This is a genomic window from Paraburkholderia sp. A3BS-1L (assembly GCF_051125215.1).
Classification (GTDB): Bacteria; Pseudomonadota; Gammaproteobacteria; order Burkholderiales; family Burkholderiaceae; genus Paraburkholderia.
On sequence record NZ_CP120443.1, the window covers coordinates 452,926 to 509,779 of the forward strand.

Genomic DNA, 56,854 nt, shown 5'->3' on the forward strand with positions numbered 1-56,854 from the left:
TCGACGAAAAGACGCTCGAAAACCTGCCGAATTCGCCGAAGAACGGCAAGACCGCGATCCAGGAGAACCTCACGTTCTGGACCGACCACGGCGACGAACTCGAGCAGCGCTTCGGCTCTTGGGCCGCGAAGTAAGCGGGGACGAGGCGATAACGGAGGCAGGCCGCACGCGCCCTCCCATGCGGGGGCGGTGCGTGTGGTATGGCGCCTCGGGGCGAGCGCTTCCGGGGTGACCGCAGGAGACTGAGTTGACATCCATGACGACCGCGAAACACGCAGCCGATGAATCACGCAACAGCGCAAGCAGCAGCGCAGCAGACGCAAGCGAGCCGGTTGCGCGCCTGAAACGCGAACTGCGCCTCGCGCAGGCCAGAAAGCGCACGATGGCGCTCTTGCTGATTGCGCCGCTGGCGATCTTCTTGCTGCTGATTTTCGTCGTGCCGATCGCGGCGCTGCTCACGCGCGCCGTGCAGAATCCCGAGGTGGCGACCGCGCTGCCGCATACCGTTGCGGCGCTGAGCAGCTGGGACCGCAAGAGCGCACCGCCCGACGCGGCCTACGCGGCACTCGCGCAAGATCTCACGGCGGTGCAGGACGGCGACGCCATGGGCGCGCTCGCCCGCCGCCTGAACGTCGAGATCGCGGGCTATCGCTCGCTCGTGGCGAAGACGGCGCGCGCCATGCCGCTCGCCGACGACGACGGCCATCCGCTCAAGCTCACGCCAGCGCAAACGCGCGCCAAAATCGTCGAGCTCGACGACCGCTGGAACGACGTGACGTACTGGCAGGCCATTGCGAAGAACAGTGGCCGCTACTCGCCGTTCTATCTGCTGGCCTCGCTCGATCACAAGCAGGATGCGTTCGGCAGCATCGTTCCCGCCGACCCCGACCAGCAGATCTATCTCGCCGTGTTCGGCCGCACCTTCGTGATCAGCGTGTTCGTGACACTGTTTACGCTCGCGCTCGGCTATCCTCTCGCGTACTGGATTTCGACGCTGCCCGAGCGGCGCGCCAATCTCGTGATGATCCTCGTGCTGATTCCGTTCTGGACATCGATTCTCGTGCGCGTGGCTGCGTGGATCGTCATTCTGCAGAGCGAAGGACTGGTCAACAAGGCGCTGATCGGCACCGGCATCATATCCACACCGCTCACGCTGCTTTTCAATCGCGTGGGGGTGTACATCTCCATGACGCACATTCTGCTGCCCTTCATGGTGCTGCCGCTCTATAGCGTGATGAAGTCGATCCCGCCCACCTACCAGCGTGCGGCGGTCTCGCTCGGCAGCCATCCGTTCGCGGCGTTCTGGCGCGTGTACGTGCCGCAGACCTATCCGGGCATCGGCGCGGGTGTGCTGCTGGTCTTCATCCTCTCGATCGGCTACTACATCACGCCGGCGCTGCTCGGCGGTCCCGCCGACCAGATGGTGAGCTATTACGTGGCGTACTTCACGAACGTGTCGATCAACTGGGGCATGGCATGCTCGCTCGGCGCGCTCCTGCTCGCGGCGACCACCGTGCTGTATTTCGTCTATGGGCGCTTCACGCGCACGCAACTGAGCCTCGGCTAACGGAGGCAACCGACATGAAATTCGCCAAGCCTCTGTTTGCGCCGCATACCTCGGCCATCGAACGCGTATGGTATTTCACGCTGCGCGGGCTCGCCGTGCTCACGCTGCTCTATCTGATCCTGCCGGTGCTCGCGATCGTGCCGCTGTCGTTTTCGTCGAGCACGTTTCTCGTCTACCCGATTCCGGGCTGGTCGATGCGCTGGTATCAGAACCTCGTGATGTCCGACGAGTGGCGCATGGCCGCGAAGAACAGCTTCATCGTCGGGCCGGCGGCGACGCTGGTGGCGACGGTGCTCGGCACGCTTGCGGCCATCGGCATCACGAAGGCGGATTTTCGCGGCAAGGCCGTGCTGATGGCCGTGCTCATCTCGCCGATGATCGTGCCCGTGGTGGTGGTGGGCGTGGGCATGTATCTGTTTTTCGCGCCGCTCGGGCTCGCCAATACCTATCTGGGCCTGATTCTCGCGCATGCGTCGCTGGGCGTGCCGTTCGTGGTGACGACGGTGTCGGCCACGTTGCAGGGCTTCAACTACAACCTCGTGCGCGCGAGTCTTTCGCTCGGTGCGAATCCCGTTTCGACGTTCTTCCGCATCACGCTGCCCGTGATCGCGCCCGGCGTGATTTCGGGCGCGCTGTTCGCGTTCGCGACGTCGTTCGACGAGGTGGTGGTGACGCTCTTTCTTGCGGGCGCCGATCAGACGACGCTGCCGCGCCAGATGTTCACGGGCATTCGCGAGAACATCAGCCCGACGATCGCTGCGCTCGCAACGATCCTGATCGTGTTTTCGACGGGCCTGTTGCTGGCGCTCGAATGGCTGCGCGGCAGGAATGCGGCGCGCGCGGTGAAGGCTTGAGGCGGCTTGAGGTGGCCTGATTGTGGCCTGAAGTGCAAAGCGGCGCATGCGCCGCTTTTTTAGGGGGGCTTCGTGGATTTCCGGGCCAGGCTCTGTTCGACCCGCTGCCGTCATTCGGGTGCAGCGCTGCCAACGACTGCTCCTGGAGCAGGGCCGCCGCTCGCTTGCCTGCACGACAACTTTGGCTCAGTACAGCTTCCTCGGTGGCAATGACCGTTTGATCTGTTTTCTGAGTCGGGCTACAGCGGCGGCCTTCTTTCGTTTGCGTTTCGCAGTCGGTGTTTCATAAGCCGTTCTGGCCCGCAGTTCCTTTATCAAGCCGGTGCTCTCGATCGAGCGTCGGAAGCGGCGCAGCGCGACTTCCACCGGTTCGTTCAGTTTGGGGGTTACAGTAGTCAAATGTCTTCCTGGTTGTGAGTTTGCGCCGTGAATCGTCCGGACGTGCGCGACGGAGTTTGCGGCCTTGTTTCCTTTCAGCCAAAGCGCACGTCCAGCCATTCCTGCGCCCATTTTTTCGCATAGGCAATGGCGTCCTCGCGCATGTCGAAGCCCGCGAGATCACCACTTAGATGAATGTCGTACTTGCTCCCGTCCGCACGGCTGGTGCTGATGCGGGCATGGGCCATGTATTCGCCGTCGGCCCTGCGTGGCGTCGGGTCGATAATGAATCGCGTCGAATTGAAGCGCACTGTCTTTCCTTGTTTGGTTGCCGCGCGACCAGGATCGTTGCGCCAGCTTCGCGTGGATGGATGGGATGTGTCACGCGTTCAACAGGGCCTGTAGCGAGGTGCGAATCACAACACCAAATCAAGGATGTTCGTGTCTTGGGAACACGTATCGATGAGGTGTTCCGCATAGGCAGTCGAAGCACGCCGCGCGTCTCCGGCGCTCTGGAAGGGCTTCGTCACCACAAGCCGGAATACGCGGCTGCGGGGCGCTTCCCCTGAGCTTCCCGGCGCCTGGATACGCACGGCAGCGTCGAATCCTTCGTCGTAGTTATGCCCATTGCCGGGCTCGGTGGCACGATGCGGATAGACGAGTGGATAAACTTCCAGTCCACGGTAGAGACGGAATCCGGTTGTCATGAAATACCTTTGAAGCCGCGTCAACACGCGACGAATCGGGAAAAGGGCGTGAGCGACTGAGTTCAGTCTTCACATGATCGGCCGCGTTGTTCGGCCTGTGATGAATGAGCGGCCCGATTCCGTTGGAAAGGGTGACTGGAGAGGCGCAGAGAGGGGCTGTGGGTCAATCAACGCTTTCATCCTACACCCATTGCCCGATTTGTACAGCGAATGTTTTCCTGCCCCCGCTACTGTTACGAGCCGGTAGCCTGGATCGACTGCGGGTATGCGCATAGCGCCGTATCGCAGCCGACGTTCGCTTGGCACCGTGTCAACGACGGCGAAATGCGGCGAAACCGTGTCGCCTTTAACCGCGCGTGTCGACCCAGTTGCGCGCCCAGCGTGTCGAGTGCTGCAGAGCCTGCTCTTCACTCGCGAAGTAATCGAGCGAATAAAACTGGTAGCGGCCTTCGGCGCGCGCGCTATTGATGCGCTCGAGCAGCAGGTTGGACGAAAAACTACCGTCGGGCAAACGATGCGCCGAGGGTTGGACGGCATAGCCGTTGTATTGTTGAATTTGTTTATTACGCATTTTAATTTTAATGATGTTCGAGTGCGCGCATGCCGTGTGAAATATGCAGGGGCACGCCGATTCAAAGCCATGGCGAGCTGAATCTGAAGCAGTCGGAAAGCAAAAAATGGCGTTGAAGCCTGAGGGGGGAATGATCAACAACGAGGCGTATGGGGCTTGGCGAGCTGCTGAATGAACAGGTGCAGCTAAGCGCAATCGCGCCGGATTCAGGAGACCAAGCTCCGCGAGGATGTCGCTATAACCCGGCGTCCATCGCGGGAGACCGGGCCCTTCAAACTTTACATCGGCTTGATGCTAGCCGCTTGCAGACCCTTCGGGCCTCGCTTCGTTTCGAAGCTCACCTTTTGATTTTCAGCCAGCGTCTTGAATCCGTCGCCCCTGATTTCGGAGAAATGAGCGAAGAGGTCGTCGCCGCCCTTATCCGGCGTGATGAAGCCAAAGCCTTTGCTGTCGTTGAACCACTTAACGGTACCGGTATCCATAAAAAATCCTTGAGGAAAACTACGAAGAATTACTCTGTTAAAGAGTGGGTGAAGCTTCAAGGAGGGAGAGGACAACGAATACCGCGGAGGAGCGAGCAATTGATGAACAGCAGTCGAACTTCTTGAACTTCAGCTGGCACAGTACCCGCTGGGTGCTGCCAGCGTCAATACTTATCTTGTAACTGTTTCACCCGGCGGTCGGTTGTGCAGCCCGAGCGATGCGGCCTGTCGGGCTGCGCACCGTTGCCTGGTAAGGCGCACAGGTTAGACATAAGGTGGGGACAGACACAAGCTTAGGGCGGCACCGCACTTGCTGTGGCGGGGTCGAAAAAGGTGAATTGCGCAACGTTCCCCTAAATTCGTATCAGAGCCGCGTATGACCGGCCGTGTACAAAGCGCAACCGACGCCGGGATGTCTGCTGAGTTTCAGGTGAAGGGCGCGTCATGGCCGACCCCAGGCCGTCCGCAACCGCTTTCCCCCGCAAATCCACGAAGAGCTCTTTTTCGCGCCAGCACTAACGCGCGGCCTAATCGGGCAGCGCCGCGCCGCCCAGCGCCTGATAGAGCGCTGCCGTATCCGTGAGCCGCGTGGCCTGCGCACGCGTGCGATCGAGCGCGGTTTGCAGCGCCTGGCGTTGCGCGTCGATCAGATCGAATTCGCTCACGCCGCCCGCAGCGTAGCGATCATGCGCGATCGAGGCGTTGGCTTGCGCTTCGTGCGCGGCGTCGTCGCGGGTTTGCAGTTCCAGCGCGTCGTCCTGCAGCGCGTGCAGCGTGTCGGCGACTTGCTGGAGCGCTTGCAGCACCGTCTGCTTATAGTCCGCGAACGCGGCCTCATAGGCGGCTTGCGCCGCACGCCGCTTCGCGCGCAACTCGCCGCCATGAAAGATCGGCTGCGTGAGGCCAAATCCCACGTTCCAGATGTTGAGCCCCGTTATCACGTCTTCGATGCGCGTGCGTTCCGAGCCCGCGCCCGCCGAAATCGAAATCTGTGGAAACAGGTTGGCTGTCGCCACGCCCACGTTCGCACTGGCGTGATGCAATAGCGCCTCGGATGCGCGAATGTCGGGGCGCTCGCGTGCGAGCGTGGAAGGCAACGTGAGCGCGAGCGTTTCGGGCAGCGGCAACGCGTCGAGGGTGAGCGCGTCGAGTTGCGGCGCGAAGGCCGAACTCGATGGCCCCACGCCTAGCAGGATGGCGAGCAGATGATCGGTCTGGGCCAGCTGCGTGGTGAGCGGCGCAAGTGTTGCGCGCGTTTGCGCGAGCAGCGTGCGCTGGCTGTGCACGTCGAGCCGCGCGACGCCGCCGGCCGCGAGTCGTGCTTCCATGATCGATAATTGCCGCGTTTGCGCGACGATCAATCGCTGCGTGAGGTCGATTTCGCTACGCAGCGCGGCCCGCCGGATTGCCGTGGCGACCACATTGCCCGCCACGGTGAGCTTCGCCGCCTCAAGTTCGTATTCCTGATAATTGACTTGCGCGAGCGTGGCTTCGAGTGCGCGGCGGTTGGCGCCGAACAGGTCGAACACATACGAGACGCTGACCGAGGCGTTGTAAAGCGTGAACGGTGCCGGACTCGCCACCTGGGTGATGCCGAAGGCAGCTAGATTGATCTTCTGGCGCGTGCCGGAGAGCTTCAGGTCGACGGCCGGATACAGCGCCGCGCCCGCTTGCGCGTTGTAATTCTCGCGCGCCTCGACGAGCTTCGCGCGTGCGGAATCGAGCGTCGGGCTGGCGTGCAGCGCTTCGTCCACGAGACTGTCGAGCGCGGGGCTGCCGAATTGCTTCCACCAGGCGCGCGGCGCGTGTTCGGTGGCTGCGAAAGTTTGCGCGGCACCGCCGGGTCCCGGCGCGCCGGCCGTGGCGTCGGGCAGCGGCGTGCGCGTGTAGTCGGGGTCCTGCGGTGCTGCGGGAGCGTGAAAGTCAGGGCCGACCGTGCAGCCCGCGAGTGCGGCTGCCAGCAGCAGTGACAAAAGCGATGACAAGGGCGATGACAAAGGCGATGACACGGGCGATGACAAAGGCGATGACAAAGGCGATGACAAAGGCGATGACAAAGGCGATGACAAAGGCGATGACAAAGGCGATGACAAGGGCGTTGGAGTATGGCGTTTCATCATCGCGCTCCTAGTCCAGCGTGCGCCGGTAGAAGCGCACCGCGATCGCCATCACGACTGCCGCGAACACGGCGAGCGGCCACACGGAAGGCCACAAGTCAGCCCAGCCGTTGCCCTTGAGCAGAATGCCGCGCACGAGCCGGTTGAAGTAGGTGAGCGGCAGCAGGTTGCCGATCCATTGCGCCCAGCGTGGCATGCCCGCAAAGGGAAACATGAAGCCTGAGAGCAGCAGGTTCGGCAGGAAGTAGAACACGGCGAGCTGCATGGCCTGCAACTGGTTCTGCGCGAGCGACGAGAGCGTGATGCCCACCGTGAGATTCGCTGCGATGAACAGCAGCGCCGAGAGATAGAGCGCCACGAGACCGCCCTCGAATGGCACGTCGAACACGAAGCGCGCGGCGAGCACGATGATGGTCGCCTGCACGAGGCCGATCGCCACGTACGGGACGATCTTGCCCGTCATCACCTCGATGGGCAGCACGGGCATGGCGAGCAGGTTTTCCATCGTGCCCCGTTCGCGTTCGCGCGTGATGGCGAGACCGGTCATCATCACCATCGTCAGCGTGAGGATCACGCCCATGAGGCCCGGCACGACGTTGTATTGCGTGATGCCCTCGGGGTTGTAGAGGCGGTGGACCTGCACGTCGAAGGCAGCGGGCGCGCCGTTCAGGTGCGCGAGCGGGCCGGTCAGGTCCTTCGCGGCCACGGGGGCGATGAGGCCGGGCAACGCGGCCAGCGCAGTGGTGATGGCGGTGGGATCGGTGGCGTCCGCTTCCACTAGCAGCGAGGGCCGCTCGCCGCGCAGCAGGCGCCGCGAAAAATCCACGGGAATGCTCAGCACGAACTGCACGCTGCCGCGCGCGAGCGCATGCCGCGCGGAGGCCTCGTCGGGCAGCGTCTCGACCACGTCGAAGTAAGCCGAATTCTTCATGCCTGCCACGAAGCTGCGCGAGAAAGGGCTGTCTTCGGCCACCACGATGGCGGTCGGCAAGTGCTTCGGATCGGTGTTGATCGCATAGCCGAACAGCGTGAGCTGCATGATCGGCAAGCCGACGATCATCGCGAAGGTCACGCGGTCGCGTTTGAGCTGCAGGAACTCCTTGAGCACGATGCTCCACCAGCGCGACACGGAGAACGCGAGGTTCAGCTTCAGCATCAGGCCTTGCCTCCGTAGTTGTCGCGCGTCTGGCTCATCAGATGGATAAAGACATCCTCCAAACCGGTTTCAATACGTTGTGCACGCAACGATGTGCCGGCGCTCACGTGCTCGATCGAGGCCGCGAGCGCCGCGTGGTCGCGGCCGCTCGCGTGCAGCACGGGGCCGAACACCACCGTTTGATCGACGCCCGGCATGGTGCGCAATTGCGTCGAGAGCGCAGTGAGCTGATCGCCGTGAATCGCCCACGTTTCGAGGTCTTGCGAGGCGATCACTTCGGCGGCGGTACCCTGCGCGAGCAGCTTGCCGTACGCGATATACGCGAGCTTGTGGCAGCGCTCGGCTTCGTCCATGTAGTGCGTGCTCACGAGCACGGAGATGCCGCGCGCGGCGAGCCGGTGCAGTTCTTCCCAGAAGTCGCGCCGCGCGTTGGGATCGACCCCTGCCGTTGGTTCGTCGAGCAGCAGAAGCAGCGGCTCGTGCAGCATGCAGGCGGCAAGCGCGAGACGCTGCTTCCAGCCGCCCGAGAGCGCGCCGGTGAGCTGGTTCGCGCGGCTTTCGAGGCCGAGCGATTCGATCGCGCGGTCGACGCATTCGCGCCGCCGCGGCATGCGGTAGATGCGCGCGACGAAGTCGAGATTCTCGCGGATCGTCAGATCGTCCCAGTACGAGAAGCGCTGCGTCATGTAGCCCACGCGCCGCTTGATCTCTTCGCTCTCGCGCACGATGTCGTAGCCGAGGCAGGTGCCCGAGCCCGAATCGGGCGTGAGCAGGCCGCACATGAGGCGGATCGAGGTGGTCTTGCCGCTGCCGTTGGGCCCGAGAAAGCCGAAGATCTCACCCCGCGCGACGCGCAGCGAGACGTCGTTGACCACGTGCTTGTCGCCGAAATGCTTGTTGAGATTGCGCACGTCGATGGCGTAGCGCGGCCCGTCGCCCGTGTCCGCGCCCGTTGCGCTGGTTGTGCTCATTGCAGCCGCACCTCCACCGGCTGGCCCGGATGGAGCTTCGCGGCGTCTTGCGTGGCCGGATGCGCCTCGATCATGAACACGAGCTTCGCGCGTTGCTCGTTGCTGTAGATGACGGGCGGCGTGTACTCGGCGGCGTTCGAAACCCAGGTGATGGTGGCGGGCACGTCGGCGGCGCAGCCATCGCAGTGCACGAGAATCTTGCGCCCCGGCGCGAGCGAGCCCACCACGGTTTCGGGCACGAAAAAGCGCAGCTTGACGTTTTGCGGCGGCAGCATCTGCACGACCGGGCTGCCGGCCTGCACCCATTCGCCCACGCGATAGAGCGTGTCGTAAACGAGCCCCGCGCCGGGCGCGGTCACGCGCTTCTGATCGAGCTTCCACTGCGCCTGGGCGAGCGTGGCCTGCGCCGCCTCGACATCGGCGGCCTGCGCCGCGATCTGCGCCACGCGCCCGGGCAGGTTCGCGACGCGCACCTGATTCTGCAACTCGCGCACCTGCGCGGCGCTCGATGCGGCCTGCGCGCGCGAGTCGTCGAGCTGCGCCTGCGAGATGCCGCCTGCGCGCAACTGCGCCTCATCGCGCGCGAGCTGGAGCGCCGCCTTGCGCGCGGTGGCCTCGGCCTGGGCGAGCTGCGCTTCGGTCACGCGCACTTCGGGCGGACGCTTGCCGGTTTGCAGATCGTCGAGCTGCGCCTGCGCGGCGGCGAGGCGGTGGCGCGCTTCATCGCGCGCAGCGGTTTCGTCGACGGCTTCGAGCGCGAATACGGGCGCCGAGGCAGCGACGGCCTGGCCGCGCTGCACGGCGAGCTTCGCGAGCGTGCCCGATTGCGAGGACGCGAGATAAACATATTCACCTTCGACGTAGCCTTGCCAGACCGGCGCTTCGTGGCGCGAGCACGCACCGAGAGCGCCCAGGCCAACGAGGCCAACAAGGCCGACGATGGCTGCGCGAAGCGGCAAGCGGTTGCAGCGCGAGGCGCGCGCAGGTTCGATCTGTCCGCTCATGGCGCACTTCCTGTGGTATTTCCAGCAGCATTCGCGGGCACCCGCATGGCGCCCGCGAGCAGCGCGGTGACATGGCGGCGCAGCGCTTCGCGCTCGACCTTTGGCAGGCCGCGCGTGTTTTGCCAGAGCCTCGCGGTCGCGAGCGGCAGCATGACGAGCGCGAGGATCGACATGAACAGCAGCGGCGCTTCCAGCGCCGGGTTCACGGTGCCCTCGCGCTGCGCAGAACCGATATGCATGACGAATCGTTGCAGTTGTTCGACGGGCAGGCGCTTGAGCATGCGCTCGCGCAACAGGCCGCCTTCGTTGACGATTTCGCGCAGCCATAGCGGCGGCAGCCACGGCAGGTGCTCGGTGACTTCGAAGAGCCTTGCGACGAGTTCCTGTACGAGCGCGTGCGGGTCGGCTGCGGCTTCGCTATCCGCGCTGCCCCACACATAGGCAATGGAGCGCGCGATGCGCTCTTCGACGACGGCGTCGAGCAGCTTTTCCCGATTGGTGAAGTAGTAGTGAACCATGGCCGACGTGACGCCCGCCGCGGCGGCGATTTGCGCCATGGTCGTAGCGGCAATGCCTTGTTCGGCGAAGAGTTGCGTCGCGCAGGCCAGCAGCCGCTCGCGCACGTCGAGGTCGGTATCGGCGCGGCGGCGCCCGCGAGGCTTGCGGCTTCCGGCCGTGGCGGGCGAGGGAGGCGAGGGAGGCGAGGCCGGCATCGAGCGACGTGGATTCATTGGTCCAGTCTAATTCACGCGTTAGTTAGATTCAAATGCGCGCGATGCGGGTTAACGATTGTCAGTCGGGCGACGTCCTTTCAGACCTTTCCTATACACAAAGGTGGGGTGGTCATTCAGGCTGTCATTCTCGTACCGAAAGGTGCATCCGATCACGCCCCTAAAAATGGAAGAAAAAATGAAGCGCATCGTGGTTATCGACGATCACCCCATCGTCCTCAAGATGCTTGCGAACGTTTTGCACACCGAATATGAACTGGTGGGCGAGTGCAGCGACGGGGAAGAAGGTTTGCGCATCGTGCAGGAATTGCAGCCTGATCTCGTCATCCTCGATCTCGAATTGCCGAAACTGGACGGGCTCTCGGTCATTCGCGGCATCCGCGCCCGGCAATCCGCCACGCGCGTTCTCGTGCTCTCCGCGAAGCCCGAGCAGGTCATGGCGAATCACACCCGCATCGCGGGCGCGAACGGTTACGTGAGCAAGAGCCGTGGCGTGGAGGAGTTGTGCGGCGTGGTGAAGGCGGTGCTGCTCGGGTACGACTGCTTTCCGGCAGGCAGTTGCGGCGGCGGCCGCGATGTGGCGCTCAACGGGCTCTCGCCGCGCGAAGTGGAAGTGCTGCAATATCTCGCGCGCGGCATGAGCAACAAGGGCGTGGCGGCGCGGCTCGGGCTCTCCGACAAGACGGTCAGCACCTACAAGACGCGCGTGCTCGACAAGCTCGGTGTTTCGTCGCTGGCGGCGCTGATCGAATTTGCCACCTTGAACAAGCTTATCGATTGAAGCCGGGGCAAAAAGAGCCCCAGCCGCGAACGGCCGGGGTAATGAGAATACACCGTGCGCTCCTGGGAACGAAACGCCCCATAACGTTACCTACCGGCTGCGTGCGAAGCAACGCGCTCACATTACGCGTCGTTACTGTCGCGAGGCTTTCGGCGCAGATCCGCTTAAGTTAATTCGCATGTCGAATTAAATGGCGGGGAATATGATGCGGGGCGGGTGTCAGGTTCCGCGTCGATCAAATCAGTAGCGCGGCGGCGGGGGCGGGCGATGATCGTCGTAACGCATCTCGTGACGGTCGCCATGCCAGCCCGGAGGGCCCGGGTCGTGCGGATGATGGTGCATCCATGCGTCACGTTCCCAGTAGCGGTGGCCGTCCCAGTAACGGTCTTCGTGCCAGCCGATCGACACTCGCGCATCCACCGGCACCATGCGCGGCCCATCATGATGCGGCGCGTATTGGGCAAAGGCGCTCGATGCGCTCATCAGCGCACCGCCTGCGAGCAGCGCGGCGGCGAGAACTCGGGCGGGGGTTTTCCAGCGCGTCGTATTCATATGCGTTCCTCCTTTTTGGGTACGTCGTCATGCATTGCGTTGCATTCGACATGAAGCCCAGCTTATAGGGGACAAGGCGATGAATACGTGAGCACTTGTAATGTTTCATTTCGAGCGGTCTGCCGCACGAAAACTGCGCGTTTTATAATCGGCTCTTGATGCGTAACGGATTACCGCGGGTTTCTGAAGATTGCCAAAGCAATTTCACGGACGCGGTTGTCAAGAGCCGTAACATAAAGACGGCAAGGCGGGCGCACGAAGCCCGCCGGTTGCCGTGGACTATTTCTTCATATCGATTGCGCTTTTCGACCCCACCTGCGCGCGCAATTCGTATTTCTGGATCTTGCCCGTTGCGGTGCGCGGCAACTCGCCGAACTTCACGACGCGCGGAACCTTGTAAGCCGCGAGAAAGAGCCTGCAATGCGCGATGATCTCCTCGGTCGTTGCGCTCGCACCTTCCCGCAGTTCGACGAATGCGCACGGCACTTCGCCCCACTTCGCGTCGGGCATCGCCACGACCGCCGCGAGCGCGACCGCGGGATGGCGATACAGCGTGTCTTCCACCTCGATGCTCGAAATATTCTCGCCGCCCGAGATGATGATGTCCTTGCTGCGGTCGGTGATGCGCACATAGCCGTCGGGGGTCATCACGCCGAGATCGCCGGTATGGAACCAGCCGCCGCGAAACGCTTCTTCCGTCGCGCGCTCGTTCTTCAGATAGCCCTTCATGCAGATGTTGCCGCGAAACATGATTTCGCCGAGCGTTTCGCCGTCGTTCGGCACGGGCTCCATCGTTTCGGGATTGCGCACGCTGATGCCGCTTTGCAGGTGATAGCGCACGCCCTGGCGCGCGGCGAGCCGCGCCTGTTCGTCTTCGGGCAGCGCTTTCCAGCTCTCCTGTGTCGCGCACACCGAAGCCGGACCGTAGACCTCGGTGAGCCCGTACACGTGCGTGAGCTCGATGCCGATGGTCTTCATCTTCGCGATCACGGCGGGTGCGGGCGGCGCGCCCGCCACCATCGTGCGCACCGTGTGAGTGATGCCCTCGCGGTATTCGGCGGGGGCGTCGGCGAGCGCACCCTGGACGATGGGCGCGCCGCAATAGTGGGTGACCGCTTCGGAGCGGATCAGCTCGAATACGAGCTTCGCGTCGAACTTGCGCAGGCACACGTTCACGCCCGCGCGCGCCGCCACGGTCCACGCGAAGCACCAGCCGTTGCAATGAAAGAGCGGCAGCGTCCACAGATACACGGCGTGCTTGGGCATATCCCACTCGAGGATATTGCTCACCGCATTCAGATACGCCCCGCGGTGGTGATAGACCACGCCCTTCGGGTCGCCGGTGGTGCCCGAGGTGTAGTTCAGCGCGATGGCGTCCCACTCGTTCGCCGGCAGTTGCCAGGCGAACTCGGGGTCGCCCTGATCGAGAAAGGCCTCGTAGTCGATGCCGCGTGGAAAATGCTCGGGGTCCGCGGGCGCGACATCGGCCACGGTGATGATCTTCAGCGCCGGAAATTCGAGCGCCGCGCGTTGCGCGAGCGTGGCGAACTCGGTATCGACGATAAGCACCTTCGCCTCGCCATGGCGCAGCATGAACAGCATGGTTGCGATATCGAGCCGCGTGTTGAGCGTATTGAGCACGGCGCCCGCCATCGGTACGCCGAAGTGCGCCTCGACCATGGCGGGGATGTTGGGGAGCAGTACCGCGACGGTGTCGCCGCGCGCGACGCCCGAACGCTCGAGCGCGCTCGCGAGACGCCGCGTGCGCGCGTAAGTGTCGCGCCAGTTGCGGCGCACGTTGCCGTGGACCATGGCGAGACGGTCGCCATAGACCTCGGCGGCGCGCGCAATGAAGTCGATCGGTGTGAGCGGGACGTAATTGGCTTCGCGTTGCGCGAGCCCTTCCTCGTACGGGTGCGACATGGTGCTGTCTCCTGATGCGATCCATACAGGGCCCGGAGCGCGGGCCTGTTTCCGGTTTATCGGCTGGTTTGTCGGTATGATTCGCGCTACCGTAGCAGGACGGTGCGGGGGAGTCTGTCGCCGGCGCGACAGAGCATGCCTTCCCCGCGCCACCGATGACCGACCTCCAGGTAATTCAGGTAAGCGCGATGACGCAGCCCATTATCCCTCCGGACCCCATTCCGCCTAAGGACACCGTTGCCACGTTTGCTGCAGGCCGGATCGACCCGGTCAGGATCGACCCGGTCAGGATCGACGCGCGCAATGCGGTCCAGCTCGCGGCGCTGTTCGAGCGCTGCGCATGGTTTCGCACGCTCGCGCCCGAGCACCGCGCATGGGTGCTCGACACCTCGCACGCGCAGGCATGGGCCGCGGGCGCGATCGTGGCTGCTCGCGAAGCGCCGTCCGCATACTGGCTGGGCGTGAGCAGCGGGCTCGTGAAGCTCGCGATCTTCAATGCGTCGGGGCGCGGCTGCACCTTCTCGGGCGTGCCGCATGGCGGCTGGTTCGGCGAGGGCAGCGTGATCAAGCGTGAGCCGCGCAAGTACGACGTGATCGCACTGCAGCCCTCGCTCGTGATGGCGGTGACGGCGGACACGTTTCATCGGCTCATGGACAGCAGCCTGCCGTTCAACCGTTTCGTGATTCATCAGTTGAACAACCGCATGGGCGAGTTCATCGCATTGATCCAGAATAGCCGGCTGCTCGACGTCGACGCGCGCGTGGCCCAGGCGCTCGCGCAGATGTTCAACCCCGACCTGTATCCGGAAACCGGCCACGCGCTGGAGATTTCGCAGGAGGAGATCGGCATGCTCGCGGGGGCGTCGCGGCAGCGCGTCAATCAGGCGTTGCAGACGCTCGAGCGAGAGGGGCTCGTCACGCTTTCGTATAACCGCGTGGATGTGGTGGATCTCGGCGCGTTGCGCGCGTTTGGGCGCGACCAGATTTGAGTGGCGGCGAGCGGTAGCCGCACCGCCTGAAGCGACCGGGCGCGGCTTTGCCGGGCTCGGTGACGCGCTTGACAAGCGCGACCGCCGACGGCGATCACGCGTCCGGCGGAACGCCCAGCAATTGCAGCGTGCCCTGCATGACGCCCGAGAACACGGGCCCCGCCACCGTGCCGCCGTAAAACGAGCCGCCTGCGGGATCGTCGATCATCACCGCGACGACCACGCGCGGCGCGCTCATCGGCGCCATGCCGACGAACAGCGCGCGATAGCGGTTCTTCGCATAACCCGCGCCGACCTGCTTGCGCGCGGTGCCGGTCTTGCCGCCGATCCGGTAGCCCTCGACATTGGCCGCGCGGCCGGTGCCGCCTTCGCTCGTGGCCATTTCCAGCATCTTGCGCATCGACGCCGCCGTGGCGGGCGTCGTCACGGCGCGCGGCGCGGCGCCCGGCGAGCCAGGCTCGCCGCCCAGCAGCTTCGCGGGGTACATCGTGCCGTCGCCGGCAAACGCGGTGTAGACCTGCGCGATCTGCAGGAGCGAAGTCGAGAGGCCGTAGCCGTAAGCCATGGTCGCCTGCTCGATCGGCCGCCAGCGCGCCCAGGGCCGCACGCGGCCCGCGGCGGCGCCGGGGAACGTCACCTCGGGCCGCATGCCGAGGCCGTAGTCCTGATACTTGCTCCAGATGGTCTGCGCGGGCAGGTTCAGCGCCATCTTCGCGAGCGCGATGTTGCTCGACATCTGGATCGCTTGCGCCACCGTGATGCGGCCATGGTTCGAGGTGTCGTGAATCACGGCCGGACCGATGCGATACGTGCCAGGCGTTGTGTCGATGATCGTATTGGCGTTGACCTTGTGCAGATCCATCGAAAGCGCCGCGACGAGCGGCTTGATGGTCGAGCCCGGCTCGAATGTGTCGATCACTGCGCGGTTGCGCAACTGGCGCCCCGTGAGGCGCGCGCGATTGTTGGGATCGAACGACGGCCAGTTGGCGAGCGCGAGAATCTCGCCGTTCTGCGCGTCGAGCACCACGACGCTGCCGGCTTCCGCGTGATGCTTCGCAACGGCCGCCTTCAACTGCGCATAGGCGAGCTGCTGGATGCGGCGGTCGACGGTGAGCTGCACCGTGTCGCCGTTTTTCGGCAGCACGCGCTCGCTCGGCTCCGAAACCACGCGGCCGAGCCGGTCGCGGATCACCTCGCGCTGGCCGGGCGTGCCGCGCAGGCGCGCGTTGGCCGCGAGCTCGACGCCTTCCTGGCCCTGGTCCTCAATGTCGGTGAAACCTACCACGTGCGCCGCCGATTCGCCCTCGGGATAGAAGCGCTTCGAGTCGGCAATCAGCGTGATGCCGCCGGTGGCCATTTCGTCGATATGAGCGGCGGTCTCGGCGTCGACCTGGCGCTTGAGCAGCACGAACGAGCGCTCGTGCGGCAGGCGCCGGCGCAGTTCGGCGAGCGGCATGTCGAGCAGCTTCGCGAGCGGCGCGTAGGCGGCTTCATCAAGCAGCTTGGGATTGGCCCAGATCTCGAAGGTTTCGAGGCTCACGGCGAGCAGCGCGCCGTGGCGGTCGACGATGCGCCCGCGCATGGCGTCGAGCTCGAGCGTGCGCTGATAGCGCTTTTGCCCCTGCTTCACATAGAAGTCGTGGTTGACGATCTGAACCCAGAGCGCGCGGCCGGCAAGCGCGGCGAAGGCCGCGAACAGCACGAACACGATGAACTTCGAGCGCCACGCGGGCAGCTTCGGCGAGAGCATCGGATGGCGGGTCGCCGTGGCGTGCGGGTCGCGCGGCGGTTTCCTGGAGCGGATCATCGGGGCGGGGCGGGGATTTAGCGATGTATTATTGTAATATCTATGTAATTGAATTGAAATTTTCGCGGCCTTTTGCTGCCGTGAAGCGGTAGGAGGATGAGCGGGCGCAGGGAAATGGGGGATAGGTCGGCGGTGCGGAAGGGGGCTCGGCCATACTCTGGCGTCGGAAATAGCCTGCCTTTTGTTTCCCTGGTGGTCGATGCCGTGGTTGCACGGTTGAATCGGCTGCAATCGCGACCTGAGAAAAATGGCCCTCTCGCGCGGGCCATGCCGCACCGGATATGCTCGAAAAACTCCTTCAGTACTACGAGCAGGAACTCGGCCTGCTGGGCGACCTGCTTGACGATTTTGGCCGCAAGTATCCCAAGGCCGCCGAGCGGTTGAGCATTTCCGGTGGCCACTCCGAAGACGCACACGTGCAACGCCTCATGCAGGCGTTCTCGCTGCTCGCCGCGCACGCCCGCGTGAAACTGGACGATGGAGCGCCGAAGTTTTCGGAGGCCCTGCTGGACGTGCTGCATCCGCATTACCTGCACCCCTTTCCCGCCAGTTCAATCGTATGTATCGAGTTGAACGAGCCACCCTCTGCACCGCTCGTTATCAAGCGCGGAACGCTGCTCACAAGTCTCGACGACACGTTGCGCTTTCGGACGGTGTACGACATAACGGCTGCGCCTATCAGGATTGCCGACGTGCGCGTGTCGTCCAGTATGGTTGCGCCGGGCCGCGCCGGCCTGCCGCCAGACACCACCCTGATCGTGTCGATCACGTTCGAGCCGACAGGCACGGCGGCGCTTTCCGTCGCCATGCCGGCTGTGATGCGCGTTTATTTGGCGGGGCAGCCACAGACCGTGGCGGCGTTGGCGGACACGATGCTCTTGCGTACGCGCCAGGCCTTTGTCGAAGCGGACAGTGCCGGACACTGGACGTCGCTTGAACGAATTCCGTTGACGGCAGCCGGCTTTGCGCAAAACGACGCGTTGCTACCCAACGAGAGCCCATCCGGATCATTCGTTCGCCCGCTGCTCGAATACATGGCTTTCCCGCAAAAATTCGATTTCATCGACTTTGATGCCGCCGCGCTGCTAAGGGCTGCTCGGACGCACGAGGCGAAGCGGATCACATTGCATCTCGCCGTCGCGCTGCATCCCGACAGTCGGGCAGCGAGTGCACTTGCCGATCTTTCTCCACACAACTTTCGGCTGTTCTGCGCGCCAGTCGTCAACCTGTTCGAGCGGGCCGATGTGAAGGCGCGACGCGGCGGGCTCATTCTCGACTATCCGGTGGTGCCGTCATCGGATCCCGAGATCCAGGAAACTTACGCGATACGCTGCGTTCGTGACGCTGCCGACAAGAGCGTGATTCCACACTACAACGCGCTTTCTCATGCAACAGCGACGGCTCGCGCAGCCGGGCGCTACTGGCTGCGGCGGCACGACGAATATCGGGCTCGCCATCATCCGGGGTACGAAACATCGTTGATCCTGCTGCGGGAAAACGGACAGACGGCGGAGCAGTGGCCTGAGCAAATCGAGATCGACGTGACGTGCACCAATCGCGATTTTCCCGCGCGGATGGAAATTGGTGGCCCGCCTGGAGATCTGCGCGATGAAAAGGGGGCGGCGGGGAGTCGGATCACGTTGCTGCTGCAGCCCTCACACACATTCCGTCCCGTGAACGAGGAGGACGCGCGCATGCGCATCGTTGCGCTGACGCCGCCTAATCCGACTCAATTGGGCACTGAAGGGTGGAAGGAGTTCAGACGATTGCTTCGGCAGTGCGCGCCGTCAGGAGCGCAGGTGCAGCATGTCGATACGGTGTCGTTCGTACGCAAGAAATGGATTCAGCGAATGTTCCCGGGCAGGCCGAATGCGTCAATCATGTCCGGGTTGGAAATTACCCTGTCGCTTGATGAACAGGCATTTTCCGGGCACAGCATGGTGGCTTTTATTGGCGTTTTGGACCGTTATTTCGCGCGTTACGTGCCGGAGAATAGTTTTACGCAGCTTGTTGTGTTGTCCAAGATGAACGGATCGGAGATACGGCGCTGTCCATTTCGTGCGGGACGTTCGCAGTTGATATGAGGCGGTCAGATCAGGCTTGATATCAGGTGGCAGCCGCAGGTTGCCCGGTGGCCGTGGCGGGCGATCGGAATGCCACCGTCAGTCATTGACGGGTCGCCTTCTTCGATTAACGTTTGGTGATACGTCTGGATGTTGGGGGCAGGAGACGCGGTCGCCTTTGCGCGCGACGTGGCGTCCTTCGAAGCGCATGGTTGGCGAGCCGGTTTCTACTTTGCCGCCGTGGGTGGTTTTGTCGTTGATGCGGATTAGGTTGGTCATTAGATGGCACGTTAACGTGGTTCAGACGCGCTTGCATTCGGCTCAACGAGCGCAAGCGCATGCAAAAATAATAGCGAAGCGCTTCCGGCCGCGAGATGGGACTACCAATTTCTATAAAAATTGAGTCGCGCCACACAGGCGTTGTGCTCCTCGCTTAACTTGGAAGCAGTCATTTTGCAATTCAAATCGACATATTTCTTCCAATTCTGATCTGATCTTTCAGAATATTGGTTTACTAACCTTGAAATTACCTTGCTAGTGTCTCCATGCTCGTAAAGATCGGCCATAATTGCTAGCGATCTTCTATAGTCACCCATTCCGACCGATGAACCGATGTAGAGAATTTCCTTCGTTCTAGCCTCCGTTACTGAAGTCAGGCATGTCCATTTATCAACGCCAGCCTCTTCTCCGGGGCTAGTGGCATCATATGCGGCTTGGCAATAGTTCTCTTTATAGGCAACCCATGATCGTTGAGCTGCGACGAAATTCTGCTTATCCGTTCCAGTCAACTTGCTTAACAGATCCTTGTAGCGCCCGTTTAGATTGTTGTCGGCTGATTGGAAATTTTCATGCGCACAATTTTCAATTTCGGAATTGGTATTGCCATTGCAAATTTCCTTGGAGAAGACAGTGTGGGATACAGAAATAATTGCCAATAAAGTAAGAATCTTTGTCATTTTTATCTCCAGCAATCACAATTCATGCCTTTCTCGAATAGCAGGGCTTCCTCTTCCCGCCTTTTGATAAGACATCTCTGGCTTGCGGGGTCCCAGAGTACCTTCATGGCACGTAACTGAAAGGGAACTCCAGATAAATTATTCTCGTCGATTGCCATTCGGATTTCTCTCATTTGAGCTCGTGTCTTTTGGTGTGGTTGGTCCTGTAAGCTGGGTCCCCGATTCACAATCAAGCTAAGCAATGCTCCTTGACAATGTGGGTGTAGTCGCGTGACGCCGGGAAATGCGTCCACTGTGTATTGCGCATAACGTCGCTTCATTCGTTTTGCCAATTCTAGGGCGTTTGGGTTGGATATTTTTATATCGGATAAGGACGAAATAAGTATCCGTGCACGATCTCCGTGCTTTCCAATTGCAACAAGCAATCTTGAAATTTGCTCTGGTGATACCAATCCATTTAGATCGGCGGAGGCTTGCGCAGCGATTTGTTGCCCTAAATCATAACCGTATCCAATCGTCACGCCGCTGGACTGATCGCTGCTATTTCCTGGGACGTAAGGGGTTTCGCCATATCCCTCGGCCCTCAAGATAAGGGCAAAAGCTTCCTTCGATGAGTAGAAGATTCCCTCAGTAGTTTGGAAATCCAAAACGTCTGTCTGCCATTCCTCCGTACAGGTTGCGACAAAATTCCCCACCACCCCCACCGGATGAAAATGCCACGGCGCTGGCTCCTTCGGAAATCCCTCGACGGAAGTCACCTGCTCCCACCACTGCAGTTTCCCGATCCGCTCTATCTCGGACTGCCACAGCCACAGCAGATTCTTCATCAGCGGCGACATCTCTTCCCACTTGCCCATCCCGCCGCCCCATTCGGTTTCCGAGCGCACCACCAGATGCGTGATCGCCTCGGCCATCCACGGGGTTTCCCGCGCCTGCTGCAACTCGTACGCCGTCACCTTGCCGTCGTGGTTCGCATCGATCGCCTTCTCCAGCTTGACGATCAGATATAAGTCAAAAACGGCATTATGTGTGATTCTGATATGTTTTCCTCGCCATAAGCTCATGCAGTATATTTCTACTGCGTACTTATTCGGTGATAGGCTTCCTTTGTGATTGTATGGTATGCGCTTTCGCGTATAGAGGCGTCGTTGCTGCAAACGAGATTGGCGACCCTTCTGCTACCTTTGTAAATTGCAACTCCAGCAGAGAATGCCGGGCCGCCATCGGTTTTTATGGTTTTATCGTAAAGATAATACGTATAATTTGATCTTGAAAATCGAATGTGAGCCTCGCCGCCGCCGGAATAGAATGTATTGGAGAAATAAAAAACCCGTCCATTGCTCCCACCCTTATCTGATTTTTTTAAATTTATTTCCCCGTTGATTCCGTTTCGATATGCCAAAATACCATTGCCATTGGCTTGGCACAGTGATGAAATAGATTTTAGCAATTCGCAGTTAAAAATTACCGTTTCACCTGCCTCGCACAATCCTTCTGCGTGAGCGCCCGTCATCACACCGAGTCCAGGTGCCAGCGTGACACTTATTCTAACAATGCTCATTAATCACTCCGCTGCCAAACCCAACAAAGGGGCAACTGCATTGTATCGGGCAAGCCGATCTGCGTAGCCAGTTTGCCCACCATTTACGATTTGTATTACATCAGAAACAGTCCCAGTATCCGAAACTGAATTTAGATTAACTTTCGACAAAAACACAAAGGCGGATTCAACAGCATACTCAGATTGAGTCGCTAACAGGTTTGGGTTGTTAATGAAATCCTGTTGATCTTCAGGGGATCTTCGATTATGTTCGTCTTGAAACGACTGATAACCGGCCTTACCCGTAACTTGTATAAGACCACGTCCGCGATATTTATAACCATCACCACTGCCCTCACTCCCATTCCCCATCCGATTTGCATGCGCATAGTTTGCAAGGTGTTCGGGGTTATGCGCGTAGTTATGCTCTTCACTCCAAAGCTTGTCTCGCAATCGAGCGCAAAAATAACAATGAAGCGCGCCGGGCCTCTAGATGGGACTGCCAATTTCTATATGGCTGGGTTGCAATGATTAGGCAACTATGCAGGTATAAAATATTTACTTCATTGGCCATAGTATCGCGTAGCGCCGTAAAATAAATCATCATCCTGCGTTTTTATCAGAACAATTTTCCCTTTCTTTTTCCACAGCCACGAACACTGGCCAAGTCCCACGTCGGAGCATGCTTGCATCTCAGGGCGCGCTATGCATCGCTGGTCTTCTGGAGTACACGGTAAAGCATTGACGCTATGGTATGGGTTCCATCCATTCTTTAGCATGATCTCACGAACCTTGCTATACGGCGTCTCCATTTTTATTAACGGAATATTCAATGTGTTGGCGTCGGACTCTGCAAGTACACAAGAAGAAATAACAAGCGAGAGAGCGAGAAGGTAGCATTTAAAAATCAAGCCGGACTTCATGTTTATCTCCTGATTTTGTCAATTTCATTGAGAATTTCTCTCAACTTTCCTGTGGATGCGTCATTGTTCGTGTTGGCCACGCCTTGATAGTATGACATGTGGCCGTTCGATATTCTGCCATCTTGAATTGGGCGACCTTGCGGGGCTGAGATGGAAGCCCATTCCTGAGCAGCCGCATACTGGGCGTCGTCTATGGTTCCCCGCCCATTCTCTACAAAGGCGGACAATGCACCACCCCCAGCCTTTTTGAAGAGATAGTCTCTGAAAAAGCGCTCCTGCATCTCGGCATCGTATTTTTCATTGCCCGTTAGTCCCAGAGCTAACTTTCCAATTCTAAGTGTGTATAAGGTTGTTTGATATTTTCCGGTTGCGAACATTCGGTTTGGATTGGTGCCAGATAGTGGATCTGTTGCCAGGATTTCATCAATTGCTTTTGACGTAACTGTTCCCGATGGGGGGCTCATATATGAATGGCCAACACGCCCGCCTGGAACGTTCTTGGTTCCCGTGTTATATGATTCGTATGTTCCCTCACCACCCGAAATAGCATCGCCTATTTTTTTTGATGAATTCGTCGAGGTTGTCTGTAGCAAAACTGAAATTCCCCACCACCCCCACCGGATGAAAATGCCACGGCGCTGGCTCCTTCGGAAATCCCTCGATGGAGGTCACCTGCTCCCACCACTGCAGTTTCCCGATCCGCTCTATCTCGGACTGCCACAGCCACAGCAGATTCTTCATCAGCGGCGACATCTCTTCCCATTTGCCCATCCCGCCGCCCCATTCGGTTTCCGAGCGCACCACCAGATGCGTGATCGCTTCGGCCATCCACGGGGTTTCCCGCGCCTGCTGCAACTCGTATGCCGTCACCTTGCCGTCGTGGTTCGCATCGATCGCTTTCTCCAATTTGACGATCAGATCGCCAGCATTCACCTTCAGCGCGCTCGGCTCGAACGCCGTCTTGTCCTCGTCGGCCAGATACTGGTCCGTGACATGGAGGTGCCGTTTGAACAGGTCGACCGGTCTGAAGCTGATGTTGTCGACGAGTTCGAACCCCGGCCAGTCCCACTGGCCACACAGGCGCGCGAGCGGATGATGTGCCTCGCACACCCAGCCTTGCAGGGTTGAGCCATCCTTCGTCCCGATCGTGATGTTCCACCAGTGCAGCCCCTTGTCGTCGACGGCGACATTACCTGCGCCCAGCCGGTCCAGATCGGTGCGCCGGAATACGTCGCGGAAGTCCGCGCCCGGGCCTTTCGCATTGGAGATATTCAGCGGGAAATCCGACCATCCCTTTACGACACCGGTTGCCGTTGTGTTCGCGAGTTGGGCTTCCACCCACACCGGGGAACCGGCGTTCGTCAGCGTCGGGGTTGGGCGCTGGCCACGGTGTCCTCCACGTGCGGGCATCGTCACCGTCTTCGGCTGGACCCTGACCCAGCGCGAACCCGCCGCCTTGCCCACCGGCACGAGCTTCAGGCCACCTGCGCTCTGGGGCAGCGTCCGGTCCGGCCCGGGGATCTCCATGACGAGTCGCGCACCGGGCGAAATCTCCAGAAACGTCTTCACCGCCGGCAACGCTTTTGCGCGTGCGCGGCTCTTTTCGATGAACGCCGGCAATTCCGGGCCCGCGAATACCTCGAGATGCAGCAGCGGCCGGGTCGGCTTCGGGGGCAGCAGCTTCGCTTCCGTGTAACGCACGTAGTGGCCCATCTGGCCCACCACGTCGCCGGCCTTCACGGGATACGGCTGTTTCAGCACCACCACCGTATCGAGTGGTTTCGGATCGAGAACCGCATCGAGTTCCTTCGCATACACCCAGCTCCACCGTGCATGCTCCGATACCCGCTGGCCGGCAATCGGGGCGACCGGCTCGCCGCTTCTGAGCGCCTTGATCCTTCGCCAGCCGGGATGTCTCGGGTCCGATTCGGACAGCAGGAGTTCAGCGCCACGGGGCAGGATGCCGATGATTCTGCCATTCGCCAGGTCGCGAATGTGGATGCCCTTCACGGGCGCGGGGGGCGGCGTGTTGTCAACCGGCTGGACTACGGGCGGCTGGGGTGGAACGACGAAATCCGCATCGATGAATTCGCCAAGCAGGTCCCGGTTCGCGATGTCCACCGGCACGGGCTGCGGCGGCTTTGGCTTCGGCAGCGTTTGCATGTCGTTCGACCTGTCGCCCACGCGGTAGTAGCGTTCGCCTTCCCAGAACGGCATCGGCTCCAGGTGCGGTGTGGCCGGATCAGGTTGTTTCTTCGCGGCCTGATAGCTGTTCCAGTCCATCAGGTGCATGTACAGGCTGAAGAACGTCAGCGTTTCGTCCGACGCGGGCTTGCCCGTGGCACCAGGCGCCGGCGGCAGCGGCAGCCTGTGACGGATCAGCACGAAGCCCGTGGAGTAGAGCGCCTTGCGATTGTCCCGCCAGATCTGTTCGGGATACTTACTGTCTAGCCGGTAGGCCACGATCTCGCCGTCGGCGATGGCGCGCACGCCTTCATCCTGCTTGAGCATCGCGGCGGTGTTGCGGTCGAAGTGCACGCCGCCGTGCCATATTCCGCTGACGCCAAGCGGATAGAAACCGTCCTCGGCCTTCGCCAGCGCCTTCATGTACGTCATCGGATCGGTGGCGCCACCATTGCCGGACGGCGTGAATGGAAAGGCCCAGTTCAGCGGGGTATAGGCGGATGCTGGCGATGCAGCTGGTCGGGCAGGAAGGGCGGGCGTGTTCATGGATTCCCGGATCAGTGGTTGTTTCGGGTGTGCGTACCGGCAGCAAGGGGAATGTCTTGTGTCTTATCCCGAGTACAGCGAGCCATGCGCGCCATCCACCGAAACCGACGTCGACTGCAGCGGATTGCGAATCGTGGCGCTCGCGCCGTCTGGTTTGTTCCAGGTTCCGCACTTCTCAAGAATCTCTCCGGTTGTTACGTTCTCGATCAATCCCGCTCTGATGCGAATGTACGAACCACCTGCGCCCAGCCAGACTTCCTTTGCGGCGGTGATGACCACCCGCCCGTTCGAACTCTCGATCGTCACGTCTTCCAGGCCCGCCATATCCACCGGGCCGCTTTGCGCTTGAATACTGATCGGCCCCTTCGCCGCGATCATCTTGATGCCCAGGTTCTGTGCGAACAGGCTGATCTTGTCCATGACGCTTGCCAGCAGCGATCTCCCTGCGGCGACGTTGACGTTATTTCCCGCAACGACGTTCGCGTGCCGACGCGCGGCCATGTGCACCGATTGCTGAGTGGACACCGCAATACCTTCCGGGCTCGAAAGCAGCATCACCGGCTTCGCGAAGCCGTTTGCATTGCCCGTGCCTCCGCCCGCCGTGCGTCCGCCGGTTGAAGTTGTGCCAGCAACCATGTGCTGAGTCGCATCGGTGAATGCCTTGAGCGCATCGTGGCCGTCTTGCAGGTTTTCGGCATGATTGGTTTCGCTCGCCTTCGAGACGGTGTCGAACACCGCTTCCGCGCTCGCAAGCTGCTCGGTTGCCGCCGTCACGTTCATGGGCTGCGCGCTGGCGGGCTGCGTCGAGACATACAGTCCCTGTTCCGCGCGCACGGCGCCACAGGCGCTCGACTTCAGGTCGAAGCCACGACCGAGAAACGCCCCGCGCGTGTTGTCGGTCTGCTCGATGAGGTAGCCCAGGTGGAGGTGGGAGCTGTAGCTGGTCGTGTATAGGTGGACGCGATTCTGGCCGCTGGCGTCGTCCATCACCATCTGGTTGTAGCCATCTCCGCCGTATTCGCGGGAGCGGAAACCGGAGAGCAGGCCATGTGTATTCCACACCGGCATGGTCTCGCCGCCGTGCAGTCGCGAGATATGATCACGGGCATGTCGCAATCCCCGTTCACGAAGCCGACGAGCACCTGATCTCCGTTGCGCAATGGAAAGTAGCCGCCACGCTTTGCGCCCGCGTCCGGCATCGCGGCGCGAATCCACGCCGATGCTCGGTTGTTGCGATCCTTGCGGCTGTAAGTCATCCACACTTTTACGCGGTTGCCGTCGTCGGTGGATATTTCTTCGTTCTCCGCGGTGGCGACGATACCGGTCTGGAGGTGCATTTCCGGCTTGCTGTGTTCGAATGGGCTGCGGAACGGCGCGCGGCGGCGCTGCGCGTCGATTTCGACCTGAATGAAGCCTGCGCTGCCGTCCGGGTGACGCACGCTCGCGCCGCCCTTTGCATTCTTCGCCTGTTCGACTTCGGCGCGCAGGCTCTTCGGAAAGCGCGCGAGCGTGTCCATGCCTGGTACGTTGTTCTGGATCAGCCAGTCGCTGGCGATGATCGCCAGTTCCCGATCGTGTTCGGGCAGTTTGTCGAAGTCCGGATGGCCAGTCAGCGTGAACCAGTAACCGGGCAACGCATAGCGCGGACTGCCGACGCCGAAATAGCGTTTCGCGCGCGACGCCCATTCTTCGATGCGGATGTGCGCCTGCTGCTCGCCCAGGTCGCGTTCCCCCCAGCTTTGCGACCCTGTGTAGAGATAGTCTTCTCCTTGTCCCGGCAGCTCGTCCGTGTCCAGTGCGGATGCGCTGACCTGCTTGCTCAGGTCCGGCCGCTTGTAGTCGGCCGTGGCTGTCGTGAGCGTGGCGCATTGCGCTTCCTGCTGCTCGCTCAGTTGAGTCAATCCGTCGAACTCCTCATCGGTGCCGGCGCGACTGAATTTCATCGTCTGTTGCGGCAAGGGCGGGGCGAAGTACAGGTCGTCCGAGAGGGTCACTTTGTGCGACTTGCCGTCCTTCGCGAAGTCGAAGCGTGCAAACACTCCGGCTTCTTCCATGCCGCGGTGAACGAAATTCCAGTCGGTTTCCCACTGCACGCGGTTCGAATACGAGCGCATGGGCGTGCGCAGGTCGAATGAGTAATTTCCGCGCGCCTGGGGGTGCTTATGGAACACGTCAGACAGCACTTGCTGGCCAGAGACTTCCTGCCAGTCGCGCCGGTCGCTGGCGAGCTTGAGGAAACTCAGCCACGAGGAAAATTGCAGCTGGAAGTACGTGATGCCGCCATCGCTGCCAATTCTGCGGGCACGCTGGACATAGCCGTGGATTGGCAGATAGCTGCCGTTGGTCTGCCGGATCCAGAGCGTGACGGGCCGAAGCATTAGCGCACTGAGTTCGATCCTGGTGTTGTGGGCCGAAGCCGCGTCGACGATCACCTCGAAATTGCGTCCGAGCCGGGCATTGATCTTGACGTACAGGGGTACGAGCCAGTCTTCGCCGAGTGGCGTGTCGAGTCTGGCGAGACGGCCACGTTGCGCGTATCCGGTGCGCAACACCTTGTCCAGCGCCTGGGCAGTCATGGGTTACCTCGTCTGTCCGTGGTACGCGCATTTGGCCGTCGCAAGCCCGCGACGGCTGGAATGGCGGGTTCTATTTCAGGGGAAGACGAGAAGTTAACCGGGAAGCCTGTTCCCGGAATTGACGTGGCGCAGTCAATACGTACTGCAGAAGCTTTGATCCGGTCTTGCAAAGCCCATCGAAGGCCATGCTGCCGGCGCTGGTTGGATCCTCAGGCGCGCTCGTGCAGTCCCTCCGCCGGCAACCTGAAACTCGCAATCGACTCGCGCAGCCCCGTCACCTGATCCTTGAGCGAATGCGCCGCCGCCGCGGCTTGCTCGACCAGCGCCGCATTCTGCTGCGTCACCTGATCCATTTCACCCACGGCGCGGTTCACCTGCTCGATGCCCGCGCTCTGCTCGCGCGACGCGTGGCTGATCTCCTCGAGGATTTCGTGCACGCGCCGTACCGACTGCACGATCTCGTTCATCGTCGAGCCCGCGCTGGTCACGAGGTGCTGCCCTTCGGCCACCGTGCCCGTCGATTTTTCGATCAGCGCCTTGATCTCCTTGGCTGCCGCCGCCGAACGCTGCGCGAGGCTGCGCACCTCCGCCGCGACCACCGCGAAGCCGCGTCCCTGTTCGCCCGCGCGCGCGGCTTCCACCGCCGCATTCAACGCCAGGATGTTGGTTTGAAAAGCAATCCCGTCGATCACGCCGATGATGTCGCCAATCTGCTGCGAGCTCGTGGTGATGTCGCCCATCGTGCGCACCACGTCGCCGACGACGGCGTTGCCGCGCGTGGCGACTTCGGCCGCCTGGCTCGCGAGCGTGGCGGCGTGCTGCGCGCTGTCCGCGTTCTGGCGCACGTTGGTGGTCATCTGGTCCATGCTCGATGCGGTTTGCACGAGCGCCGCGGCCTGCTCCTCGGTGCGCTGCGAGAGATCGGTGTTGCCGGCGGCAATTTCGTTGGCGCCCACGTTGATGTTTTCCGCGCCGCTGCGCACGCGCGAAACGGTTTGCACGAGCGCGCCCTGCATGGTTGCGAGCGCACGCATCAGGCTTTTCGCGTTGGCGCCTTGAACCTGAATGTGCGAGGTGAGATCGCCATGAGCGATGCGGTTGGCCGTCTCGACGGCGATTTCGAGTTCGCCGCCGATGCTGCTGCGAACGCTGCGCACCACCAACACCATCACGACCGTGGCGGCCGCGCCGAGCACGAAGGTCGCGAGCAGCCAGCGCACGAGGTTCGTGTAGAACGCGGTGCGCACGTCGTCCATGTACATGCCGGTGACGATCACCCAGTCCCACGGCGCGAAGCGGTAGGCGTAGCTCAGCTTCGGCACGGGCTCGGTCTGGCCGGGCTTGGACCACAGATAGTCGACGAAGCCGCCGCCAGGTTGACTCGCGGTCTGTGAAAGCTCGACGAAAAGGTGCTTGCCCGAGGGGTCGCTGAAGTCGGTGAGCTTCTTGCCGTTGAGCTCGGGCTTGATGGGATGCATCAGCATCACCGACTGGGAGTTGTTGATGCTCAGATAGCCGTCCGTCCCGTAGCGGACGGCAGCGAGCGCGGCCAGCGCCTGCTTTTGCGCATCGGCTTCAGTGAGGGCGTGCTGCTGCGACAGCGTGTAGTAGTGCTTGGCGATGCTGGTGGCTTCCTGCACGAGCGTGACGAGCTGTGCGCGCCGTTCGCGGATCATGCCGTCGCGGCTTTGCCACGCGCCGAAGGCAACGATGAGGAGCAAGCCGATCCAGAGGATCGCGATCATCGAGCGGAGTTTCTGGTTGAGGGTCATCTTCTGATTGGTCGGTCCAGGGCTGCGTTGGGGCGGCGATTGCTGCAAAGGGAGGGCCTCGCCAGCCTGTGATAACGGCGCGCGCACGCGAGCGCACGAGTCAGGATGAACCCTGTGTGCGGCGGCCGTTGGCGCAAAAATGCGCGGAAAGCGCCCTTTAAAACCACAAATTTCACTGGAATTACATGATTTGCCACTTTCTGCTGTGGTTGAAAGCGGATACGAATCATTTCCGTTATAGTCGCGGCTTTGGCCCCATGCCGCCGCCAAGGTCCATCGGCGGCGCGACGCATGTTTCGCGGTCCCAAAACCGATTTCCCAACGATGCGACGCGCGCGGCGCAGCCACGGCTGCCGACGCGGCGTCGTCCCATGGAGCGACACGATGAACGCACGCGAACCCGCCATGTTTTCCGCTGCGGTTCCCGCATCGCGCAGCGCGCGGCTGCGCCAGATGCTGGTGAGCAACGAACTCGAATTCCTGATGGAAGCGCACAACGGCTTGTCCGCGCGGATTGCGCGCGAGGCGGGTTTCAAGGCGATCTGGGGCTCGGGCTTGTCGATCTCCGCGCAGTTCGGCGTGCGCGACAACAATGAAGCGAGCTGGACCCAGGTGGTCGACAACCTCGAATTCATGGCCGATGCGAGCGATCTGCCGATCCTGCTCGACGGCGACACCGGTTACGGCAATTTCAACAACGTGCGCCGTCTCGTGCGCAAGCTCGAGCAACGCGGAATTGCGGGCGTGTGCATCGAGGACAAGCAGTTTCCGAAGACCAACAGCTTCATCAAGGGCGAAGCGCAGCCGCTTGCCGACATGGACGAGTTCTGCGGCAAGATCAAGGCCGGCAAGGATTCGCAGCACGACGAACATTTCTCGATCGTTGCGCGCGTGGAAGCGCTGATCGCGGGCTGGGGCATGGACGAGGCGCTCAAGCGCGCCGAGGCCTATCGCCTCGCGGGCGCGGATGCGATTCTCATCCACAGCAAGCTCTCGAAGCCCGACGAGATTCTCACGTTCGCGCGCGAGTGGGCGGGGCGGGGTCCGCTCGTGATCGTGCCCACCAAGTACTACAGCACGCCCACCGATGTGTTTCGCAAGGCCGGCATCAGCGTCGTGATCTGGGCAAACCATCTGGTGCGCGCTTCGGCTTCGGCAATGCAGTCCGTCGCGAAGACGATTCACGAGACGCAGACGCTCATCGATGTGGAAGACCGCATCGCGCCCGTCAACGAAATCTTCCGTCTTCAGGACGCCGATGAGTATTCGGAAGCGGAAAACCGCTACCTGAGCGCGTCGCGCACGGCGGGCGCGGCGATCGTGCTGGCGGCGAGCCGTGGCTCGGGCCTCGATGCTTTCACGGAGGACAAACCGAAGGTCATGCTGCCCGTGGCGGGTAAGCCGCTGTTGCGCTGGCTCGTCGACGCGTTCAAGAAGCAGTCGGTCAACGACATCACGGTGGTGGGCGGCTATCGCGCCGACGCCATCGACATGGCGGGCGTGAAGCTCGTGCGCAACGAGCGCTATGGGCAGACCAACGAGCTCGCCTCGCTCGCGTGCGCCATCGACTCGCTCAAGAACGACACGGTGATCTCGTATGGCGACCTGCTGTTCCGCAGCTACATCCTGCGCGATCTGGTGGAAAGCGAAGCGGACTTCAGCGTGGTGATCGATTCGTCGCCGGAGTCGGAAAGCAGCAGCACGCGCGACTTCGCGTGGTGCTCGTCGGGCGACGATCGTGGCCTCTTCGGCAACAAGGTGCTGCTTGCCCGCATCGCGAGCGGGCCGGCCGCGAAGGGTGAGGAGGGCGAGGCGCCGCACGGACGCTGGATCGGCCTCATGAGCGTGCGCGGCGCGGGCCGCGAGAAGCTCGCGAACAAGCTCGCGCAACTGCAAACGCGCGCCGACTTCGACACGCTCGACATGCCCGCGCTCCTCAATGCGCTGATCGCGGATGGCGAGCAGGTCGAGGTGCAATACGTGCGCGGTCACTGGCGCGGCGTGAACGATCTCGAAGATTTCCGCCGCGCGGGGGATTTCGCGCAGGGCGTACTTACGCAGGGTGGCGTCATGCCGGGCGCTGCTATGCAGACGCAGACGCGGGCTCAGTCGAAGGCGGAGGGCCAGGCATGATCGAAGCGGCGCAGTTTGTGGAAGCGGCGCGCTCGCGCGGCTTCGAATGGTACGCGGGCGTGCCGTGCTCGTTCCTCACGCCGTTCATCAATTACGTGCTGCAGGACGAGTCGCTTCATTACGTGTCGGCGGCAAACGAGGGCGATGCCGTCGCGCTGATTGCGGGCGTGGCGCTCGCCGGCGAGCGCGGCATCTCGATGATGCAGAACTCCGGGCTAGGCAACGCCGTGAGCCCGCTGACTTCGCTCACGTGGACCTTTCGCCTGCCGCAACTGCTGATCGTGACATGGCGCGGCCAGCCTGGCGTGGCCGACGAGCCGCAGCATGCGCTGATGGGCCCCGTCACGCCGCAGATGCTCGACACGATGGAGATTCCGTGGGAGCTGTTCCCGACGCAAGCGGAAGCCATCGGCCCGGCGCTCGATCGCGCGCTCAGGCATATGGACGAAACGGGCCGCCCCTATGCGCTCGTGATGCAAAAGGGCAGCGTTGCGCCGTTCGAACTCGAGGGTGGCGGCGCGATGCCCGAGAAGCATGCGCTGCCCGTCGCCCAGTCGAAATGGACGGAGCGGACTCCTGATCAATTGCCCACGCGCCAGCAGGTGCTCGAACGCGTGATTGCGGCTACGCCCACGCAATCGTCGGTGGTGCTGGCGTCGACGGGTTTCTGCGGACGCGAGCTCTACGCGCTAGACGACCGCGCCAACCAGCTCTATATGGTGGGCTCGATGGGCTGCGTCACGCCGTTCGCGCTCGGGCTCGCGCTTGCGCGTCCGGACCTGAACGTGGTGGCGCTCGATGGCGACGGCGCGGCGCTCATGCGCATGGGCGCTTTCGCGACGCTGGGCGCTTACGGCCCGTCGAACCTCACGCATGTGCTGCTCGACAACGGCGTGCACGATTCGACCGGCGGCCAGGCGACGGTTTCGCCGCAAGTGTCGTTCGCGGGTGTGGCGGCGGCATGCGGTTACGCCGAGGCCGTGGAAAGCGACGACCTCGCGGCGCTTGACGCCGTGCTCGCTGGCGCGAACGATGCGGCGGGCAACTCGGGACTGAACGGCACCCGCTTCGTACGCCTGACTATCCGCCGCGGCACGCCCGATGGGCTGCCGCGTCCGACCATCACGCCGCCCGAGGTGAAGGCGCGTCTCATGCGCCACATCGGCGCGCCCGCTCATGCAGCGGAACATACCGTTGAACGATAAGGAATTGCCGATGCTGTTGCTCAATCCCGGTCCCGTCACGCTTACCGAGCGCGTGCGCCGTAGTCTGCTGCAGGAAGACCTCTGCCATCGCGAAAGCGAATTCTTCGACGTTCAGGAAGACGCGCGCACGCGCCTCCTGAGCGTCTACGATCTGGACCTCGCGCAGTGGCAGGCGGTGCTCATTACCGGCTCCGGCACGGCCGCGGTCGAGAGCATGATTGCATCGCTCGTGCCCGCCAACGGCAAGCTGCTGATCGTCGAGAACGGCGTGTACGGCGAGCGCGTCACGCAGATCGCCACGCAGTACCACATCGCACACGAAGTGGTGAAGCACGAGTGGATGCAGGCGCCCGATCTCGCGCGGGTTTGCGCGGCGCTCGACGCTGACCGTGCGATCACGCATGTCGCGATCATCCATCACGAGACCACCACGGGCCGGCTGAACGATCTGCGTGCGCTGGGCGAGGCGTGCCGCGCGCGCGGCGTGCAGATGCTCGTGGATGGCGTGAGCAGCTTCGGCGCCGAAGCCATCGATTTCGCCGACACGAGTATTGCCGCTGTGGCCGCGACCGCGAACAAGTGCCTGCACGGCGTGCCGGGCGCGGCCTTCGTCGTGGTGCGCCGCGCGGCGCTCGCGAATGCATCGAGCCGCACGTACTATCTCGACCTCAAGCGCCTCGCCACGCTCCAGGATCAGCGCAATACGCCGTTCACGCCTTCGGTGCATGCGTATTACGCGCTCGTCGAAGCGCTGCGCGAACTCGCCGATGAAGGCGGCTGGCAAGCGCGTCACGCGCGTTATGCAGCGCTTTCGGAGCAGGTGCGCGCGGGTTTTGCGGCGCGCGGGATGGCGAGCGTGTTGCCGAAGGACGAGTCCTCGGTGGTGTTGCGAGCGTTCCGTCTGCCGGTTGGCATCGACTATCCGACGCTGCACGACGCGCTCAAGGCGCGCGGCTTCGTGATTTATGCGGGGCAGGGCGGTTTGTCGAAGGAACTGTTCCGCATCTCGACGATGGGCGATATTCATGCCGCCGACGTCGAGCGTCTGCTGGCGGCGTTCGACGCAGTCGCGAAGTAGCCGTCGCGATTCGGACGGGCGCCTTACCCCGTCACGCGTTCTCCCGCGCGCAGCGCCGTGGTTTCCTTCGCGGGCTTGCTTGCACTCTTGCGGCGCGCCCGCGCCTTCTTCAGCCAGATCAGCACGCCCGTCACGCTGAGCATCGCGACGGCCACGCCCATGCAGCTCATGGCGATGCGCCCCGGTAATCCGGCGATGCGGCCCGAGTGCAGCGGAAACTGCGCCTGGATGAAGAGGTCGCCGGCGCTGCCGCGTCCGGGTATTTGCCGGGCGATCACCTCGCCGGTGCGAGCGTTCATGACGAGCCAGGGGTTGCCGAGGCCGGCGTCGCCGTGATCGTTGCCCGCCGCAAAGTAGCCCACGCCATACGCGCCGAGCGCGGGCATCGCGAACAGGCCGCCCGGCGGCGCGGCAATGCCTTCGCGGCGGCCCAGCGCGGGCGCCATGGCGGCGATGCGCGCGCGCGCCGAAGTGGTTTCTTCGGGCGTGAGCTCGGGACCGGGCGCGACGGTGCGGAACGGGTCCGGCGCGAGCGTCGAGAACATCGACACCACGGGGCGCACGACCTGCGTGCCCAGATTCATCGAGATCGATGTGAGTGCAACCATTATTAGCAGGCCCCAGAGCCAGACGCCTCCCGAGCGGTGCAGGTCGAAGGTGAGCGCGTAGCCGCCGCGCTTCACGCGAAAGGCGAGCGATTTGCGCCAACTCTTGAGGTTCGGAAAGGCGAGAACGATGGCGACGAAGCCGTCCAGCAGCCAGGTCATGCCGACGACGCCCATCGTCCAGACGCCGAAGTCGATGCCCATCCTGGTCGGCAGGAACAGCGTGTAGTGCAGCTGATAGAGGAACGGGATCAGATTCAGGCGCGCAAGCGAGGGCGCACCCCACATGCGGCGGCCTTGCTCGGCGCCGGTGACCGGGTCCAGCGCGACCTGGTTGTAGCCGAGCGCGAAGGGCGCGCCGGTCTTCGGGTCGATGCGCGGTTCCACGCGCACGACGAACGTGTGGCCGGGCTCGACCGAGAGCGGCATGTAGCTGATCTGCGCGCGCGGATCGGCGGCTTCCACGCGCTGGGCGAGCGTGAGCGCGGGCAGCGGCGCGCCGGGCGTATCGGCGTGATAGAAGGACCGATTGAGCGCCGCATCGAGCTCGTGGTCCCAGCCGATCACGGCGCCCGTGAGGCCGGCGAGAAACAGGAACGCCGCCGTGCCGAGGCCGAGCCAGCGGTGCAGGCGGACCAGCAGGGCTCTCATGCGGGCGCGCCGGGAAGAGTGCGAGCGCGGTGATCGCAGCGAGTGCGGCGGTCCGCGCGGGCGGGCGCAGTCTGGAAAGCGGTCACGATGGTTGGGATGAATCCGGCTGAGTGCAATGTTGGTTGCAAATGCAAATCGTTCGCATTCTATAAAGAGATGCGCGCGAACGCAAGCTTCGCGAAAGCAGGAAGACGCGGAGGCAGGCGGGAAATTCGGCTGGCGGCGAGTGCCGCGCGGCCGGCGCTTGGTGGCGCTTGGTGGCGCTTCGCTACACCGGATCCTTGCTCGGCGGAGCGTCCGGACGTTGCGGCTCCTCGCCGTGATGTCCGGGCGGTGGTGGCGTGAGCGGATCGCGCTCGGGGTCACGCGTGGGATCGGCGAGCGGGTCGGGCAGCGGGTTGGTGTGCGAGCAGATCATCGCGGGTACCTCGTGAGCAGGCGTGGCCAATCGGGCGCGATGTGTGGATGGTCCTTATAGCCTAGGCGATCGGCGCGCCTCGTGCGGGATTTCGCATGCGCGCGCGAGGCGCTGGAAACGCGCCGGAGACGGCAAGCGCCTAGAGCCCATCCAGATCGGCGGGGGTATCGACGTCGCGCAGGATGCCGGGGTCGTTCACGTCGATGCGCGTGAGCGCGGGCGAGTTCAGCAGCGCGCGCGCGCCGGTGTCGCCGTCGAGCGCAAGCAAGGCCGCGCGATGCGCGAGCCCGAATCCGACCGGATGACCGCGCTGCCCGTGATAGAACGGCGCGACCAGCGGCTTGCCCGCATCGAGCTCGCACGCGACGGCCTCGATGGTCGCGGGCGCGATGCGCGGCATGTCCGCGAGCGCCACGATCCAGCTTTCTCCTTCGGTGTCGGCCTTGATCGCCGCGGCGAGGCTCGCGCCCATGCCTCTCGCGGCGGCGGCGGCGAACACCACGTCGCAGCCGGCGTCGTTCAAGACGTGCGCGAGCGCTTCCGCGCCGGGACGCACCACGGCGATCACCCTTGGCGTGACCGTCAAGAGCCGGTGCGCGGCCTCATGAGCCACGCTGACGCCGCTGCGCAGCGGCGCGAGAAGCTTGTTGCGCAAACCGTCTGGATCGAAGCGCGATCCGGTGCCGGCGGCGAGCAAAACGCCAGTGGCGAGCGATGCATAGGCCATGGGGGGAGCCGCGCGAGAGGGGGAGGCGTTGATTGTGCGGTGCAACCGCGCGTGAGGCAAGCCCAGGGAAGACGCGCGGCGCGCCGCGTGTTCCGTTCATTCCGTGGTGCCGCGCGTGCCTGTCATTAAATCGTCACGCGCGGGTTACGCGAATGCGTGACGCGGCAGCATCATCTTGTCGAGCGTGATCGGCAGATCCCGCACGCGCACGCCCGTTGCGTGATAGACCGCGTTGGCGATCGCGGCGGGCACCCCGGTGATGCCGATTTCGCCGATGCCGCGCACGCCGAGCGGATTGAAGCGCAAGTCCGGCGCGCCCACGAACAGCACATCCAGATCGCCGATATCGGCGTTCACGGGCACGTGATAGTCGGCGAGGTTGCCGTTGGCGAAGCGGCCCGTGCGCGCGTCCAGCATGGCGTCTTCGTGCAGCGCCGTGCCCACGCCCCAGACCATGCCGCCCATCAGCTGGCTGCGCGCCGTTTTTTCGTTGAGCACCTGCCCCACGTCGTAAGCGCCGACGATGCGCGCCACGCGCAGCGTGCCGAGCTCGGCGTCCACGTGCACCTCGGCGAAGACCGCGCCGAACGAGTGGAACGCGTATTGCTGCCGCTCCGCGCCCGGCTTCTCCGCGGCTTGCGCCTCGATCGGCTCGCCGCCCGCGCGCGCGATGATGGCGGCGGCCGGGTCGCGGCGCGCCGGGTCGCGGGTCGCCAGAACCCAGCCGTCGGCGACCGCGACGTCCCCGGGAGCCACGCCATGGACTGGAGAAGCGGGGTCGGCAATCGCGAGCGCGATCAGTTTGTCGCGCGCGGCGCGTGCCGCCGCCTGCACGGCGGGCGAGACGCTCGCCGCCGATTGCGAGCCGCCCGAGACCGGCGCGCGAGGCAGCGTCGAATCGCCGAGCGCGAAGCGGATACGCTCTGGAGGAAAGCCGAGCGCATCGGCGGCCACCTGGGTCATCACGGTATACGTGCCGGTGCCGATGTCCTGCGTGCCGGAGGCGACCATCGCGGTGCCATCGGGCAGGATGCGCGCGATGGCCGCCGCTTCGCTGCGGTTGGCCGGATAGGTCGCGCCCGCCATGCCCAGGCCGATCAGCGTGTTGCCCTCGCGCATCGCGCGCGGCGCGTTCACGCGGCGCGACCAGCCGAAGCGCTGCGCGCCCGCCGTATAGCATTCGCGCAGCGCCTTCGACGACCATGGCCGGCCTTCTTGCGGCTCCGCTTCCGCGTAGTTTTTCAGGCGCAGCGCGATGGGGTCCATCTTCAGGCGCCACGCCAGTTCGTCCATCGCGGATTCGAGCGCGAACGAGCCGGTGGTCTCGCCGGGCGCGCGCATGAAGGTGGGCGTGCCGACGTTCAGCGGCACGACGCGGTGGCTCGTGCTCAGGTTCGGGCATGCATACATCATGCGCGTGACGAGACCCGACATCTCGGTCCAGTCCTCGAACGCCGAGGTGTGCGAGAGCGTGTCGTGGCGCACGCCGGTGAGCGTGCCGTCCGCGCGCGCGGCAATCGAGAGATGTTGCTCCGTGTGCGGCCGCGAGCCCACCAGCCCGAACATCTGCGGCCTGGTGAGGGCGAGGCGCACGGGACGGCCGGTTTGCTTCGCGGCCATCGCGCACAGGCTCACGTGAGACCATGAGGATCCCTTACAACCGAAGCCGCCGCCGATGAACGGCGAGATCACGCGGATATGCTCCGCCGGGATGCCGAATACGGCGGCCACGGCGGCGCGATCGTTCGTCACGCCCTGGGTGGCGTCGTAGAGCGTGAGTTCGGGACCGTCCCAGCGCGCCATGGTCGCGTGCGGCTCCATCGGGTTGTGGAACTGCGTGGGCGTGGTGTAGACCGCGTCGACGCGCAGCGCGCCTTGGTGCAGGCCCGCTTCCACGTTGCCGCGCTGCGAATCCATCGGGCGTCCGGGTATGGCGGGCGGCGTGTGCGCCTGCGCTTTGGCGCGCGCGAAGTCGAGCGTCGCCGGCGAGGCAGCGTAGGTCACGCTCACGTGCTGCGCGGCGTCGGCGGCGTGCTCGAGCGTATCCGCGACCACGACCGCGACGGGCTCGTTGCTGTAGCGCACGACGTTGTCCTGGAGCAGCGTGAGGCGCCGCACCGCGGGCGGCGAAACGGGCGGGCGCCCCGCGTTCGGCAGGCGCATCGCGTTCTGCGAGGTCATCACGAGCAGCACGCCCGGCATGGCCTGTGCACGGCCCGTGTCGATCGATGCGATCGTGCCGCTCGCCACGGTGCTTGTCACGAGCACCGCATGCGCGAGACGCGCCTCGGGAAAATCCGCCGCATAGTTCGCGCCGCCTGTGACTTTGAGCATGCCGTCGATGCGCTCGACCGGCTGTCCGATCAGCTTGTCCATGCGTGTTCTCCCGTGACGCTCGCGCTGCTTGCGCCAGTCGCTGGACTGCCCGCGGCCAGCATGGCGGCGCGCACCATGGCGCGCTGCGCGAGCTCGACCTTGAACGTGTTGCCGGAGAGCGGCTGTGCTTGCGCGAGTTCCGCGGCGGCGGCGCTGCGCAACGTGGCCGAGTCGAGCGTGTGCCCGGCGAGATGCTGCTCGGCGCGGCTGGCGCGCCACGGCTTGTGCGCGACGCCGCCTAGCGCGATGCGCGCGGCGCGCACGCGCTGGCCATCGAGCTGCAAGGCCACCGCGACGGAGACGAGCGCGAACGCGTAGCTCGCGCGGTCGCGCAGCTTCAGGTAGTGCGTGTGATCGCTGAACGCGGAGGGCGGCAGGTCCACCGACGTGATCAGCTCGCCGGGCGCGAGCGTCGTGTCCTGATCGGGGCGCTCGGCGGGCAGCCGGTGAAACTGCGCGATCGGAATCGCGCGTGCGCCGCGCGGTCCGCTTACTTGCACGGTGGCCTCGAGCGCCGCGAGCGCCACGCTCATGTCGGACGGATTCACGGCCACGCATTGCGCGCTCGCGCCGAGAATCGCGTGCATGCGATTGAAGCCCTCGCGCGCGGCGCAGCCGCTGCCGGGCGCGCGCTTGTTGCACTGCGCGAACGCGGTGTCGTAGAAGTACGCGCAACGCGTGCGCTGCATGAGATTGCCGCCCACGGTGGCCATATTGCGCAGTTGCGGCGACGCGCCCGCGAGCAAGGCCTGCGTGAGCAGCGGGTAGCGCGTGCGCACGAGCGCGTGGTTCGCCGCGTCGCTATTGCGCACGAGCGCGCCGATGCGCAGGCCGCCATCGGGCAAGGTCTCGATGTGCCCGAGTGCGGCAAGGCGCGTGATGTCGATGAGCTTGAGCGGATGCGCGAGGCCGCCTTTCATGAGGTCGAGCAGATTCGTGCCGCCGCCGATAAAGGCTGCGCCCGGCTGCTGCGCGGCGGCAATGGCGGCGTCGATGTCGTCGGCGCGCTGCAAGGAGAACGCGTCCATTGCGGTGCTCCTTTCTTTCAGGTGCTGGCCGCGTGCGCGTCGCGCACCGCGGCCACGATGTTGGCGTAGGCGCCGCAGCGGCAAAGGTTGCCGCTCATGCGCTCGCGAATCTCGGCGTCGCTCAGTTGCGTGGGAGGCGTGCGCACATCGGCGGTCACGGCGCTGGCCGCGCCGGCTGCGAATTCCGTGAGGCAGGCGGTGGCCGAGCACACTTGGCCGGGCGTGCAGTAGCCGCATTGCAGCGCGTCGCGTTCGATGAAGGCGCGTTGCACGGCGCTGGGTGCATCCGCGCCCGCGAGGCCCTCGACGGTGGTGATGCGCTGGCCCTCGTGCATCGCGGCGAGCGTGAGGCAACTGTTGATGCGGCGGCCTTCCACGAGCACCGTGCAAGCGCCGCACTGGCCGCGGTCGCAGCCTTTCTTCGTGCCGCTCAAGCCGGCGTAATCGCGCAGCGCGTCGAGCAGCGTCACGCGCGGCTCGATATGAAGCACATATTCGCGACCGTTGATGTCGAGCTTGACCGGTTGCGCGGTGGCGGGCGAGGGCGGTGGCGTGGCGGTATCGGCGGGGGACGGCGTGTGCTGCGACGGCGCGTCTTGCGCATGCAGATGAGGCACACTGCCCAGCGCGGCGGCAGCGGCGGCCGATTGCAGGAAGCGGCGGCGGGTGACGTCGGCGGGAGGAGGGGCGTTGGACATGGCGTTCGACAGACTCCATAACGAAGACGGAACGTAAGGCGCGCAATGAAGCACAAGCGCATGGCCGGATTTGCCATGCGCGGAGTTTCGCGGCGCGGCTGTCCGAATGCAGCAAATTCGATGCCGCGTTCAGTCGGGCGTGCTCTCCTTGCGCCCCTTATGAGAACCGCACGTTGCGCTCGTGGAACGCGAAAGTAAAGCGTTGGCGCACGTTTTTCGAGGTGCGAAGTGCTTGCTGGCGCAACGCTGTCGCAGGGCTGGCATGAAGCTGTCGCGAAGCTGGCGTGGAGGACAGAATTGCGCTGCTGCCACAATCGAAACCGTTTTTGGATAAGCAGGATCGCTAATCGATTGCACTGCGCTGCGCGTCAGCTTGCGCGAGCGCCAGCGTGCTCACCGTCTCGCGCAGCCATGTCAGCGCGGGGTCCGCGTGGCTGCGCGGATGCCAGGCCGCATGCATGGAAAAGCCGCGCGCCTCGAATGGCAGCTCGAACAGATCCACGCGGTCCAGGCTGCGTGCAACGAGCCGGTAGGGCAGCGTGGCTACGTAGTCGGTGCGCGCGAGCACTTCTGGCACGAGCGTGAAGTGCTGCACCGAGAGCGCCACGCGCCGGCGCCTCCCGAGGGCTTCCAGATGCTCGTCCATGAAGCCGGAGAAGCTGCCGCCACTGGTCGAGACCAGTACGTGACCGAGCGCGCAATAGCTGTCGAGATCGAAAGCGGCCGTGCCGCGCGGGTGCCCTTTGCGTTGCGCGACGACGAAGCGCTCGTCGTAGAGCTTTCTTGTCTTGAGCGTGGGCGGCACCTGCTGCGCGGAGCCGAGCAGCAGGTCGATTTCGCCGCGCTCGAAGCGCTGCGCGAGCGAGCCGGACTCAATGGCGACGAACGCGAGCTGAACGGCGGTCCCGGCGAGGCGCGCCCATTCGATCATCAGCGGCAGGCCGAGCACGGCCACGCACTGGTCGCTCGTGGCGATCACGAAGCGCCGCGAACTGGTAAGCGGATCGAACGCGGGCTGGCGGCGCACCACGGTCTCGAGCGTTTGCAAGGCGGCGTGCAGGGGCTCCATCAGCTCGAGCGCACGCACCGTACGCGTCATGCCGCGGCCGTTGGCGGCGGGAATCAGCAGCGGATCGTCAAAGAGCTGGCGCAGCCGCGCCAGTTGGGCCGAAACCGCCGGTTGCGTGAGGTTCAGGCGCATGGCCGCGCGCGTCACGTTCGATTCCGCGAGCAGGGCATCGAGCGTGACCAGCAGATTCAGGTCGATTCCGGAGAGATCGATCACGGTGATGGGTCATATGCATGGGATCGATTTCAAGAATACGTGCGCGTCACCTACAGTTCAATCCGTCAGACGAACCGTGCAAGTCCCCTCTCGCCGAACCAGGGCAAACCGACCAAGGAGAACGAAGCCATGAAAGCATGGATGCTCGATCGACCCGGCCAGCCGCTCGCGCTGCGCGACGTGCCACAACCCCATCCGCGCCGGGGCGCGCTGGTGGTCGGCATGGAGGCCGTGCCGCTCCTCAGCTACACACGCCAGTATGTCGAAGGCAAGCTGCCTTTCGGGTATCCCGGCGGGCCGTTTTCGCCGGGCACCAACGGCATTGGCCGCGTGCTCGCCGTTGGCGAGGGCGTGTACGGCTACCGCGCCGGGCAGCGCGTTGCGCTGAGCCCCTACTGGGTCGCCGACGAGGCTCTGCGCGAGCCCGCCCAGGCGCTGCTCGGGCTCACCACGATCAGCCCCGACAGCGCGCCCATGCTGGCCGATTTTGCGCATGGCACCCTGCGCGAGGTGGTCGAGTTTCCCGCCTCCACGGTGTTTCCGCTCGACGGTCTGAATGACCTGCCGTCGGTGCGGCTTGCCGCGCTCGGCAAGCTCGTGGTGCCGTTCGGCGGGCTGCGGCGCGGCCGGCTGGCTGCCGGCGAAACCGTGGTGGTGAACGGTGCGGCCGGCGCGTTCGGCGCTGCGGCGGTGCTCGATGCGCTCGCGCTGGGCGCGAGCCGGGTCGTGGCGGTGGCGCGGCGGGCCGCAGCGCTGGCGCCGCTTGCGGAGCTGGGCAATGGTCGCGTCGCGACTGTGGCGCTCAGCGGCGACAGCGCGCGCGATAGCGTGGCTATCCGCGACGCGGCGGGTGGCGGCGCCGATCTCGCCTTCGACATGGTCGGCCACGCGAGCGACCCGGGCTCGACGCTCGCCGCGCTGCGCAGCCTGCGCCGCAATGGCCGCATGGTGCTGATGGGCAGCATGGAGGTGGATCTGCCCATCGTCTATCGGGAAATGCTGATCAACAACTGGGAGTTGATGGGGCACTTCATGTACAGCGGCGCGGATTACCGGGCGCTGATCGCGCTCGTGCGCTCGGGCCAGCTGCCGCTCGACGCGATTGAAATCGAGCGCTATGCGCTCGATGCGCTGGAGGCCGCGATCGACGCGGCGCAAGCGGCACAGGGGCTGACGTGCGTGACGGTTTGCATGCCCGGCGTGCCTCAGTCGATGCCGTGAAACACGGCGTCGTCCGGGCCGAGGTAGGCAGGCGCACGCCATACGGCATCGCGCATCGAGTGCTGCACGAGATTCTCCACACCCAGCAGCACCGCGAAAATCGCCATGCGCACCGGAATGCCGTTGTCGGTCTGGCGGAAGATCGCAAGGCGCGGGTCATGATTCAGGTCGGTCGAGAGGTCGTTCGCGCCGGGGCGGCTGTCGCGCGGCAGCGGATGCATCACGAGCGTCTCGGGGCTGCAGCACTCGTCCATCAGCGCCTGGTTGATCTGGAACTCGGGCGTGTAGCCTTCGAACGACTCGTCGGCGAAGCGCTCCTTCTGGATGCGCGTGGCGTAGACCACGTCCGCGCCGCGCAGGCCCGCGCGCAGGTCGTGCGTCTGCTCGACGACGTGGCCGTTGGTCGAGATCTTGTCGACGATGTACGCGGGCATTTCGAGCTGCGGCGGCGAGATCAGCGTGAACTTGATGCCGCGATAGAGCGCGAGCAGCTTCACGAGCGAGTGCACCGTGCGGCCGTACTTGAGGTCGCCCACGAGCGCGATATGCGCGCCATCGACGATCTTGCCGAGACGCGAGAACTCGCGCTGGATCGTGTAGAGGTCGAGCAGCGCCTGGCTCGGGTGCTCGCCGGGGCCGTCGCCGCCGTTGATCACGGGAATGTTCACTGCGCGCGCGAATTCGGCCACCGAGCCTTGATCAGGATGCCGAATCACCATCGCATCCACGTAGCCGGCCATCACGCGGCTCGTGTCGTAGATCGACTCGCCCTTGGCCATCGACGAAAACGTGAAGCCCGTGGTGTCGCAAACCGAGCCGCCCAGCCGGCAGAACGCGGCGCCGAAACTCACGCGGGTGCGCGTGCTGGCTTCGAAGAACAGGTTGCCGAGCACCGCGCCTTCGAGCACGCGCGAGATTTTCCGGCGGCGTGCGATGGGCTGCATGATGTCGGCCACGCGGAAGAGGGCTTCCACTGAGTCGCGCGAGAACTGGTCGACCGACAGCAGTTGCGGCTTGCCTTCGAACTCCATCTGGCTCGCCAGCGAACGCGACTCTACGCTTTGCGTATAGATTTCGCGCGGCTCGCCGCTGCCCACGATTTCCGAGACGAAGCGCTCGACGATCTCGGGCATGGCGCGCGATTCCTGCGACTCTTCCGGCAGCAGCCACGTGTCCAGCGCCCGGCGCGACACGCCGATGCGGCTCGCGAAGGCATCGCGGGTCATATTCAGACGCCGCATGGCGTCGCGGAGGAAGGCTTGTTGCGGAACGCTCATGACTGGCACCTGTGATGTCGGGTTGATGTACGCGTTGCGTATATTAGTGGGGCGGCGTGAGAAGTCAAGGGCTTTCGTGCGGCAGTGGCCGGGGCGAGTGCGACAACGTAGCGCAGCGCCTCCCCGAATGCGCTGTCGAGGGCGCTGGTCGTGCCGCAGTGCAGCAGATCCGCGGCCTGACAGGCTGTTCTGAGCGCTCTTTTCCCGGCACGTCCCCTTTTATCGGGATGGGCATTTTTGAGGCGCCACCATAATCGCGGTTTTGATTTTGGACGGGCCGGCGCACGCCGGCTTCCGCAGCCTGAGATGTACGCATTGTTCTGTACCCTGGTGTCGTGCGCCGCGCTCCTGCGCGCGAAGCGGCAGCGGCGGAGCCAGCCATGAAGATGCCGTGGTCCAGCTCGGTCGACGAGCTTTCCAGCGGCGAAACCCGTTTCGTCACGCACCGCGCCGCGCGCCGCACGGCGATGGCGGCCGCATGCGTGGCGGCGGCCATCGCGCTGGCTGGCGGCGTGGCCATCGGCCGTTATAGCGGCACGGCGCCCGCACTTGCGAGCTCGGCCGCCGGCGCGGCCACGCACCATTACGTGGTGGGCGAGATCGGCCGCATGAACGCATCGATTGCGCTGCTCGATCCGCGCATCGAGCGTCTGGTCTCGCAGATTGCCGAGTTGCGCCAGTTCGATCAGCGCCTGCGCGCACAAACGCCGCGCGGCGCCACGGCGGTGCCCGCCGCGCCCGCCGCGCGCTCCGGCGACGATGACGGCGGCGAGGGCGGCGGCGAGGGCGGCCCCGCGCTCGCGCCGAGGCGCTGCCTCGAGGCATCCGCCGCGCGCGCCAACGTCCATGCCATCAACGGCGAGGTCGACTGCATGGCGGCCACGCTCGCCGCGCTCGAGCGGTCCGTGGCGGAGCACAAGGCCGCGTGGGATGCGTTTCCGGGCCGTCGTCCTACCGACGCGGGCCGGCCCGGCTCGCCGTTTGGCAACCGCCTCGATCCGTTCACGCAGCGCCTGAGCTTTCATCCGGGGCTCGATATCGTCGCGCCCACGGGCACGCCGATTCTCGCCGCCGCGGGAGGCCGCGTGATCTTCGCAGGCGTGAAGTCGGGCTATGGCAATGCGGTGGAGATCGACCACGGCAACGGCTTCGTCACGCGTTATGGGCATGCGTCGAAGATCGACGTGCAGGTGGGGCAGATCGTGCTGCCGCGCGAGCATATCGCCGACGTCGGCTCGACCGGGCGCTCGACGGGCCCGCATCTGCACTTCGAAGTGATCGTGAAGGGCGTTCAGGTCGATCCCGGCGACTATCTCGCGCTGTTCGACGCCTATCGGACTGAAAGCACCGGACGAAACGGCAATGGCTGACGCACGACGCTTCGCGCGCCAGCGTCGCGACGCGCAGCGCGAATTCGAATTGCAGCCAGTGCGCTCGCTCGCATGGCGCTGGGGCGTGGCGCTCGCATGGACCGTCGCGGCGGCGTCGGCTGGCGCGGGGCTCGCCGCATGGGCGCTGCATGCCGGTGACGCCGGGCAGTGTCCCGCCGTCGAGCCCGATGTGCTGCAAACGCGGCTCTCCAATGTGGAACTCGCGCTGGAGCAGGAGCGCGCGGAGCGCTCGGCGCTGCAGAAAGCCGCGGATGCGGCGCAGGCCGAGACCGCGAAGCTGCAAGCCGAACTGGTGTTCATGCGCAACCACGGTGCGCGCTCGAACGCGCGCTGACGCTGGTGTCCGATTACCGCCGCCCGCTGGGCGCGGCTCTACCCAACCTCGACAAGACCATCTGGAATCAACCGTAATTAACCGCAACGGCACGACTCATGTTCAACAGGAAGAAACCCCAGCCGGGCATTGCCCAAACCAAGCTCGCGACGCTGATCGCCGAGGATGTCCATGTCACGGGCAATCTGGAATTCGCCGACGGCCTGCGGCTCGACGGCAAGGTGAGCGGCAACGTGACGAGCAAGCCGGGCGCGCAGACACTGCTCGTGCTGAGCGAGCGCAGCGCCGTGCAGGGCAACGTGCATGGCTACGACATCGTGGTCAACGGGCGCATCGTGGGCGACGTGATCGCCGATCATTTCGTCGAATTGCAGTCGAATGCGCACGTGGTCGGCAACATCTACTACCAGCAATTGCGGATGGATTGCGGCGCGAGCGTGGATGGCAAGCTCACCAGGCGCGACCCGGGCGACGCGCCGGGACTGCTGCTCGATACCTCGGTAACGTCGGTAACGTCGGTCACCGACGTCGAGGCGCACGACTGAGCGCCAGGGCGCGCGCGATTTCCAGTACACTGCCCGACATGCCACGTCAGCCGAGTCCCTTCGTCACGCCATTTGCCGTCGCCGCTTCGCGCGCGATGCTGGCGCGCGCGCAGGCCTCCTGCGCGTGCGTGAAAGCCAAAGCCAAAAAACAGCCGCTCATCTGACCGGAGCATGCTGTTCCGTCGGATAGTGCGATGGAACGGCCTGCCGGCGGCGCCCCGCCTCTTTCTCCCTGCTGGCTTGCCCAATTCCCGCGTACGGTTCGACGGACCTTTCACACGGTCACGTACAAGGGAAAATCATGTCTTCGTTTTCGGGTATCTGGATTCCGCTGGTCACGCCGTTCAATCGCGGCGCGGTCGATCATGAGGCGCTCGATGCGCTCGTGCGCCACTACGCGCAAGCCGGCGTAGCGGGCTTTGTCGCGCTCGGCACGACCGGCGAGCCGGCCGCGCTCGACGAGCTCGAGCAGGACGCCGTGCTCGCCACCGTGCTCGCGGGCGCGGGCGGCCTGCCGGTGGTCGCCGGCGTGAGCGGCAATCACACACAGTCGCTGTGCGAGCGGATTGCCGCGCTCAACGAGATGCCCGTGGCAGGCGTGCTGGCGGCCGCGCCGTATTACATTCGCCCGTCGCAGGCTGGCGTGGCTGGGCACTTCGCGGCGCTGGCCGATGCGAGCCGCAAGCCCGTGATCGTCTACGACATTCCCGCGCGCACGGGCGTGCAACTCGAATTGCCGACGCTGCTCGACCTCGCGGGCCATGCGCGAATCGTCGCGGTGAAGGATTGCGGCGGCTCGCTTGCGAAGACGCTCGCGCTGATTCTCGACGGCCGCCTGCAGGTGCTGTGCGGCGAGGACATCGAGATGTTCGGCGCGCTGTGCGCGGGCGCGAGCGGCGCGATTGCGGCATCGGCGCATCTGTTGCCGGAACGTTTTGTAGCGATGGAGCGCGCGTTGCGCGAGGGGCGTCTCGCCGATGCGCGCGCGCTCTGGCACGCGCTCGTGCCGCTCGTGCGGGCGGCGTTCGCGGAGCCGAATCCGGGGCCGGTGAAGGCGGCGCTCGCGCGGCGCGGGCTCATTCGCAATGAACTGCGCGCGCCGATGACTTGCGCGAGCGCCGCGCTGGAGGAAGCGCTGGGAAAGATGGTGGCGTGAGCGGCGGAAATACCGCGCGCCGAACATCACGCGGTTTGCCGCGCGAAAACGGGCGCGTCCTGAAGTATGGGACGCGCGCGCCCTTAGCCCGCGATGTGCGCGCTTGCGCCTGCGTTCGCGCGGCTGCGCGAGCGGCGCCGCGTGCGCGGGCGTTCGGTGTCCATCGTCTCGCCGTTGAGCAGGATACGGCGTCCGGGCACGTGCTCCGCCACGAGGCGCGCGATATCCAGCGCCGAACTTTCGGCGGGCACGACCTGGCGGCGCGCGTCGTCGTCGAGCAGCGTGGTCCATTCGACGAGCCGATACGCACGGCCCCACGGATTCTGCAGCGGCGTGGACACGCGGCATGACGCGATGCGGTTAGTCGAGCCGTCGCGCAGCAGAGACTGCAAGTGCATCAACACATCGTCGTTATCAACCATGACCTCGCTCCTCCTCGACTAACTGCGCGGCTAACTGCGCAAAAAAACGCCGCCGATGCTCCGGCGGCTCAACAGGGGTGAGCGTATGTTTGCAGCGAAGAATTAAACCAGACTTAAGAGCCGGTTCCGGCGCATGGGCGCGGCGCTCTAGCGGTGCGCGCGCCTTCATCAGTGCGGCTTGGTGCTGTTTTGCCGCAAAGTCGCGCGCACTTTGCGCGCGGCGAAGAGCGGGAGATAGTCATGGATGCGTGCGTCGGCGCGGTAGCTGTCGAGTGCGTCGGCGTAGATGCGGGCTACGGTTTCCTCAGGCGTATTGGTCTCATCGGCGATGCTGTGGACGATTTTCTCGGCGTCGACGTGAAGCATGGAGGTTCTCCAGTCTGCGGATCAGCCGGGTAGGTGGAGTTCGAATTCAAGAACAAACTTGCGTACCACGCCAATTGAATCGGCCTATCGGAATCGCGGAAAAAAATACCGGAGAAAATCGTTCGTGCAGACGAATGATGAGTGAAGGGGCGACCCCGTGGCCGCCCGTGCCGTGGTTTACGCCACGCTTTCCAGCGACGGATAGTCCGTGTAGCCGGTTTCGCCGCGCGCGTAATAGGTCGACGGATTCGGCGCATTGAGCGGTGCGTTCAATGCGAAGCGGCGCGGCAGATCCGGGTTCGCAATGAAGAGCTGGCCCCAGGCGACGGCATCGGCTTCGCCGTCGGCGAGCACGCGTTGCGCCGACTCGAGCGTGAACTTCTCGTTGGCAATGTACGGGCCGCCGAATTCAGCCTTCAATTGCGGCCCGAGACGGTTTTCGCCGAGCGATTCGCGTGCGAACAGGAACGCGATCTTGCGCTTGCCGAGCTCGCGCGCCACGTAGCCGAAGGTGGCGGCGGGGTTGGAGTCGCCCATGGTGTGGGCGTCGCCGCGCGGCGCGATATGCACGCCCACGCGATGGGCGCCCCACACGTCGATGCAGGCGTCGGTGATTTCGAGCAGCAGGCGCGCGCGATTTTCAATCGAGCCGCCGTAAGCGTCGGTGCGCTGATTCGTGCTGTCTTGCAGGAACTGGTCGAGCAGATAGCCATTGGCGCCGTGAATCTCGACGCCGTCGAAGCCCGCGGTTTTCGCGTTGATCGCGCCTTGCCGGAACGCGGCGACGACGCCAGGAATTTCGTCGATGGCGAGCGCGCGCGGCGTGACGTACGCGCGCTGCGGGCGCACGAGGCTCACGTGGCCAAGCGCCGCAATCGCGCTTGGCGCGACGGGCAGTTCACCGTCGAGAAAGAGCGGGTCCGAGATGCGGCCTACGTGCCATAGCTGCAGGAAGATGCGCCCGCCTGCGGCATGCACGGCTTCGGTCACGACCTTCCAGCCTTCGACCTGTTCCTGCGACCAGATGCCCGGTGTTTCTGCGTAGCCCACGCCTTGCGGCGTGACCGACGTGGCCTCGCTGATGATGAGGCCGGCCGTTGCGCGCTCTGCATAGTACTGCGCCATCAGCGCGTTAGGCACGCGCGCCACGCCTGCGCGCTGACGCGTGAGCGGCGCCATGATGACGCGATTGGGCAGCCTGAGGTCGCCGATCTGGAGGGGGTCGAAAAGCGTTGCCATATGTTCACCTTATTGCGGGCTCGGCCCGCTGCGTTGAAGCCTTGAATAAAAAGAAGCCGATGCGTGCGCTCACAACTGCTTGTTCGCGTAGGCGAGAAATGCCTCGATGACTGCTTCGTTGCGCTTGAAAAACACCCACTGGCCCACGCGCTTCGACGTAACGAGCCCGGCTTTTTGCAAGGCAGCCAGATGCGCCGATACGGTGGACTGTGACAGCGCGCAGTACGCGTCGATCTGGCCCGCGCAAACGCCGTGTTCGAGCGGGAGTACCTGGCCGGCGAAGTGCATCTTCGGCTCGCGCAGGCACGCGAGGATCTCGCGCCGCACGGGATTGGCCAGCGCTTTGTAGATGGCGTCGAGGTCGAGCTTTGGGGTCGGTTGAGGTTTTTTCATCGCGATTGCATCGTCACTGTGCGAATCATATATCGCATTTTAACGATATGGGCGATGGCACCGATTTCAATAGGGATACTCTGAACTGTGCATGAGGTGCCCCGGCGCGCGGCGCACTCAATGACGGTGCAGGTCGGGAAGAATTCCGGTATGCCGGTCGGATCAGGTCGTGGACTACGCAACCGATGCATGTGATCGTAGCCAGTGCCTGTTGCAAGGAAGATCAGATAGGGCAGTGCAACGGTGAATCCGGCTCCCGAGGTGGCGTGTGAGGGGGGCGCCGGATTCGAAGGTGTTTTCGCCAGAAGCGGGTTCGTCGATCGACCGTTCTTCAGGCGAGTTCGGGATTGCCATGGCCGGAGTCAGCTATTCGAGCTTGCTGGCACTTACCATTTGATCTGAGCATTCATGGTGCCGGTCTGGACGATTTCGAATTTCGTCTCGCCACGGTAAGTCCCTTCGATGCGGTAGTCTGCATCCGGCACGGAAAACAGGCAGTGCGGACCCGCGGCAACGAAATCCATCAGCACGCGGCCATGGCGTCTTACTTTGACCGAAACCTCGGTCAATGGCGTATTGCCCGACGAAATAAACGAGACGCCAAGGTTGAACGGATGCTGCGGATCTGGCGACGTCACGTGCCCGTCGATATTCATATTTCCGCAGACGTAGTAGAGCATTTGCTGTGGTGTGGCCGGAGTGTTCGTGCGAGCCGCCGCGGTGGTGGTTGTGGGGGGCGGGGCGGTTGGCGCCGCGGGGGCCGATGGAGTCGGCGCAGCCATTGGCGCAGTGGGTTGCGAATATTGTGTTCCAACGGGTCTCGCGATCTGTGCCCCGGCAGACACCGCATACGCACCAGCGATGAGCAGCGCGCTCGCGGGCACAAGCCGACCTCGGTGCTTCAAGGTCCCCATGATTGCCTCCCTCTTTTGATGTGCAACTAGCATAGGAACGGTGGGGGCGAAATGCAACCGTTCACGGTTTGTCAGTAATTTATGCCGGGGTTTGCGAGCCGGAGAAAAAAGTCCCGCGTCCATAGCAGACCAGTTGCGCTAACTAGCTGAAGAAGAGCCTGCAGTTGTAACCGGTTGAAACGTGTTGATGGATTACGCATAAGCGTGATCTAGATTGTTGTCATGTGCCGCACGAGTTCCATAGCAATTGAAGTGCACACACGTACCATCACGCGTGCGTGAAACACAAAACATCTCTACATCGCTTCGATGTTACTGGCCGGTGTGTCTATCCGGCGTCGCCTGTTCAGGCAACGACAAGGACACCATAAGCCGGCTATTCCAGATCCGCCGTTCAACGAGCGCTCTAAAGCGTTCGGGTGCTGACGAACTTTTCGCTGCTGCAAGCCGAAGAGCAGACCGGCCGTTCCTGGAACCAGATTGAAAACTGATTGAGTCCGCAATAAATATCGGTTTTATTGATCGCAGATTCGTACACAGAAAGCGGTACGGGACTTGCGATAGCCGCGTGCCTGGTGGTCAACGACAACGTACAGCAGGGGGCGTAAAGAAAATGGACGAGAACAAGCGTTTGTACACGTCGCCTCGCCGGCGCCCTCTTTGTGCATGTGCGGCGCCTGCAGCGGTCATGCTTTTGTCAGCTTATGCGGTGCTTGAAAGTAAGAACGGTTTCGCGCAGGAAACCGACGCAGCAAAGCCAGTGGTTTTCATGGTCGCGCTTGCGGACAACATCGCGAGCCGCGATCCTGTTGCGCACCCTGTGATGACCGAGGCCTCGGGGAGCACCGTCTATGCCGTCATGGCTTCGACGGACGTTCCCCAAAACACCATGAGCGATACCACGGGCGTTCCGGTGACAGCGCCGCCCGAGCCTGGTCCGGCGGCACCTGTCGCGACAGTGGCCCAGGCGTCGAGGGGCGAGCCGATGGCGGCTCCTGCGTCTGCTCCTGCGGCCACGGTGACCCCTGCGCCCGCGCCGCAAGCACCGGAGAGCAATCCCACGCAGTCGGCACCGGAAATGGCGCCGGCACCTGTCACACCGCAAATGGAACTGCCTACCACCGGTAATGGTCCGCAGCCTGGCGAAGATTTGCGTCATCAGGTCTTCGGCCTTGCAACGAGCGGAGGGGCGAACCGCGCGCTCGACGAAGCCAAAAAGCATCCCGACGTATTTTCGCCGGTCGATCTCGCGGAGATCGAAGAACTCGCCATCCGGCAGGAGGTGCGGGGCGGCCGCTCGAAGGTTCGCGCGATGACGAGCACCGACCGCTTCGATGCGCTCGATGCCGCTATTCGTCATGCGGAAGAGTTCGACAAGCGTCTGCCGAATACACCGGAGTACGCCCAAGTGCGTGCGTCGCTTGCCGGCGACCGTACCGTTGGGTATGCCGCGCGTGGGCGGATGGAAGATGCCGTTGCCGTGTTCGAAACGATCCCGTCGAATTTCGAGGTGTCGCCCGAGGCGCTCGCGTCAGTGGGCGACGCATATTCCTATCTGCAGCAGCCGGCGAAATCGGAAACGGTTTATCGGCGCGCCATCGAAGAGACGCGTGCAAAGCCCACCGACGCGGCCACGCTCGGCTACCAGTATGGCTCGCACACGCGTCCGATCGATCTGCGCGAAGGTCTGTTCTATTCGCTCACTGACCAGAACAAATATGCGCAGGCACATCAGGTACTCGACGATATTCGCGGTGCGCTGCCGCCGGCTGACAAGATGCGTCCGGGGGATCCCGCGACTGACGATTACCTGCGTTACTACCGTTTGCTCGCGCAGTACCAGATTTACATTGGTCAGACGAACGAGGGCATGGCCGGGTTGCAGAAACTCGAAGAGCAGGTGCCGTTCAGTTCGGAAGTGCGCGATGCACAGGCGGATGCGGTGCTAGGCATGGGACATACGCGGCGAGCGCGCGACATGTACGTCGCCACGCTGACCGATCACCCGGACAACATCGAGGCGCTGGCCGGCCTCGGCCGCACATCGCTTGCGCTGGAGGACTACTCGAACGCGCACCGGATCAACACGACGTTCGACGACACGTTCCCTGAGAACGGTTCAGTGCGTGCCTTCCAGCGCGACTATAAAGCGTATCGCGCGCCGGTGCTGACGGTTGATGTCAAAGGCGAACACGGCGCCTCGGCGCTGGCGGACAACCAGTTCAGCATCGACACGACTCTGTATTCGCCGCCGATCTTCGACAACTGGCGCGTATTTGCCCATACGTTCTACGCTCATGCGGTGACGGACCTCGGCAATGTCAGCCGTACGCGTGCCGGCGTTGGCGGCGATTATCGCAACGGCTCGTTGACCGTGAGCGGCGAGGTCACGCGTTCGACGGGCAGCGATGGGCGCACCGGTGGCACCGGCGAAGTTTCCTATGCGTTCAATGATTATTTGTCGGCCAGTGCGGGTGTCAGCAGTGACAGCGACTCGCTGCCGATGAAGGCGTACCTCAATCATATTTGGGGGAAGACCGCGCAGGCGAGTATTAATTTCAACGATGGTGACCGGCGTTCAGCATCGTTGTCTTACTCCGCGGCGCGCTACAGCGACTCGAACTTTAATCAGGACATTGCGTTGAGTGGAACGCAGCGCGTATTTACTACCGCGAATCAACTGGTGAATGTTTCACTGAATCTCGACACCGGGAGCAACACCATCCGGGACGCAGCGTATTACGCGCCTTCGCGCGATTACACCGCCGAAGTGGTCCTCATGCATCAATGGGCGATCTGGCGCAGCGGCGAGAGGTCCCTCGTGCAGCGCTTTTATCTGATCGGGGGCGCGTATAACGAGCGCGGCTATGGCACGAGTGCGGAGATGGGGGCGCGCATCGAGCACAACTGGACATTCAGCCACGATGTCACGCTCAGGTACGGTCTTGGCGTGCTCAGTCACGCGTACGACGGCAAGCGCGAATTCTCGGAACTCGCCTATGCCACGCTCACGGTGCCATTCTGACTTCGGAATCTGGGAGGAGGCCTGCGATGCAATCTCGTCGACGTTTCGTGTGTAGCTGTCTGGGTGCGATGGCGGGCTGTTCGCTGTTTCCATCCCTCGCGTCTGCCAAGCTGATCGACATCCTCCCGCCGGCCGACCCCGCCGATGGCAAGACCTTTCGCGTGATCTGCTTCCACGATGTGCGCGACAACCTGCGTGCCGAGTTCAACGCGAACAACCTGATCGATCCGTTCGCCGTCGATACGGGCACGTTGACATCGATTTTTTCGTGGCTCGATACGAACCACTACAACCCGGTCACCTTCAGTGCGATCGTGGCATCGCGCAACGGCGGCAAGCCGCTGCCGCCGCGTTCGGTGCTGCTGACTTTCGACGACGGCTTCAAGAGCCACCATGACAAGGTGCTGCCGCTGCTCAAGCAGTTCAAATATCCCGGCGTCATGGGGATCGTGACCTCGTGGATCGATACGCCGGGCAACGCTGGCATTCGGCTTTCGGACACCGTCGTCGTGCCGCGCGACACCTTCATGTCATGGGACGACGTGCGCAATGTGGCCGCGTCGGGGCTCGTCGAGCTGGCGTGCCATACGCACGACCTGCATCACGGCGCGCTTGCGAATCCGCAAGGCAACGAGTTGCCGGCGGCCACTTCGCATCTGTACCTGAAAGATCAGCAGCGCTACGAGACGGACGCCGAATTCGAAGCGCGTGTGCGCGGCGACCTGGGCAACTGCATGCGTCAGGTAAAGCAGCAGACAGGCGTATCGATTCGCGCGATGGTGTGGCCTTACGGGGCGCAGAACCTGACCGTGCGCAACGTGTCCTCGCGTCTTGGCATGCCCACGCAATTCACGCTCGAGTCCGGCCCGAATACCCCCGATATTCCGCTCGATCGCCTGCGCCGCATTCTGGCGACCTACGACATCAACGTGGGCGAGTTCGAGCGTTCGGTGCGCGAGCCCGCGCAAAATCGCGGCCAGATCAATCCGGTCGAGCGGGCAGTCGTGGTGTCGCTCGACGATGTCTACGATCCTTCGCCCGACATGCAGGAAAAGAAACTCGGCATCCTGATCGAGCGGATGTATCGAATGAAGCCGAGCTCGGTGTACCTGCAGGCCTATTCGGACCCTTCGCGCTCGGGGCTTGCGCGGGCGCTGTATTTCCCGAACCGGCATTTGCCGATGCGCTCCGATCTGTTCTGCCGCGCGGCGTGGCAACTGAACACGCGCGCGAGCGTGGAAGTTTATGCGTGGATGCCGGTGCTCGCATTCGCGGTACCGGATGCCCTCAATGGACGCGTCGAGTTCGTCACGGCGGCTGCGGGCAGCACCTTGCCGCCCGGCGCCTCGGGCGTGCGGCGGCTCAGTCCTTTCGATCCGGCTGCGCGCGCTTATGTGCGCGAGCTTTATGAGGACCTCGGAAAATACGCCGCATTCAACGGCGTGCTGTTCGGCGAGGACGCGACGCTCAGCGATTTCGAGGATGACGGCCGGCACGCGCGTCAAACCTACGCGAGCTGGAGTTTGCCAGCGGGCGTCGAGCAGATTCGCGCCAATCCCGAGGCGATGAAGCATTGGAGCGCGCAGAAAACCCGCTATTTGCTGGACTTCACGAAGGAGCTTCGGCAGATCGTGCTCGACAGCCAGAACAGCGATGAAGTGCTGACCGTGCGCACGATCTTTCCCGATGCCGTGCTCGACCCCGGCAACGAGCCGCGCTATGCGCAAAGCTATCCAGCTTTCGTGCGCGCATACGACTTCGTCGGACTGCTCGCCATGCCATCGCGACAGGGCATCACTTCCGTGGACAGCTGGCTCGACAAGCTCGGCCGGGTGGTGCAAGCCGCGCCGGACGGACCGCGCCGGACGGTCTTTTTGCTCGAGGCAACCGATTCACGCACGGGCGAGAGCGTGCCGGGCACGCGCCTTGTTGATCAAATGCGTCATCTGCGCGAGGTGGGAATGGTCAGCTACGGGTACTACCCCGATAACTTCCAGCACGACTTGCCGAATGCGGTCGCGTTGCGCGATGTCATGTCGACACGCCAGCGCCTCGATCCCGCGTCGATCAATGCTCTGCTCAAGGGCGCCCCTGGCGCAGGAGTGCAGCGATGATGCACCTCGTGATCAACCGGCTGCAGGACTTTATTTTCTTCTACCCGTTCTTCATGTCGTATCTGTGGATGATCGGGGGAACAGTCCATTTCCTCGCGCTGGAGAACGGACGGTCGCGCTCGCCCAGCGCACTGAGAATGTCGGGGATGCCGAAGGTGGCGGTCATTGTGCCGTGCTTCAACGAAGAGATGAATGCGCGCCGCGTGTTTCGTCATCTGGCGACGCTCAACTATCCCAACTACGAAATCATCGCGGTCAACGACGGCAGCCGCGACCGCACCGGCGAGGTCCTGAACCAGCTTGCCACCGAGATTGCGCATCTGACCGTGATTCATCATTCAAAGAACGAGGGCAAGGCGATTGGCCTGACCACGGCCGCGGCGATCACCAACGCGCCCTTCCTCATGTGCATCGACGGCGACTCGCTACTTGGCGAAGATGCGATCGAATGGATGCTCGAGCACTTCATTTCGGATCAGAACGTGGGCGCGGTCACCGGCAATCCGCGTATTCGCACGCGCACGTCGCTGCTCGGACGCATGCAGGTGGGAGAATTTTCGTCGATCGTCGGGCTGATCAAGCGCACGCAGCAGGTCTATGGGCGCATCTTCACGGTTTCGGGCGTGATCACGATGTTTCGCAAGAGCGCGCTCGCCGATGTCGGCTACTGGAGCTCCGACATGCTGACCGAAGATATCGATATCAGCTGGAAGCTGCAGTGCAACGACTGGCGCGTTGCCTACGAGCCGCATGCGCTGAGCTGGATTCTCATGCCCGAGACGATCAAGGGGCTCTACAAGCAGCGCTTGCGATGGGCCAAGGGTGGGATTCAGGTTTTGTTCCGCTACGCGGGAAGACTTCTGTTCGGGCCGCGCGTGATGATGTGGCCGCTCTTCATCGAGTACGCGCTCGGTATCGCATGGGCCTATGCGATGGCGTTCATTTTGCTGCTCTCGCTTCTCAATGCTGTCTATACGTTGCCGCCGGACTGGCACGTATCGCTGCTGCCGCACTGGCACGGCATGCTGCTGGTGGCGACCTGCGTGCTGCAGATCATCGTCGGCTGCGTGATCGACCGGCGCTATGACGAGAAGCTGCTGCTC

50 protein-coding genes and 4 pseudogenes (2 of these 54 running past the window's edge) are annotated in these 56,854 nt (G+C 63.6%); 17 read left to right on the top strand and 37 right to left on the bottom strand.

Features of this window, described 5'->3' with window-relative positions; translation table 11 throughout:
• The 3 genes from P5W99_RS17230 to P5W99_RS17240 form a co-directional block, all read left to right on the top strand.
• Window positions 1-134, top strand: partial view of an ABC transporter substrate-binding protein gene (locus P5W99_RS17230; protein WP_421026410.1) — the 3' portion only. Its footprint begins 910 nt before the window's first position; only the last 134 of its 1,044 coding nucleotides appear in the window; the start codon falls outside the window, past its left edge; the stop codon is at window positions 132-134.
• 122 nt (window positions 135-256) lie between these two features.
• The gene (locus tag P5W99_RS17235) at window positions 257-1,567 is read left to right on the top strand and encodes an ABC transporter permease (protein WP_421026411.1); all 1,311 of its coding nucleotides are present in this window, start codon (window positions 257-259) and stop codon (window positions 1,565-1,567) included.
• A 14-nt stretch (window positions 1,568-1,581) separates the two neighbouring features.
• Window positions 1,582-2,421, top strand: coding sequence for an ABC transporter permease (locus P5W99_RS17240; RefSeq protein WP_421045534.1), 840 nt, complete (start codon window positions 1,582-1,584; stop codon window positions 2,419-2,421).
• Window positions 2,422-2,607: 186 nt separating this feature from the next.
• Here P5W99_RS17240 and rpsU read toward each other — a convergent pair whose 3' ends face one another.
• From rpsU to P5W99_RS17290, 10 genes are all read right to left on the bottom strand, one after another.
• Window positions 2,608-2,820 (bottom strand): 30S ribosomal protein S21, encoded by a 213-nt coding sequence (rpsU, locus tag P5W99_RS17245; protein WP_421026413.1) that lies wholly within the window; start codon window positions 2,818-2,820, stop codon window positions 2,608-2,610.
• A gap of 74 nt (window positions 2,821-2,894) precedes the next feature.
• Window positions 2,895-3,110, bottom strand: coding sequence for a hypothetical protein (locus tag P5W99_RS17250; protein ID WP_421026414.1), 216 nt, complete (start codon window positions 3,108-3,110; stop codon window positions 2,895-2,897).
• 105 nt (window positions 3,111-3,215) lie between these two features.
• Complete coding sequence (locus P5W99_RS17255) at window positions 3,216-3,506, bottom strand: hypothetical protein (RefSeq protein WP_421026415.1); 291 nt, start codon at window positions 3,504-3,506, stop codon at window positions 3,216-3,218.
• 346 nt (window positions 3,507-3,852) lie between these two features.
• Window positions 3,853-4,077: a hypothetical protein gene (locus tag P5W99_RS17260; RefSeq protein ID WP_421026416.1), complete on the bottom strand. Its 225-nt coding sequence runs from the start codon at window positions 4,075-4,077 to the stop codon at window positions 3,853-3,855.
• A gap of 278 nt (window positions 4,078-4,355) precedes the next feature.
• A complete protein-coding gene (locus tag P5W99_RS17265) occupies window positions 4,356-4,559 on the bottom strand; it encodes a cold-shock protein (protein ID WP_421026417.1) in 204 nt (67 codons plus the stop codon).
• Window positions 4,560-5,086: 527 nt separating this feature from the next.
• Window positions 5,087-6,544, bottom strand: a complete 1,458-nt coding sequence (locus P5W99_RS17270; protein WP_434663977.1) for an efflux transporter outer membrane subunit — start codon at window positions 6,542-6,544, stop codon at window positions 5,087-5,089.
• Window positions 6,545-6,686: 142 nt separating this feature from the next.
• On the bottom strand, window positions 6,687-7,832 hold the full coding sequence (locus tag P5W99_RS17275) for an ABC transporter permease (RefSeq protein WP_421026419.1): 1,146 nt from the start codon (window positions 7,830-7,832) through the stop codon (window positions 6,687-6,689).
• Entirely contained in the window at window positions 7,832-8,803 is a 972-nt protein-coding gene (locus P5W99_RS17280) for an ABC transporter ATP-binding protein (RefSeq protein WP_421026420.1), read from the bottom strand. The genes P5W99_RS17275 and P5W99_RS17280 overlap by 1 nt, the downstream gene beginning before the upstream one ends.
• On the bottom strand, window positions 8,800-9,807 hold the full coding sequence (locus P5W99_RS17285; protein ID WP_421026421.1) for an HlyD family secretion protein: 1,008 nt from the start codon (window positions 9,805-9,807) through the stop codon (window positions 8,800-8,802). Before P5W99_RS17285 ends, P5W99_RS17280 begins: the two co-directional genes overlap by 4 nt.
• Window positions 9,804-10,520, bottom strand: a complete 717-nt coding sequence (locus P5W99_RS17290; protein ID WP_421027057.1) for a TetR/AcrR family transcriptional regulator — start codon at window positions 10,518-10,520, stop codon at window positions 9,804-9,806. Before P5W99_RS17290 ends, P5W99_RS17285 begins: the two co-directional genes overlap by 4 nt.
• Window positions 10,521-10,716: 196 nt before the next feature.
• Between P5W99_RS17290 and P5W99_RS17295 the strand changes: the two genes are divergently transcribed.
• Complete coding sequence (locus P5W99_RS17295; RefSeq protein WP_175196662.1) at window positions 10,717-11,319, top strand: response regulator transcription factor; 603 nt, start codon at window positions 10,717-10,719, stop codon at window positions 11,317-11,319.
• Between the two features lie 240 nt (window positions 11,320-11,559).
• Here the strand turns inward: P5W99_RS17295 and P5W99_RS17300 are convergent, their stop codons facing one another.
• Both P5W99_RS17300 and P5W99_RS17305 read right to left on the bottom strand, forming a co-directional pair.
• Window positions 11,560-11,871, bottom strand: a complete 312-nt coding sequence (locus P5W99_RS17300) for a hypothetical protein (protein ID WP_421026422.1) — start codon at window positions 11,869-11,871, stop codon at window positions 11,560-11,562.
• 279 nt (window positions 11,872-12,150) lie between these two features.
• Window positions 12,151-13,794 carry an acyl-CoA synthetase gene (locus P5W99_RS17305; RefSeq protein WP_421026423.1) on the bottom strand — a complete coding sequence of 548 codons (1,644 nt, stop codon included), beginning with the start codon at window positions 13,792-13,794 and terminating at the stop codon, window positions 12,151-12,153.
• Window positions 13,795-13,949: 155 nt separating this feature from the next.
• Here P5W99_RS17305 and P5W99_RS17310 point away from each other — a divergent pair, with 155 nt between their 5' ends.
• Entirely contained in the window at window positions 13,950-14,783 is an 834-nt protein-coding gene (locus P5W99_RS17310) for a Crp/Fnr family transcriptional regulator (RefSeq protein WP_434663979.1), read from the top strand.
• 94 nt (window positions 14,784-14,877) lie between these two features.
• Here the strand turns inward: P5W99_RS17310 and P5W99_RS17315 are convergent, their stop codons facing one another.
• Complete coding sequence (locus tag P5W99_RS17315) at window positions 14,878-16,590, bottom strand: peptidoglycan D,D-transpeptidase FtsI family protein (protein ID WP_421026425.1); 1,713 nt, start codon at window positions 16,588-16,590, stop codon at window positions 14,878-14,880.
• Between the two features lie 281 nt (window positions 16,591-16,871).
• On the opposite strand from P5W99_RS17315, the gene tssF reads away from it, so the two are divergent.
• The gene (gene tssF / locus P5W99_RS17320) at window positions 16,872-18,674 is read left to right on the top strand and encodes a type VI secretion system baseplate subunit TssF (protein WP_421026426.1); all 1,803 of its coding nucleotides are present in this window, start codon (window positions 16,872-16,874) and stop codon (window positions 18,672-18,674) included.
• A gap of 5 nt (window positions 18,675-18,679) precedes the next feature.
• On the opposite strand, the pseudogene P5W99_RS17325 reads toward tssF, so the two are convergent.
• The 11 genes and pseudogenes from P5W99_RS17325 to P5W99_RS17375 all read right to left on the bottom strand — a co-directional run bounded on the left by P5W99_RS17325 (window position 18,680) and on the right by P5W99_RS17375 (window position 29,150).
• Window positions 18,680-18,932: pseudogene (locus P5W99_RS17325) on the bottom strand (PAAR domain-containing protein).
• Between the two features lie 101 nt (window positions 18,933-19,033).
• Entirely contained in the window at window positions 19,034-19,609 is a 576-nt protein-coding gene (locus tag P5W99_RS17330; RefSeq protein ID WP_421026427.1) for a lysozyme inhibitor LprI family protein, read from the bottom strand.
• 2 nt (window positions 19,610-19,611) lie between these two features.
• A complete protein-coding gene (locus tag P5W99_RS17335; protein ID WP_434664498.1) occupies window positions 19,612-20,313 on the bottom strand; it encodes a pesticin C-terminus-like muramidase in 702 nt (233 codons plus the stop codon).
• Window positions 20,290-20,613, bottom strand: a pseudogene (locus P5W99_RS17340) (lytic transglycosylase domain-containing protein); the annotation flags it as partial. The pseudogene P5W99_RS17340 and the gene P5W99_RS17335, both read right to left, overlap by 24 nt.
• A gap of 71 nt (window positions 20,614-20,684) precedes the next feature.
• A complete protein-coding gene (locus P5W99_RS17345) occupies window positions 20,685-21,170 on the bottom strand; it encodes a hypothetical protein (RefSeq protein ID WP_421026428.1) in 486 nt (161 codons plus the stop codon).
• A gap of 3 nt (window positions 21,171-21,173) precedes the next feature.
• On the bottom strand, window positions 21,174-21,602 hold the full coding sequence (locus P5W99_RS17350; protein ID WP_434663981.1) for a glycoside hydrolase family 19 protein: 429 nt from the start codon (window positions 21,600-21,602) through the stop codon (window positions 21,174-21,176).
• A 110-nt stretch (window positions 21,603-21,712) separates the two neighbouring features.
• Complete coding sequence (locus tag P5W99_RS17355) at window positions 21,713-22,072, bottom strand: hypothetical protein (RefSeq protein ID WP_421026430.1); 360 nt, start codon at window positions 22,070-22,072, stop codon at window positions 21,713-21,715.
• Between the two features lie 2 nt (window positions 22,073-22,074).
• The gene (locus P5W99_RS17360; RefSeq protein ID WP_421026431.1) at window positions 22,075-22,536 is read right to left on the bottom strand and encodes a hypothetical protein; all 462 of its coding nucleotides are present in this window, start codon (window positions 22,534-22,536) and stop codon (window positions 22,075-22,077) included.
• A 67-nt stretch (window positions 22,537-22,603) separates the two neighbouring features.
• Window positions 22,604-24,802: a hypothetical protein gene (locus P5W99_RS17365; RefSeq protein ID WP_434663983.1), complete on the bottom strand. Its 2,199-nt coding sequence runs from the start codon at window positions 24,800-24,802 to the stop codon at window positions 22,604-22,606.
• Between the two features lie 63 nt (window positions 24,803-24,865).
• A pseudogene (locus P5W99_RS17370) lies at window positions 24,866-27,378 on the bottom strand (type VI secretion system Vgr family protein).
• 209 nt (window positions 27,379-27,587) lie between these two features.
• Window positions 27,588-29,150 (bottom strand): methyl-accepting chemotaxis protein, encoded by a 1,563-nt coding sequence (locus P5W99_RS17375; protein ID WP_421026433.1) that lies wholly within the window; start codon window positions 29,148-29,150, stop codon window positions 27,588-27,590.
• A gap of 384 nt (window positions 29,151-29,534) precedes the next feature.
• Between P5W99_RS17375 and aepX the strand changes: the two genes are divergently transcribed.
• From aepX to P5W99_RS17390, 3 genes are read left to right on the top strand one after another with little or no spacing between them, the layout of a single operon-like run.
• Window positions 29,535-31,283, top strand: a complete 1,749-nt coding sequence (gene aepX, locus P5W99_RS17380; protein ID WP_434663986.1) for a phosphoenolpyruvate mutase — start codon at window positions 29,535-29,537, stop codon at window positions 31,281-31,283.
• A complete protein-coding gene (aepY, locus tag P5W99_RS17385) occupies window positions 31,280-32,488 on the top strand; it encodes a phosphonopyruvate decarboxylase (RefSeq protein WP_434663988.1) in 1,209 nt (402 codons plus the stop codon). Before aepX ends, aepY begins: the two co-directional genes overlap by 4 nt.
• A gap of 10 nt (window positions 32,489-32,498) precedes the next feature.
• On the top strand, window positions 32,499-33,566 hold the full coding sequence (locus P5W99_RS17390; RefSeq protein ID WP_434664500.1) for a 2-aminoethylphosphonate aminotransferase: 1,068 nt from the start codon (window positions 32,499-32,501) through the stop codon (window positions 33,564-33,566).
• Window positions 33,567-33,589: 23 nt separating this feature from the next.
• Here the strand turns inward: P5W99_RS17390 and P5W99_RS17395 are convergent, their stop codons facing one another.
• The 7 genes from P5W99_RS17395 to P5W99_RS17425 form a co-directional block, all read right to left on the bottom strand.
• The gene (locus P5W99_RS17395; RefSeq protein ID WP_434663991.1) at window positions 33,590-34,822 is read right to left on the bottom strand and encodes a PepSY-associated TM helix domain-containing protein; all 1,233 of its coding nucleotides are present in this window, start codon (window positions 34,820-34,822) and stop codon (window positions 33,590-33,592) included.
• A 268-nt stretch (window positions 34,823-35,090) separates the two neighbouring features.
• Complete coding sequence (locus P5W99_RS17400; RefSeq protein ID WP_421026437.1) at window positions 35,091-35,240, bottom strand: hypothetical protein; 150 nt, start codon at window positions 35,238-35,240, stop codon at window positions 35,091-35,093.
• 139 nt (window positions 35,241-35,379) lie between these two features.
• Window positions 35,380-35,967, bottom strand: coding sequence for a nucleotidyltransferase family protein (locus tag P5W99_RS17405; RefSeq protein WP_434663994.1), 588 nt, complete (start codon window positions 35,965-35,967; stop codon window positions 35,380-35,382).
• A 144-nt stretch (window positions 35,968-36,111) separates the two neighbouring features.
• Window positions 36,112-38,343 carry a xanthine dehydrogenase family protein molybdopterin-binding subunit gene (locus P5W99_RS17410; RefSeq protein ID WP_421026439.1) on the bottom strand — a complete coding sequence of 744 codons (2,232 nt, stop codon included), beginning with the start codon at window positions 38,341-38,343 and terminating at the stop codon, window positions 36,112-36,114.
• Window positions 38,331-39,371, bottom strand: a complete 1,041-nt coding sequence (locus P5W99_RS17415) for an FAD binding domain-containing protein (protein WP_421026440.1) — start codon at window positions 39,369-39,371, stop codon at window positions 38,331-38,333. Before P5W99_RS17415 ends, P5W99_RS17410 begins: the two co-directional genes overlap by 13 nt.
• Window positions 39,372-39,388: 17 nt before the next feature.
• Entirely contained in the window at window positions 39,389-40,069 is a 681-nt protein-coding gene (locus tag P5W99_RS17420) for a (2Fe-2S)-binding protein (protein WP_434663998.1), read from the bottom strand.
• A 343-nt stretch (window positions 40,070-40,412) separates the two neighbouring features.
• The gene (locus tag P5W99_RS17425) at window positions 40,413-41,354 is read right to left on the bottom strand and encodes a LysR family transcriptional regulator (protein WP_434664000.1); all 942 of its coding nucleotides are present in this window, start codon (window positions 41,352-41,354) and stop codon (window positions 40,413-40,415) included.
• Between the two features lie 129 nt (window positions 41,355-41,483).
• On the opposite strand from P5W99_RS17425, the gene P5W99_RS17430 reads away from it, so the two are divergent.
• The gene (locus P5W99_RS17430; protein ID WP_421026443.1) at window positions 41,484-42,575 is read left to right on the top strand and encodes a zinc-binding dehydrogenase; all 1,092 of its coding nucleotides are present in this window, start codon (window positions 41,484-41,486) and stop codon (window positions 42,573-42,575) included.
• On the opposite strand, the gene P5W99_RS17435 is transcribed toward P5W99_RS17430, so the two are convergent.
• Window positions 42,560-43,852 (bottom strand): aspartate carbamoyltransferase, encoded by a 1,293-nt coding sequence (locus tag P5W99_RS17435; protein ID WP_421026444.1) that lies wholly within the window; start codon window positions 43,850-43,852, stop codon window positions 42,560-42,562. The two genes, P5W99_RS17430 and P5W99_RS17435, sit on opposite strands and share 16 nt — an antisense overlap.
• Before the next feature lie 380 nt (window positions 43,853-44,232).
• Between P5W99_RS17435 and P5W99_RS17440 the strand changes: the two genes are divergently transcribed.
• The 4 genes from P5W99_RS17440 to dapA all read left to right on the top strand — a co-directional run bounded on the left by P5W99_RS17440 (window position 44,233) and on the right by dapA (window position 47,278).
• Window positions 44,233-45,222, top strand: coding sequence for a M23 family metallopeptidase (locus P5W99_RS17440; RefSeq protein ID WP_421026445.1), 990 nt, complete (start codon window positions 44,233-44,235; stop codon window positions 45,220-45,222).
• Window positions 45,215-45,577 (top strand): hypothetical protein, encoded by a 363-nt coding sequence (locus P5W99_RS17445; RefSeq protein ID WP_421026446.1) that lies wholly within the window; start codon window positions 45,215-45,217, stop codon window positions 45,575-45,577. Before P5W99_RS17440 ends, P5W99_RS17445 begins: the two co-directional genes overlap by 8 nt.
• A gap of 98 nt (window positions 45,578-45,675) precedes the next feature.
• Window positions 45,676-46,122, top strand: coding sequence for a bactofilin family protein (locus P5W99_RS17450; protein ID WP_421026447.1), 447 nt, complete (start codon window positions 45,676-45,678; stop codon window positions 46,120-46,122).
• A 301-nt stretch (window positions 46,123-46,423) separates the two neighbouring features.
• Window positions 46,424-47,278: a 4-hydroxy-tetrahydrodipicolinate synthase gene (gene dapA, locus P5W99_RS17455; protein WP_421026448.1), complete on the top strand. Its 855-nt coding sequence runs from the start codon at window positions 46,424-46,426 to the stop codon at window positions 47,276-47,278.
• Between the two features lie 188 nt (window positions 47,279-47,466).
• On the opposite strand, the pseudogene P5W99_RS17460 reads toward dapA, so the two are convergent.
• The 5 genes and pseudogenes from P5W99_RS17460 to P5W99_RS17480 all read right to left on the bottom strand — a co-directional run.
• Window positions 47,467-47,700: pseudogene (locus P5W99_RS17460) on the bottom strand (DUF2866 domain-containing protein); the annotation flags it as partial.
• Window positions 47,701-47,868: 168 nt separating this feature from the next.
• Complete coding sequence (locus tag P5W99_RS17465) at window positions 47,869-48,066, bottom strand: DUF3562 domain-containing protein (RefSeq protein WP_434664006.1); 198 nt, start codon at window positions 48,064-48,066, stop codon at window positions 47,869-47,871.
• Between the two features lie 177 nt (window positions 48,067-48,243).
• Complete coding sequence (locus tag P5W99_RS17470) at window positions 48,244-49,305, bottom strand: alkene reductase (RefSeq protein WP_421026450.1); 1,062 nt, start codon at window positions 49,303-49,305, stop codon at window positions 48,244-48,246.
• A 69-nt stretch (window positions 49,306-49,374) separates the two neighbouring features.
• The gene (locus P5W99_RS17475) at window positions 49,375-49,698 is read right to left on the bottom strand and encodes an ArsR/SmtB family transcription factor (protein ID WP_421026451.1); all 324 of its coding nucleotides are present in this window, start codon (window positions 49,696-49,698) and stop codon (window positions 49,375-49,377) included.
• Window positions 49,699-50,084: 386 nt separating this feature from the next.
• The gene (locus tag P5W99_RS17480; RefSeq protein WP_421026452.1) at window positions 50,085-50,378 is read right to left on the bottom strand and encodes a hypothetical protein; all 294 of its coding nucleotides are present in this window, start codon (window positions 50,376-50,378) and stop codon (window positions 50,085-50,087) included.
• Window positions 50,379-51,300: 922 nt separating this feature from the next.
• On the opposite strand from P5W99_RS17480, the gene P5W99_RS17485 reads away from it, so the two are divergent.
• The 3 genes in view from P5W99_RS17485 to pgaC are tightly spaced (at most 26 nt apart) and all read left to right on the top strand, a layout consistent with a single transcriptional unit that may run on beyond the window.
• Window positions 51,301-53,637, top strand: coding sequence for a poly-beta-1,6 N-acetyl-D-glucosamine export porin PgaA (locus tag P5W99_RS17485; protein ID WP_421026453.1), 2,337 nt, complete (start codon window positions 51,301-51,303; stop codon window positions 53,635-53,637).
• 26 nt (window positions 53,638-53,663) lie between these two features.
• Window positions 53,664-55,751 (top strand): poly-beta-1,6-N-acetyl-D-glucosamine N-deacetylase PgaB, encoded by a 2,088-nt coding sequence (pgaB, locus tag P5W99_RS17490; protein ID WP_421026454.1) that lies wholly within the window; start codon window positions 53,664-53,666, stop codon window positions 55,749-55,751.
• A protein-coding gene (gene pgaC / locus P5W99_RS17495; protein ID WP_421026455.1) for a poly-beta-1,6-N-acetyl-D-glucosamine synthase crosses the window boundary here: on the top strand, window positions 55,748-56,854 show its 5' portion. 162 nt of this gene lie beyond the right edge of the window; only the first 1,107 of its 1,269 coding nucleotides appear in the window; its start codon is at window positions 55,748-55,750; its stop codon lies off the right edge, out of view. Before pgaB ends, pgaC begins: the two co-directional genes overlap by 4 nt.

Bases quoted from the DNA above. Each gene is read 5' to 3' on its own strand.
- P5W99_RS17235 (WP_421026411.1), top strand. From the start codon at position 257: ATGACGACCGCGAAACACGCAGCCGATGAATCACGCAACAGCGCAAGC.
- P5W99_RS17240 (WP_421045534.1), top strand. From the start codon at position 1,582: ATGAAATTCGCCAAGCCTCTGTTTGCGCCGCATACCTCGGCCATCGAA.
- P5W99_RS17255 (WP_421026415.1), bottom strand. From the start codon at position 3,506: ATGACAACCGGATTCCGTCTCTACCGTGGACTGGAAGTTTATCCACTC.
- P5W99_RS17260 (WP_421026416.1), bottom strand. From the start codon at position 4,077: ATGCGTAATAAACAAATTCAACAATACAACGGCTATGCCGTCCAACCC.
- P5W99_RS17265 (WP_421026417.1), bottom strand. From the start codon at position 4,559: ATGGATACCGGTACCGTTAAGTGGTTCAACGACAGCAAAGGCTTTGGC.
- P5W99_RS17275 (WP_421026419.1), bottom strand. From the start codon at position 7,832: ATGCTGAAGCTGAACCTCGCGTTCTCCGTGTCGCGCTGGTGGAGCATC.
- P5W99_RS17280 (WP_421026420.1), bottom strand. From the start codon at position 8,803: ATGAGCACAACCAGCGCAACGGGCGCGGACACGGGCGACGGGCCGCGC.
- P5W99_RS17285 (WP_421026421.1), bottom strand. From the start codon at position 9,807: ATGAGCGGACAGATCGAACCTGCGCGCGCCTCGCGCTGCAACCGCTTG.
- P5W99_RS17290 (WP_421027057.1), bottom strand. From the start codon at position 10,520: ATGCCGGCCTCGCCTCCCTCGCCTCCCTCGCCCGCCACGGCCGGAAGC.
- P5W99_RS17295 (WP_175196662.1), top strand. From the start codon at position 10,717: ATGAAGCGCATCGTGGTTATCGACGATCACCCCATCGTCCTCAAGATG.
- P5W99_RS17300 (WP_421026422.1), bottom strand. From the start codon at position 11,871: ATGAATACGACGCGCTGGAAAACCCCCGCCCGAGTTCTCGCCGCCGCG.
- P5W99_RS17305 (WP_421026423.1), bottom strand. From the start codon at position 13,794: ATGTCGCACCCGTACGAGGAAGGGCTCGCGCAACGCGAAGCCAATTAC.
- P5W99_RS17310 (WP_434663979.1), top strand. From the start codon at position 13,950: ATGACCGACCTCCAGGTAATTCAGGTAAGCGCGATGACGCAGCCCATT.
- P5W99_RS17315 (WP_421026425.1), bottom strand. From the start codon at position 16,590: ATGATCCGCTCCAGGAAACCGCCGCGCGACCCGCACGCCACGGCGACC.
- tssF (WP_421026426.1), top strand. From the start codon at position 16,872: ATGCTCGAAAAACTCCTTCAGTACTACGAGCAGGAACTCGGCCTGCTG.
- P5W99_RS17330 (WP_421026427.1), bottom strand. From the start codon at position 19,609: ATGACAAAGATTCTTACTTTATTGGCAATTATTTCTGTATCCCACACT.
- P5W99_RS17345 (WP_421026428.1), bottom strand. From the start codon at position 21,170: ATGAGCATTGTTAGAATAAGTGTCACGCTGGCACCTGGACTCGGTGTG.
- P5W99_RS17355 (WP_421026430.1), bottom strand. From the start codon at position 22,072: ATGAAGTCCGGCTTGATTTTTAAATGCTACCTTCTCGCTCTCTCGCTT.
- P5W99_RS17360 (WP_421026431.1), bottom strand. From the start codon at position 22,536: ATGAGCCCCCCATCGGGAACAGTTACGTCAAAAGCAATTGATGAAATC.
- P5W99_RS17365 (WP_434663983.1), bottom strand. From the start codon at position 24,802: ATGAACACGCCCGCCCTTCCTGCCCGACCAGCTGCATCGCCAGCATCC.
- P5W99_RS17375 (WP_421026433.1), bottom strand. From the start codon at position 29,150: ATGACCCTCAACCAGAAACTCCGCTCGATGATCGCGATCCTCTGGATC.
- aepX (WP_434663986.1), top strand. From the start codon at position 29,535: ATGAACGCACGCGAACCCGCCATGTTTTCCGCTGCGGTTCCCGCATCG.
- aepY (WP_434663988.1), top strand. From the start codon at position 31,280: ATGATCGAAGCGGCGCAGTTTGTGGAAGCGGCGCGCTCGCGCGGCTTC.
- P5W99_RS17390 (WP_434664500.1), top strand. From the start codon at position 32,499: ATGCTGTTGCTCAATCCCGGTCCCGTCACGCTTACCGAGCGCGTGCGC.
- P5W99_RS17395 (WP_434663991.1), bottom strand. From the start codon at position 34,822: ATGAGAGCCCTGCTGGTCCGCCTGCACCGCTGGCTCGGCCTCGGCACG.
- P5W99_RS17400 (WP_421026437.1), bottom strand. From the start codon at position 35,240: ATGATCTGCTCGCACACCAACCCGCTGCCCGACCCGCTCGCCGATCCC.
- P5W99_RS17405 (WP_434663994.1), bottom strand. From the start codon at position 35,967: ATGGCCTATGCATCGCTCGCCACTGGCGTTTTGCTCGCCGCCGGCACC.
- P5W99_RS17410 (WP_421026439.1), bottom strand. From the start codon at position 38,343: ATGGACAAGCTGATCGGACAGCCGGTCGAGCGCATCGACGGCATGCTC.
- P5W99_RS17415 (WP_421026440.1), bottom strand. From the start codon at position 39,371: ATGGACGCGTTCTCCTTGCAGCGCGCCGACGACATCGACGCCGCCATT.
- P5W99_RS17420 (WP_434663998.1), bottom strand. From the start codon at position 40,069: ATGTCCAACGCCCCTCCTCCCGCCGACGTCACCCGCCGCCGCTTCCTG.
- P5W99_RS17430 (WP_421026443.1), top strand. From the start codon at position 41,484: ATGAAAGCATGGATGCTCGATCGACCCGGCCAGCCGCTCGCGCTGCGC.
- P5W99_RS17435 (WP_421026444.1), bottom strand. From the start codon at position 43,852: ATGAGCGTTCCGCAACAAGCCTTCCTCCGCGACGCCATGCGGCGTCTG.
- P5W99_RS17440 (WP_421026445.1), top strand. From the start codon at position 44,233: ATGAAGATGCCGTGGTCCAGCTCGGTCGACGAGCTTTCCAGCGGCGAA.
- P5W99_RS17445 (WP_421026446.1), top strand. From the start codon at position 45,215: ATGGCTGACGCACGACGCTTCGCGCGCCAGCGTCGCGACGCGCAGCGC.
- P5W99_RS17450 (WP_421026447.1), top strand. From the start codon at position 45,676: ATGTTCAACAGGAAGAAACCCCAGCCGGGCATTGCCCAAACCAAGCTC.
- dapA (WP_421026448.1), top strand. From the start codon at position 46,424: ATGTCTTCGTTTTCGGGTATCTGGATTCCGCTGGTCACGCCGTTCAAT.
- P5W99_RS17465 (WP_434664006.1), bottom strand. From the start codon at position 48,066: ATGCTTCACGTCGACGCCGAGAAAATCGTCCACAGCATCGCCGATGAG.
- P5W99_RS17470 (WP_421026450.1), bottom strand. From the start codon at position 49,305: ATGGCAACGCTTTTCGACCCCCTCCAGATCGGCGACCTCAGGCTGCCC.
- P5W99_RS17475 (WP_421026451.1), bottom strand. From the start codon at position 49,698: ATGAAAAAACCTCAACCGACCCCAAAGCTCGACCTCGACGCCATCTAC.
- P5W99_RS17480 (WP_421026452.1), bottom strand. From the start codon at position 50,378: ATGCTCTACTACGTCTGCGGAAATATGAATATCGACGGGCACGTGACG.
- P5W99_RS17485 (WP_421026453.1), top strand. From the start codon at position 51,301: ATGCTTTTGTCAGCTTATGCGGTGCTTGAAAGTAAGAACGGTTTCGCG.
- pgaB (WP_421026454.1), top strand. From the start codon at position 53,664: ATGCAATCTCGTCGACGTTTCGTGTGTAGCTGTCTGGGTGCGATGGCG.